Origin of the sequence: Pantoea sp. (assembly GCF_039594315.1) — a bacterium.
GTDB lineage: Bacteria > Pseudomonadota > Gammaproteobacteria > Enterobacterales > Enterobacteriaceae > Pantoea.
In genome coordinates, this window is sequence record NZ_JBCNNP010000025.1 from 1 (window position 1) to 55,625 (window position 55,625).

Annotated in this window: 56 protein-coding genes, 3 tRNA genes and 1 pseudogene; 21 read left to right on the plus strand and 39 right to left on the minus strand. The window is 53.6% G+C overall.

What is annotated here, in order from left to right; all coding sequences use genetic code 11:
* Positions 1–92, minus strand: a pseudogene (locus ABDW13_RS14745) (3-oxoacyl-ACP synthase); the annotation flags it as partial.
* Between the two features lie 153 nt (positions 93–245).
* On the opposite strand from ABDW13_RS14745, the gene mnmC reads away from it, so the two are divergent.
* Positions 246–2,258, plus strand: a complete 2,013-nt coding sequence (gene mnmC / locus ABDW13_RS14750) for a bifunctional tRNA (5-methylaminomethyl-2-thiouridine)(34)-methyltransferase MnmD/FAD-dependent 5-carboxymethylaminomethyl-2-thiouridine(34) oxidoreductase MnmC (protein WP_343553314.1) — start codon at positions 246–248, stop codon at positions 2,256–2,258.
* Between the two features lie 29 nt (positions 2,259–2,287).
* Here the strand turns inward: mnmC and ABDW13_RS14755 are convergent, their stop codons facing one another.
* From ABDW13_RS14755 to prmB, 6 genes are all read right to left on the minus strand, one after another.
* Entirely contained in the window at positions 2,288–2,572 is a 285-nt protein-coding gene (locus ABDW13_RS14755) for a YfcL family protein (RefSeq protein WP_343553315.1), read from the minus strand.
* Between the two features lie 30 nt (positions 2,573–2,602).
* Positions 2,603–3,148 (minus strand): elongation factor P hydroxylase, encoded by a 546-nt coding sequence (locus tag ABDW13_RS14760; RefSeq protein WP_343553316.1) that lies wholly within the window; start codon positions 3,146–3,148, stop codon positions 2,603–2,605.
* Positions 3,149–3,216: 68 nt separating this feature from the next.
* A complete protein-coding gene (locus ABDW13_RS14765) occupies positions 3,217–4,014 on the minus strand; it encodes a sulfite exporter TauE/SafE family protein (RefSeq protein ID WP_343553317.1) in 798 nt (265 codons plus the stop codon).
* Positions 4,015–4,022: 8 nt separating this feature from the next.
* Entirely contained in the window at positions 4,023–4,847 is an 825-nt protein-coding gene (gene mepA, locus ABDW13_RS14770; RefSeq protein ID WP_343553366.1) for a penicillin-insensitive murein endopeptidase, read from the minus strand.
* Positions 4,848–4,855: 8 nt separating this feature from the next.
* The gene (gene aroC / locus ABDW13_RS14775; protein WP_343553318.1) at positions 4,856–5,941 is read right to left on the minus strand and encodes a chorismate synthase; all 1,086 of its coding nucleotides are present in this window, start codon (positions 5,939–5,941) and stop codon (positions 4,856–4,858) included.
* Positions 5,942–5,987: 46 nt separating this feature from the next.
* Positions 5,988–6,920, minus strand: coding sequence for a 50S ribosomal protein L3 N(5)-glutamine methyltransferase (prmB, locus tag ABDW13_RS14780; protein ID WP_343553319.1), 933 nt, complete (start codon positions 6,918–6,920; stop codon positions 5,988–5,990).
* A gap of 159 nt (positions 6,921–7,079) precedes the next feature.
* Here prmB and smrB point away from each other — a divergent pair, with 159 nt between their 5' ends.
* On the plus strand, positions 7,080–7,628 hold the full coding sequence (gene smrB, locus ABDW13_RS14785; protein WP_101763622.1) for an endonuclease SmrB: 549 nt from the start codon (positions 7,080–7,082) through the stop codon (positions 7,626–7,628).
* A gap of 48 nt (positions 7,629–7,676) precedes the next feature.
* Here smrB and sixA read toward each other — a convergent pair whose 3' ends face one another.
* From sixA to ABDW13_RS14805, 4 genes are all read right to left on the minus strand, one after another.
* The gene (gene sixA, locus ABDW13_RS14790) at positions 7,677–8,159 is read right to left on the minus strand and encodes a phosphohistidine phosphatase SixA (protein ID WP_343553320.1); all 483 of its coding nucleotides are present in this window, start codon (positions 8,157–8,159) and stop codon (positions 7,677–7,679) included.
* A 183-nt stretch (positions 8,160–8,342) separates the two neighbouring features.
* Complete coding sequence (fadJ, locus tag ABDW13_RS14795) at positions 8,343–10,472, minus strand: fatty acid oxidation complex subunit alpha FadJ (RefSeq protein ID WP_343553367.1); 2,130 nt, start codon at positions 10,470–10,472, stop codon at positions 8,343–8,345.
* Positions 10,472–11,782 carry an acetyl-CoA C-acyltransferase FadI gene (fadI, locus tag ABDW13_RS14800; protein WP_343553321.1) on the minus strand — a complete coding sequence of 437 codons (1,311 nt, stop codon included), beginning with the start codon at positions 11,780–11,782 and terminating at the stop codon, positions 10,472–10,474. Before fadI ends, fadJ begins: the two co-directional genes overlap by 1 nt.
* 167 nt (positions 11,783–11,949) lie before the next feature.
* Entirely contained in the window at positions 11,950–12,246 is a 297-nt protein-coding gene (locus ABDW13_RS14805; RefSeq protein ID WP_343553322.1) for a YfcZ/YiiS family protein, read from the minus strand.
* A gap of 357 nt (positions 12,247–12,603) precedes the next feature.
* Here ABDW13_RS14805 and fadL point away from each other — a divergent pair, with 357 nt between their 5' ends.
* Complete coding sequence (fadL, locus tag ABDW13_RS14810) at positions 12,604–13,887, plus strand: long-chain fatty acid transporter FadL (RefSeq protein ID WP_343553323.1); 1,284 nt, start codon at positions 12,604–12,606, stop codon at positions 13,885–13,887.
* A 58-nt stretch (positions 13,888–13,945) separates the two neighbouring features.
* Here fadL and ABDW13_RS14815 read toward each other — a convergent pair whose 3' ends face one another.
* From ABDW13_RS14815 to ccmA, 12 genes are all read right to left on the minus strand, one after another.
* Positions 13,946–15,163 (minus strand): mandelate racemase/muconate lactonizing enzyme family protein, encoded by a 1,218-nt coding sequence (locus ABDW13_RS14815; protein ID WP_343553325.1) that lies wholly within the window; start codon positions 15,161–15,163, stop codon positions 13,946–13,948.
* A gap of 9 nt (positions 15,164–15,172) precedes the next feature.
* On the minus strand, positions 15,173–16,474 hold the full coding sequence (locus tag ABDW13_RS14820) for an MFS transporter (protein ID WP_343553326.1): 1,302 nt from the start codon (positions 16,472–16,474) through the stop codon (positions 15,173–15,175).
* Between the two features lie 375 nt (positions 16,475–16,849).
* Positions 16,850–17,617, minus strand: coding sequence for a phospholipid-binding lipoprotein MlaA (gene mlaA, locus ABDW13_RS14825; protein ID WP_343553327.1), 768 nt, complete (start codon positions 17,615–17,617; stop codon positions 16,850–16,852).
* A gap of 35 nt (positions 17,618–17,652) precedes the next feature.
* Positions 17,653–18,864 carry a c-type cytochrome biogenesis protein CcmI gene (gene ccmI / locus ABDW13_RS14830; RefSeq protein WP_343553328.1) on the minus strand — a complete coding sequence of 404 codons (1,212 nt, stop codon included), beginning with the start codon at positions 18,862–18,864 and terminating at the stop codon, positions 17,653–17,655.
* Positions 18,864–19,319 (minus strand): cytochrome c-type biogenesis protein, encoded by a 456-nt coding sequence (locus tag ABDW13_RS14835; RefSeq protein ID WP_343553329.1) that lies wholly within the window; start codon positions 19,317–19,319, stop codon positions 18,864–18,866. The genes ccmI and ABDW13_RS14835 overlap by 1 nt, the downstream gene beginning before the upstream one ends.
* Complete coding sequence (locus ABDW13_RS14840; RefSeq protein WP_343553330.1) at positions 19,316–19,873, minus strand: DsbE family thiol:disulfide interchange protein; 558 nt, start codon at positions 19,871–19,873, stop codon at positions 19,316–19,318. Before ABDW13_RS14840 ends, ABDW13_RS14835 begins: the two co-directional genes overlap by 4 nt.
* On the minus strand, positions 19,870–21,828 hold the full coding sequence (locus ABDW13_RS14845; protein WP_343553331.1) for a heme lyase CcmF/NrfE family subunit: 1,959 nt from the start codon (positions 21,826–21,828) through the stop codon (positions 19,870–19,872). Before ABDW13_RS14845 ends, ABDW13_RS14840 begins: the two co-directional genes overlap by 4 nt.
* On the minus strand, positions 21,825–22,310 hold the full coding sequence (ccmE, locus tag ABDW13_RS14850; RefSeq protein ID WP_343553332.1) for a cytochrome c maturation protein CcmE: 486 nt from the start codon (positions 22,308–22,310) through the stop codon (positions 21,825–21,827). The genes ABDW13_RS14845 and ccmE overlap by 4 nt, the downstream gene beginning before the upstream one ends.
* Positions 22,307–22,540, minus strand: a complete 234-nt coding sequence (ccmD, locus tag ABDW13_RS14855; protein WP_343553333.1) for a heme exporter protein CcmD — start codon at positions 22,538–22,540, stop codon at positions 22,307–22,309. Before ccmD ends, ccmE begins: the two co-directional genes overlap by 4 nt.
* On the minus strand, positions 22,537–23,277 hold the full coding sequence (locus ABDW13_RS14860; RefSeq protein ID WP_343553334.1) for a heme ABC transporter permease: 741 nt from the start codon (positions 23,275–23,277) through the stop codon (positions 22,537–22,539). The genes ccmD and ABDW13_RS14860 overlap by 4 nt, the downstream gene beginning before the upstream one ends.
* 57 nt (positions 23,278–23,334) lie before the next feature.
* Positions 23,335–23,994 carry a heme exporter protein CcmB gene (ccmB, locus tag ABDW13_RS14865; protein WP_343553335.1) on the minus strand — a complete coding sequence of 220 codons (660 nt, stop codon included), beginning with the start codon at positions 23,992–23,994 and terminating at the stop codon, positions 23,335–23,337.
* Positions 23,994–24,608, minus strand: coding sequence for a cytochrome c biogenesis heme-transporting ATPase CcmA (ccmA, locus tag ABDW13_RS14870; RefSeq protein ID WP_343553336.1), 615 nt, complete (start codon positions 24,606–24,608; stop codon positions 23,994–23,996). Before ccmA ends, ccmB begins: the two co-directional genes overlap by 1 nt.
* A gap of 243 nt (positions 24,609–24,851) precedes the next feature.
* Between ccmA and ABDW13_RS14875 the strand changes: the two genes are divergently transcribed.
* Positions 24,852–25,763, plus strand: a complete 912-nt coding sequence (locus ABDW13_RS14875; protein WP_343553337.1) for a formate/nitrite transporter family protein — start codon at positions 24,852–24,854, stop codon at positions 25,761–25,763.
* 84 nt (positions 25,764–25,847) lie between these two features.
* A tRNA-Arg gene (locus tag ABDW13_RS14880) sits at positions 25,848–25,922 on the plus strand.
* Positions 25,923–25,938: 16 nt separating this feature from the next.
* Here ABDW13_RS14880 and ABDW13_RS14885 read toward each other — a convergent pair.
* The 3 genes from ABDW13_RS14885 to ABDW13_RS14895 form a co-directional block, all read right to left on the minus strand.
* On the minus strand, positions 25,939–26,169 hold the full coding sequence (locus tag ABDW13_RS14885) for a hypothetical protein (protein ID WP_343553338.1): 231 nt from the start codon (positions 26,167–26,169) through the stop codon (positions 25,939–25,941).
* 25 nt (positions 26,170–26,194) lie between these two features.
* Positions 26,195–26,392 carry a hypothetical protein gene (locus tag ABDW13_RS14890; protein WP_343553339.1) on the minus strand — a complete coding sequence of 66 codons (198 nt, stop codon included), beginning with the start codon at positions 26,390–26,392 and terminating at the stop codon, positions 26,195–26,197.
* A 198-nt stretch (positions 26,393–26,590) separates the two neighbouring features.
* On the minus strand, positions 26,591–27,460 hold the full coding sequence (locus ABDW13_RS14895) for an AraC family transcriptional regulator (protein ID WP_343553340.1): 870 nt from the start codon (positions 27,458–27,460) through the stop codon (positions 26,591–26,593).
* Between the two features lie 181 nt (positions 27,461–27,641).
* Here ABDW13_RS14895 and ABDW13_RS14900 point away from each other — a divergent pair, with 181 nt between their 5' ends.
* Entirely contained in the window at positions 27,642–28,541 is a 900-nt protein-coding gene (locus tag ABDW13_RS14900) for an EamA family transporter (RefSeq protein WP_343553341.1), read from the plus strand.
* Between the two features lie 38 nt (positions 28,542–28,579).
* On the opposite strand, the gene ABDW13_RS14905 is transcribed toward ABDW13_RS14900, so the two are convergent.
* Positions 28,580–28,819, minus strand: a complete 240-nt coding sequence (locus ABDW13_RS14905; RefSeq protein WP_343553342.1) for a hypothetical protein — start codon at positions 28,817–28,819, stop codon at positions 28,580–28,582.
* A 268-nt stretch (positions 28,820–29,087) separates the two neighbouring features.
* Between ABDW13_RS14905 and ABDW13_RS14910 the strand changes: the two genes are divergently transcribed.
* Both ABDW13_RS14910 and ABDW13_RS14915 read left to right on the plus strand, forming a co-directional pair.
* A complete protein-coding gene (locus tag ABDW13_RS14910) occupies positions 29,088–30,305 on the plus strand; it encodes an MFS transporter (RefSeq protein ID WP_343553343.1) in 1,218 nt (405 codons plus the stop codon).
* 284 nt (positions 30,306–30,589) lie between these two features.
* The gene (locus tag ABDW13_RS14915; RefSeq protein WP_343553344.1) at positions 30,590–30,745 is read left to right on the plus strand and encodes a hypothetical protein; all 156 of its coding nucleotides are present in this window, start codon (positions 30,590–30,592) and stop codon (positions 30,743–30,745) included.
* 78 nt (positions 30,746–30,823) lie between these two features.
* Here the strand turns inward: ABDW13_RS14915 and ABDW13_RS14920 are convergent, their stop codons facing one another.
* The 4 genes from ABDW13_RS14920 to ABDW13_RS14935 form a co-directional block, all read right to left on the minus strand.
* Positions 30,824–31,102, minus strand: coding sequence for a lipoprotein (locus tag ABDW13_RS14920; protein ID WP_343553345.1), 279 nt, complete (start codon positions 31,100–31,102; stop codon positions 30,824–30,826).
* Positions 31,103–31,356: 254 nt separating this feature from the next.
* Positions 31,357–32,160 carry a hypothetical protein gene (locus ABDW13_RS14925; RefSeq protein WP_343553346.1) on the minus strand — a complete coding sequence of 268 codons (804 nt, stop codon included), beginning with the start codon at positions 32,158–32,160 and terminating at the stop codon, positions 31,357–31,359.
* 9 nt (positions 32,161–32,169) lie between these two features.
* Positions 32,170–32,622: a universal stress protein gene (locus ABDW13_RS14930; RefSeq protein WP_343553347.1), complete on the minus strand. Its 453-nt coding sequence runs from the start codon at positions 32,620–32,622 to the stop codon at positions 32,170–32,172.
* A gap of 7 nt (positions 32,623–32,629) precedes the next feature.
* On the minus strand, positions 32,630–33,415 hold the full coding sequence (locus ABDW13_RS14935; RefSeq protein ID WP_343553348.1) for an IclR family transcriptional regulator: 786 nt from the start codon (positions 33,413–33,415) through the stop codon (positions 32,630–32,632).
* Positions 33,416–33,565: 150 nt separating this feature from the next.
* Here ABDW13_RS14935 and ABDW13_RS14940 point away from each other — a divergent pair, with 150 nt between their 5' ends.
* From ABDW13_RS14940 to ypdK, 3 genes are all read left to right on the plus strand, one after another.
* On the plus strand, positions 33,566–35,167 hold the full coding sequence (locus ABDW13_RS14940) for an MFS transporter (RefSeq protein ID WP_343553349.1): 1,602 nt from the start codon (positions 33,566–33,568) through the stop codon (positions 35,165–35,167).
* Positions 35,168–35,172: 5 nt separating this feature from the next.
* On the plus strand, positions 35,173–36,201 hold the full coding sequence (locus tag ABDW13_RS14945; RefSeq protein WP_343553350.1) for an HlyD family secretion protein: 1,029 nt from the start codon (positions 35,173–35,175) through the stop codon (positions 36,199–36,201).
* A 203-nt stretch (positions 36,202–36,404) separates the two neighbouring features.
* Positions 36,405–36,476 carry a membrane protein YpdK gene (ypdK, locus tag ABDW13_RS14950; protein WP_099686956.1) on the plus strand — a complete coding sequence of 24 codons (72 nt, stop codon included), beginning with the start codon at positions 36,405–36,407 and terminating at the stop codon, positions 36,474–36,476.
* Between the two features lie 39 nt (positions 36,477–36,515).
* On the opposite strand, the gene alaC is transcribed toward ypdK, so the two are convergent.
* Together alaC and ABDW13_RS14960 are read right to left on the minus strand one after the other, a co-directional pair.
* Entirely contained in the window at positions 36,516–37,754 is a 1,239-nt protein-coding gene (gene alaC, locus ABDW13_RS14955; protein WP_343553351.1) for an alanine transaminase, read from the minus strand.
* A gap of 118 nt (positions 37,755–37,872) precedes the next feature.
* Positions 37,873–38,397 carry a GNAT family protein gene (locus ABDW13_RS14960; protein ID WP_343553352.1) on the minus strand — a complete coding sequence of 175 codons (525 nt, stop codon included), beginning with the start codon at positions 38,395–38,397 and terminating at the stop codon, positions 37,873–37,875.
* A gap of 273 nt (positions 38,398–38,670) precedes the next feature.
* Between ABDW13_RS14960 and ABDW13_RS14965 the strand changes: the two genes are divergently transcribed.
* Positions 38,671–40,362 (plus strand): sensor histidine kinase, encoded by a 1,692-nt coding sequence (locus ABDW13_RS14965; protein ID WP_343553368.1) that lies wholly within the window; start codon positions 38,671–38,673, stop codon positions 40,360–40,362.
* Complete coding sequence (locus ABDW13_RS14970) at positions 40,359–41,081, plus strand: LytTR family DNA-binding domain-containing protein (RefSeq protein WP_343553353.1); 723 nt, start codon at positions 40,359–40,361, stop codon at positions 41,079–41,081. Before ABDW13_RS14965 ends, ABDW13_RS14970 begins: the two co-directional genes overlap by 4 nt.
* A 32-nt stretch (positions 41,082–41,113) precedes the next feature.
* Here ABDW13_RS14970 and glk read toward each other — a convergent pair whose 3' ends face one another.
* Positions 41,114–42,079: a glucokinase gene (glk, locus tag ABDW13_RS14975; protein ID WP_343553354.1), complete on the minus strand. Its 966-nt coding sequence runs from the start codon at positions 42,077–42,079 to the stop codon at positions 41,114–41,116.
* A gap of 159 nt (positions 42,080–42,238) precedes the next feature.
* On the minus strand, positions 42,239–43,891 hold the full coding sequence (locus tag ABDW13_RS14980) for a thiamine pyrophosphate-binding protein (RefSeq protein WP_343553355.1): 1,653 nt from the start codon (positions 43,889–43,891) through the stop codon (positions 42,239–42,241).
* A 214-nt stretch (positions 43,892–44,105) separates the two neighbouring features.
* Here ABDW13_RS14980 and mgrA point away from each other — a divergent pair, with 214 nt between their 5' ends.
* Together mgrA and ABDW13_RS14990 are read left to right on the plus strand one after the other, a co-directional pair.
* Entirely contained in the window at positions 44,106–45,095 is a 990-nt protein-coding gene (gene mgrA / locus ABDW13_RS14985; protein WP_343553356.1) for an L-glyceraldehyde 3-phosphate reductase, read from the plus strand.
* Between the two features lie 159 nt (positions 45,096–45,254).
* Positions 45,255–45,602: a DUF2502 domain-containing protein gene (locus ABDW13_RS14990; RefSeq protein ID WP_343553357.1), complete on the plus strand. Its 348-nt coding sequence runs from the start codon at positions 45,255–45,257 to the stop codon at positions 45,600–45,602.
* A gap of 46 nt (positions 45,603–45,648) precedes the next feature.
* Here the strand turns inward: ABDW13_RS14990 and ABDW13_RS14995 are convergent, their stop codons facing one another.
* The gene (locus tag ABDW13_RS14995) at positions 45,649–46,890 is read right to left on the minus strand and encodes an Nramp family divalent metal transporter (protein ID WP_343553358.1); all 1,242 of its coding nucleotides are present in this window, start codon (positions 46,888–46,890) and stop codon (positions 45,649–45,651) included.
* A gap of 369 nt (positions 46,891–47,259) precedes the next feature.
* Here ABDW13_RS14995 and ABDW13_RS15000 point away from each other — a divergent pair, with 369 nt between their 5' ends.
* From ABDW13_RS15000 to ABDW13_RS15015, 4 genes are all read left to right on the plus strand, one after another.
* The gene (locus ABDW13_RS15000) at positions 47,260–48,450 is read left to right on the plus strand and encodes a NupC/NupG family nucleoside CNT transporter (RefSeq protein ID WP_343553359.1); all 1,191 of its coding nucleotides are present in this window, start codon (positions 47,260–47,262) and stop codon (positions 48,448–48,450) included.
* Positions 48,451–48,642: 192 nt separating this feature from the next.
* The gene (locus tag ABDW13_RS15005) at positions 48,643–49,731 is read left to right on the plus strand and encodes an LLM class flavin-dependent oxidoreductase (protein WP_343553360.1); all 1,089 of its coding nucleotides are present in this window, start codon (positions 48,643–48,645) and stop codon (positions 49,729–49,731) included.
* 4 nt (positions 49,732–49,735) lie between these two features.
* Positions 49,736–50,326 carry a cysteine dioxygenase gene (locus tag ABDW13_RS15010; protein ID WP_343553361.1) on the plus strand — a complete coding sequence of 197 codons (591 nt, stop codon included), beginning with the start codon at positions 49,736–49,738 and terminating at the stop codon, positions 50,324–50,326.
* Positions 50,319–51,929 carry a rhodanese homology domain-containing protein gene (locus ABDW13_RS15015; protein WP_343553362.1) on the plus strand — a complete coding sequence of 537 codons (1,611 nt, stop codon included), beginning with the start codon at positions 50,319–50,321 and terminating at the stop codon, positions 51,927–51,929. Before ABDW13_RS15010 ends, ABDW13_RS15015 begins: the two co-directional genes overlap by 8 nt.
* A gap of 113 nt (positions 51,930–52,042) precedes the next feature.
* On the opposite strand, the gene ABDW13_RS15020 is transcribed toward ABDW13_RS15015, so the two are convergent.
* Positions 52,043–52,118 (minus strand) — tRNA-Ala (locus ABDW13_RS15020).
* Positions 52,119–52,165: 47 nt separating this feature from the next.
* Positions 52,166–52,241, minus strand: a tRNA-Ala gene (locus ABDW13_RS15025).
* Positions 52,242–52,592: 351 nt separating this feature from the next.
* Here ABDW13_RS15025 and ABDW13_RS15030 point away from each other — a divergent pair.
* Positions 52,593–53,381, plus strand: a complete 789-nt coding sequence (locus tag ABDW13_RS15030; RefSeq protein ID WP_343553363.1) for a formate/nitrite transporter family protein — start codon at positions 52,593–52,595, stop codon at positions 53,379–53,381.
* Between the two features lie 111 nt (positions 53,382–53,492).
* Positions 53,493–53,846: a YfeC-like transcriptional regulator gene (locus ABDW13_RS15035; RefSeq protein WP_343553364.1), complete on the plus strand. Its 354-nt coding sequence runs from the start codon at positions 53,493–53,495 to the stop codon at positions 53,844–53,846.
* 53 nt (positions 53,847–53,899) lie between these two features.
* Here the strand turns inward: ABDW13_RS15035 and gltX are convergent, their stop codons facing one another.
* Positions 53,900–55,321: a glutamate--tRNA ligase gene (gene gltX, locus ABDW13_RS15040; RefSeq protein WP_343553365.1), complete on the minus strand. Its 1,422-nt coding sequence runs from the start codon at positions 55,319–55,321 to the stop codon at positions 53,900–53,902.
* Positions 55,322–55,625: the final 304 nt, after the last annotated feature.

Genomic DNA, 55,625 nt, shown 5'->3' on the forward strand with positions numbered 1-55,625 from the left:
GAACGGCCTTCACGCAGAGAAGCCAGCACTTCTTGCTGGTTATTACCAATGCTGGAAACAATACCCAGGCCAGTAATCACTGCACGTTTCATTCAATAATCCTCGTTCCACATATTTGGATGTGGTGCACTCTAGCGTACAGTTGTAAGCCGAACAAGTCCGATCAGCCATTTCCTTTTGTAAATTTGCGTCATGTGACGTCAGTCGTTAAACTCGCGCCACTGCCTGAAATATGAGCCTTTCCCGTGAAATTAACCCCGGTTGAACATGCCCAATTAAACTGGAATGAACAGGGTACACCTGTTTCCCGAGCGTTCGGTGACGTCTATTTCTCCAACGATAATGGACTGGAGGAAACGCGCTATGTCTTCCTCGATGGCAATCACATTCCGCAACGTTTCACCGATCACCCGCGCGATTTATTTATCGTCGCCGAGAGCGGTTTTGGGACTGGTCTGAACTTTCTCACCTTGTGGCAAGCGTTTGATCGCTTCCGCAGCGAACATCCCAGCGCCCCACTTCGTCGCCTGCACTTTATTAGCTGCGAAAAATTCCCGCTGACGCACGCCGATCTGGTGGCCGCCCATGCGCATTGGCCTGAACTACAACCGTGGGCAGAGCAGCTGCAACAGCAGTGGCCGCACGCGTTGCCGGGCTGCCAGCGCGTGATGTTTAACGGCGGCGAAGTCACGCTGGACCTCTGGCTTGGTGATATTAACGCGCTAATTCACACCTTTGATGACAGTCTGAATCGTCAGGTGGATGCCTGGTTCCTTGATGGCTTCGCACCGGCGAAAAATCCGGAGATGTGGACGCCAGAACTGTTTGCGGCCATGGCGCGCATGGCACGTCCCGGCGGCACCCTGGCGACGTTCACCGCCTCCGGCTTTGTGCGTCGTGGCCTGCAAGATGCCGGATTTACGATGCAGAAGCGCAAAGGATTTGGTCATAAGCGTGAAATGCTGATTGGTGTGCTGGAGCAAGTGCCTGAGTTGCCGCACAGCCAACCGTGGTATGCGCGTCCAAAGGCTGAAAGCAAAGAAGTGGCGTTGATTGGCGGCGGCGTGGCCAGTGCTGTATTGGCGATGGCGCTGCTACGGCGTGGCTGGCAGGTCAGCTTATATTGTGCGGATGAAGCGCCAGCGTTGGGTGCATCCGGCAATCGCCAGGGTGCGCTCTATCCGTTGCTTAATCAGCACGATCCGGCGCTGGCCACCTTCTTCCCAGCGGCGTTTGGTTTCGCGCGTCGCCTGTATGATCAATTGCCGGTCGAATTCGAACACGACTGGAGCGGCGTGCTGCAACTGGGTTGGGATAGTAAAAGTGCAGAGAAAATCGCGCAGATGCTCAGCATGCAACTGCCCGAAGCGATCGCTTACGGCGTCAATCAACAACAGGCAGAACAGTTAGCGGGCGTTGATCTCGGCTTTGGCGGTATTTTCTATCCGCAGGGTGGCTGGCTCTCACCATCACAGCTCACCAGCAACATACTGGAGTTGGCACAAACGCAAGGTTTACGCATTCATTGGCTGCATCGCGTTACGCAGCTGACACGTAACGAAGAAAACTGGACGCTGCACTTTAGCGAACAAGCCGCCGTGCAGCATCAAAACGTGGTGCTGGCGAATGGCCACGCGTTGTTAGATATCGAACAAAGCCAGGCGTTGCCGGTGTATGCCGTGGCGGGCCAGGTTAGCCATGCGCCAACCAATTCCGCGCTCGGCCAACTGCGCACCGTGCTGTGTTATGACGGTTATCTCACGCCGGTCAGCCCGAACTTTGCCACGCATTGCATCGGTGCCAGCTATCATCGCGGCGATACGGCGACCGTTTTCCGTGCCGACGATCAGCAAGAAAATCGCCAGCGGCTGATCAACTGTTTGCCCGACAGCGCGTGGCCGCTGCAAGTGGATATCAGTGATAACCAGGCGCGCAATGGCGTGCGCTGCGCCACCCGCGATCATCTGCCGATGAGCGGCAGCGCGCCGGATTACGACGCAACACTCTCGCAGTATGCAGACTTGCCGGAACAGCGCGCCGCCGCAGCCGAAGTAAAAGCAGCGCCAGTGCATAGCAATTTATTTGTGTTGGGTGCGTTAGGATCGCGCGGTTTGTGCAGCGCCCCGCTGGCGGCTGAAGTGTTGGCCGCACAGATGAGCGGTGAACCGCAGCCATTGGATGCCGCCACGTTGGCGGCGATGAATCCAAATCGTTACTGGGTGCGCAAATTGCTGAAGGGTAAAAAAGCCGGACGCTAATCTGCGGGGCGAGCGATCGCCCCGAGAGTTTACGCGGTTTGTTGGCGCGCTTGCAGGAACAGGTTATCCCACATGCTGGTGACCAACACCTGATCGCGCGGCGACAGTTCACCGGCTTCAATCGCTTTGTTCAGACTGTTGGTGACGTGAGTTTGCAGTGCTTCTGCGGTATGTTCGCCGCTGAGCTCAATTTCAGCTACCGCTAAGGTCAGATGACCACGCAGATAGCCGCCCGCAAACAACTCGTCATCGCTGGCGTGATCGACCATATCGTCAATCAGGGCCAGAATTCGGGTTTCAAATTCTACGATCATCTCTTCCTCTCTTCTTATAGCCTTCGCGGATTACAGGTCTTCCGGCCAAGGGAATTGCGCCGCCGTTAATGATGGCGTGCCGTAATAATTCGTCAGTGCATTAATGAAACGGGCCGGTCGCGCCGGAATACCCTGCTCCAGATAAGTCATCACTTGCGCATGCACTTTGCGCTGAAACGCGATGCGATCGGGCTCACAATCGCCTTCGAGATTGTCACAACTGACATTGAAGGGAAAGCCTGCCGCCACGCAGAACAGCCACTCCAGCGCCTGCGGTTTCACTTCAACTGCTTCGAACTGACTCTGCGTTTGCGCATCGCGTCCGTCCGGGCAATACCAATAACCGAAATCTACCAGCTTGCGGCGCGCTTCACCGGCAATACACCAGTGAGAAATTTCGTGCAGTCCGCTGGCGTAGTAGCCGTGGGCAAACACCACGCGATGCCACGGCGATGTCTCATCCGCTGGAAGATAGATAGGTTCGTCATCGCCTTTAATTAGACGGGTCTGAAAATCGTCAACAAAGCAGCCATCAAAGATGGCAATCAGCTGATCGTAATGGTGTGTCGTACTCATAATATTTTTAATCTTTAAAAAAACCGGCGTCATTGTCGCATTGGCAGCCGGTCTTGACGAGTATTGGATTACAACGTGGCGAGCCACGCCAGCAGCGCGCTGCCGTGACTATCCCACAATAATTTGGCGCTCATCACCGCAGAAACGATCACCACCATCGGGCGAATCAGTTTCTGACCACGGCTCAACACCAGTCTGGCGCCGAGTCGCGCGCCGATAAACGCGCCAAGCAGCATGATTGCGCCGGTGCCCCACACCACTTTTCCGCCGAACATAAAGAAAAGCAGACTGCCAAAATTCGAGGTGAAATTTAGGATTTTGGCGTGGGCGGTGGCTTTGGCCAAATTGAAGCCGCACAGCGTAACAAAGGCCAGCGCGTAGAAGGAACCGGCGCCTGGCCCAAAGAAGCCATCGTAAAAGCCAACGCAACCGCCGCCGACTAACGCATAGGCTAAACCGTGCAGACGTTGCTCGCGGTCGGATTCACCAAGGCGCGGCATCAGCAAGAACCACAGGCCGATGCAAATCAGCAACAGCGGCAAGATTTGGCGCAGCACATCAGCTTGCAGATGCTGAATCAGGATGGTACCGGCCACCGCGCCGAGGAAGGTCATGGCGATGTTCAGCCACTGCTCGTTGAGCTTGACGGCACCACGGCGGATAAAATAGAGGCTGGCTGAAAACGAACCGCCGACCGATTGCAATTTATTGGTGGCTAACGCCTGCGCTGGGGAGAGTCCGGCCGCCAGCAATGATGGCACGGTAAGCAATCCACCACCGCCAGCGATCGAATCGATAAACGCCGCCAGTACCGCCACGAAAAACAGCACGCCGAGCACTAGCGGGCTGACAACAAACCAATCCATTGAATTACCTACAGAAGATGTTTATCTAACAACGCCTGACATGACGGCGGAAGTGGCGGAGGCGTTTTCTTCACTGGCGGCGTGCTGCCTGGTTTTTTCGGCAGGAACCAGCTATCCAGCTCAGCGCCGCAGCCATCGCCCGGCGGTTGTGCCGCTTGATCCTGACACTCCAGGCTGCCAGCCGGACAACGCAAACGCACGTGCATGTGCGCGCGATGGGCAAACCACGGACGCACTTTATTCAACCAGGCACGATCGCTACCGGCATCAGCACAAAGCTGACGTTTTATCGCTGGATTAACGAAGATGCGCGTCACTTCGTCATCTTTAGCCGCCAGTTTAATCAGGCTATCAATTTGCGGTTGCCAGTGGCGGGCAATCACCTGCTTATCATCGGCGGAGACCAAATCCAGCGGCTGCGGCTTCAGCAGTTGCTGCGCCGTCCAGCGACTTTTAGGCAGTTGCAGCCAGATATCCACGTCTAAACCGGTTTGATGGCTGGCATGACCGCTGCTAAAACGACCGCCAGCCGCCATGCCCATATCGCCAATCAGCACTTGTCCCAGTTGCAGTTGATGCACCTGCGTACTGAGACGCTGAATAAAGGCAATCAGATCCGGATGACCGAAATAACGCCGTTGATCCTGACGCATCACCTGATAGTTAGGTGAATCCAGCGGCAATTGCTGGGCGCCGATAATGCAGCCGTTGGCGAAGCCGCCAATCGACTGCGGGCTGCCCGCAATCGGCTGATGGATTTGCTGCCACGGCGTGGCGGCAACCGCGGCGGCGCTGCATAACAGCGCGGCACAAGTGATAAGCAAGCGACGCATCATCGGGCTTACCAGCGCGGTACGCTGCTGTTGACGTCACCGTTTTGCGCGCGCTGGCGCAGCAGGTGATCCATCAACACGATCGCCATCATCGCTTCGGCAATCGGTACGGCACGAATGCCAACACAAGGATCGTGGCGACCTTTGGTGATCATCTCGACTTCTTCGCCGTCGCGGGTGATGGTGTTGCCTGGCACGGTGATGCTGGAAGTCGGTTTCATCGCCAGATTGGCGCTGATGGTTTGGCCGCTGCTGATGCCGCCCAAAATGCCACCGGCGTGATTGCTTTGGAAACCGTTGGCGCGAATTTCATCACGATGCTGGCTGCCGCGTTGGGTGATGACCGCGAAACCGTCGCCGATCTCCACGCCTTTCACCGCGTTGATGCTCATCAGCGCATGCGCTAAATCGGCATCCAGACGATCAAATACCGGCTCACCCAAGCCCGGCGGCACATTTTCCGCCAGCACGGTCACTTTCGCGCCAATCGAATCGCCCTCTTTTTTCAGGCCACGCATCAGTTCGTCCAGCGCTTCCAGCTTATCGGCATCCGGGCAGAAGAACGGGTTCTCTTCGACGATGCTCCAGTCTTTCAGCTCACACGCCACATCACCAATCTGCGCCAGATAACCGCGTACCACGATGCCGTGCTTCATCTGTAAATACTTCTTAGCAATCGCACCTGCCGCCACGCGCATGGCGGTTTCACGCGCCGACGAACGGCCGCCGCCACGGTAGTCGCGCATGCCGTATTTCTGTTCGTAGGTGTAATCCGCATGGCCGGGACGGAACAGATCTTTAATCGCGCCGTAATCCTGCGAACGCTGGTCGGTGTTTTCAATCAACAGACCAATTGAGGTGCCGGTGGTGACGCCTTCAAACACACCAGACAAAATTTTCACCTGATCTGGCTCGCGGCGCTGCGTGGTGTAGCGCGAAGTGCCGGGACGGCGGCGATCGAGATCGTGCTGAATATCGGCTTCCGTGAGCGGAATGCCAGGTGGCACGCCGTCAACAATGCAGCCCAGCGCGATGCCGTGTGACTCGCCAAAGGTGGTTACGCGAAAAACTTGTCCGATGCTGTTTCCGGCCATCATGGTTCCTTGTTGCGATGTTGCGGGCGAGCGCTCGCCCTCTTATTTAGTCTTTATAGAATGAGAAGTGATGCTGCGCCGCGACAATTTGCTCGCGCGTCAGCATAAACACGCCGTCACCGCCGTTATCAAACTCCAGCCAGGTAAACGGCACGTCCGGATATTGATCCATCATGTGCACCATGCTGTTGCCGACTTCGCAAATCAGCACGCCCTGCTCGGTGAGGTAATCTGGCGCGCAGGCCAAAATACGACGCACCAGCTTCAAGCCATCGCTGCCAGCCGCCAAACCGAGTTCCGGTTCGTGGCGATATTCGTTAGGCAGATCGTCCATGTCTTCCGCATCGACATACGGCGGATTGGTGACGATCAAATCGTATTTCACCGGCGGCAAATTGCGGAACAGGTCGGCACGAATCGGCGTGACGTGGTTCAACAAGCCATGTTCTTCGATGTTTTGTTCAGCCACCGCCAGCGCGTCGGTTGAGATATCTACCGCATCCACTTCGGCTTCCGGGAACGCGTAAGCGCAGGCAATGGCGATGCAGCCGCTGCCGGTACACATATCGAGAATGTGATTGGGTGAATCAGCGATCAAACCGGCAAAACGGTTTTCAATCAGTTCACCAATCGGCGAACGCGGCACTAGCACGCGTTCATCGACATAAAATTCGTGGCCGCAGAACCAGGCTTTATTGGTGAGATAAGCCACCGGAATGCGCTCGTTGACGCGGCGAATCACGCGCTCAACGATGCGATGACGTTCGCTGGCGGTGAGGCGCGCATTGCGCATATCTTCGGGAATATCCAGCGGTAACCACAATGTTGGCAGAACCAGTTGGACTGCTTCGTCCCAGGGATTATCCGTGCCGTGGCCGTACCAAATGCCTGCCGCCGAAAAACGGCTGACAGCCCAGCGCAGCATGTCCTGAATGGTGTGCAGTTCATTCACTGCCTCATCGACGAATATCTTGTCCACGTAGCCCTCCGCAGGCCATAAAATCAATCGGCCGATAGTGTGCCACGAAGCCGGGCAGAATTCAGCGCAGCAAGGTGAAAAAGCTGACATTTGTTAACAGTAACGGTTAAGGTATGCCACCGGCTGTTTACCAGCTTTTTCTGAATCCATTACCGAGCCATGAGTAAGAAAACCCCGCTAAGCCAGGACGATCAGGAGATGTTTCGCCAGTTAATGAGCGGAACCCGCAAACTGAAACAGGACACTATCGTGCACAAACCGGTAGTGAAAACGCGCGAAGTACCGTTGAAACGCCTGCTTTCTGAACAGGTTGATAACAGCCACTATTTCTCCGACGAGTTCCAGCCGTTGCTCTCCAGCGAAGGTCCGGTGCGCTATGTGCGGGCTGATGTTAGCCATTACGAGCAGAAAAAATTACGTCGCGGAGATTACACGCCGGAGATTTTTCTCGATCTGCACGGTTTGACCCAGATGCAGGCCAAGCAGGAACTTGGTGCGTTGATTGCCGCTTGTCGTCGTGAGCATCTGTTCTGCGCCAGCGTGATGACCGGCCACGGCAAACATATCCTCAAGCAGCAAACGCCGTTGTGGTTGGCACAACATCCGCATGTGATGGCATTTCACCAGGCCCCAAAAATGTTCGGCGGTGATGCGGCATTGTTAGTGTTGATCGAAGTGGAAGAGTGGCAACCGCCTGAATTGCCGTAAAGGCTGCGGCAGAAAAGGAAAGGGCCGCGTTTGCGGCCCATCGAAGATTTAAATCGCTTTGGCCAATTTTGACGGGCTGACCTGCCACTCCAGCTTGCCTTCACAGGCATCTGCATCAAAGGCAACACAGGCAATCGCCGAGGTCGCGAACATCGGCGGCGCTTCCTGCGGGCAGAGTTCAGAGACTAAATAACCCACCAGCGGCAAGTGCGAGATCACTAACGCCGACTTAACACCTTTTTGTGCCAACACCTGCAAATAGCTGGCAACCATCGCGGGATCACCGCCTGGCGTCAGTTCCGGCAATACATCCTGACCGTCCGGCAACTTCAGGTTTTCACGTACCGTCGCCAGCGTTTGCTCGGCGCGCAGATACGGACTCACTAATACCCGATCGATTTCTGGCGTTTTGCCGTTGAGCCAGCTCGCCATTGCTCTCGATTCGTCACAGCCACAGAGGGTGAGAGGTCGAACTGAATCACTCGCTGCTTCCAGAGCTGCGTCGCCATGACGCATGATAAAAACTTGCATAAAGCACCGCTGTTGTTTGTCGATATCGTTCGGTACCACAGCACCAAACGCTTCATTCTGCGAATGAACGGTGTGTTTTACCGCAATGGCTTCGGTATAGTCAACCGGTTGTTTATTAAATAAGCATATCTCAGAATGCGGCTGTGCGGGCCATTTACTAACCCGCTGAATCTGTGCGCCTATTCATGATTGTGCAGAAGTGTAAAAATTCGTTTGCGCTTCTGACATCGCCATCAACGCGTCACAAGGCGCAAATCGCTCGCCATGTTGCTGCATTAGTGACCTTAATGCTTTGACGATGTCGGCAATGCCGCGCTGATCCATATAGCGGAACGGGCCGCCGAGGAATGGCGGAAAGCCGATACCAAACACCGCAGCAATATCGCCATCACGCGCGTTACGAATCACCGATTCATCCAGACAACGCGCCGCTTCGTTCAACATCATCAGCACACAACGCTCGGCAATCTGTGCTTCGCTCTGCTTCGCCTGCGGTTTGACATGCAGCAGCGTATAAATCGAGGGATCGGTTTTGCGTTTACGCGACCAGCGTGATGGCTGATAAAGATAAAAGCCTTTGCGGTTTTTGCGCCCTTTTCTGTCATCGGCGAGAATCGCGCTGACCGCAGACGGCGCGCTAAAACGCGTACCATAAGCCTGCTCGAGAATCGGACTGATTTTGCTTCCCACATCAATGCCCACTTCATCCAGCAGTTGCAGCGGCCCGACCGGGAAACCGAACTTTACTAAGGCGCGATCGATGTGTTCAATCGGCTCACCTTCCAGCAAACAGTGCATCGCTTCATTTATATAGGGCGCGAGAATACGGTTAACGTAAAAACCGGGACGATCGGCCACCACCACCGCGGTTTTTCCCTGCTTGCGCGCTAAATCCACCGTAGTTGCTAACGTTTGTGCGGACGTATTGGCATGCGGAATCACCTCTACCAGCGGCATTTTGTCTACCGGGCTGAAAAAATGCAGACCAATAACGTTTTCTGGCCGCTGCGCTTGCGCCGCGATATCACCAATCGGCAATGACGAGGTATTCGAGGCGAAGATGGTGTGCGGTTGGCAATGACTTTCGATTTCGCTGACCATCTGCTGCTTCAGCGCCAGATCTTCAAACACCGCTTCAATCACCAGATCGCGCTGGCTAAAGCCCTGATAATCGATGCCGCCGCTGATGCGCGCCATTTGCTGCTGACGTTCTGCCGCCTTCAGCTGACGTCGCTTGACCTTATTACTCAGCAAATCCCAGCTGTACTGCAAGGCGTGATTCACACCAGCAAGGTTGATGTCTTTGATGCGCACCGGCAAACCGGCTTTCAGCGCCGTGACGCTGGCAATGCCGCCGCCCATCAAACCGCCGCCCAGCACGCCAATCTGTTGCAAGGCACGCGGTTCAGCATCGGCCATGGCTTCTTTTTTCAATGCGGTTGAGGCAAAGAACAAACTGCGTAGCGCGGCCGATTCCGGCGTCATCGCCAATTGACCAAAGGCGCGCGCTTCCGCCTCATGTCCAGCGCTACTGCCCTGCTCCAATCCAATACGCACCACCTCAATAATACGGTCGGCCGCAGGATAGTTTCCTTGGGTTTTGCTGTGAGTTTGACGTTGCGCCATGGAGAACAAAATCTGCCGCGCTATCGGTCCTTGCAGCAATCGGTCGCGACGAGATAACTCGCGATGCGGGCGCTTTCCTTTATGTACGCGCGCAATTGCCGTCTCCAGTAGGATTGATTGCGGCACCGCTTCGTCAACGATGCCGAGCTTGAGCGCCTGTTTAGCACGCAGTTGCTTACCAGTGAGGATCAACGGCAACGCCTGCTGTACGCCAATCAGACGTGGCAAACGCTGCGTGCCACCGGAACCTGGTAGCAAACCAAGCTGCACTTCCGGCAAGCCAAGGCGAGTTTTGTCATCCAGCGAGCAAATACGCGCATCACACGCCAGCGCCAGCTCAAGGCCGCCGCCGAGGCAAGCGCCATGAATCGCCGCCACCACCGGGAATGGCAGCGCGGCAATCATCGCCATGATCTCCTGACCTTGTTTTGCCAGCGCTTCGGCTTCGTCTGCCGATTTACAGTTGGCGATCATGCTGATATCGGCACCGGCGACAAAGTTGTCCGGTTTGCCAGAAATCAACACCAATCCCGCCAGCTGTGCATGACGGCGCGCTTCGTCCAGCACCGCTTTGATCTGCGGCACAAACTCTGCTTTCAAGGTGTTCATCTTCTCGCCTGGCACATCAATGGTAATCACACCGACATGATCAAGACGCATATGTAAATGAAAGGCGGATGCGTTCATCATTCGGCCTCCAAAACCATGGCTGTACCCAAACCACCCGCCGCACAAGCGGTGACCAATCCTAATCCGCCGCCGCGCCGCCGTAATTCCTGCAAGGTTTGGGTGATCATGCGCGCGCCTGTGGCCGCAAACGGATGGCCGTAAGCAATCGATCCGCCCAGCACGTTAAAGCGTTCTTCATTAACTTCGCCCAACGCATGCGGACGATTCAACACTTCGCGCGCAAAACGTTCGTCGCGGAACATCTTCAGATTCGCCAGCGTCTGCGCGGCAAAGGCTTCATGCATATCAATCAGCGTCAGTTCGTTGAGGGTGATACCGGCACGTTCCAGCGCCAGTGGCGACGCGTAAGCCGGACCCAGCAACATATCCTGCCAGACATCAATGGCGGTGAAGGCGTAGCTGCGCAGATAGCCCAGCGGTTGAATGCCCAATTCACGCGCGCGCCCTTCGCGCATCAGAATCACCGCCGCTGCGCCATCGGTGAGCGGCGTGCTGTTGGCGGCGGTCACCGAACCGTGGCGGCGATCAAATGCCGGGCGCAGTTTGGCGTAATCCGCCGCGCTGGCATTAAAACGAATATTGTTGTCCTGCTCGATGGGTGCTTTCCACGGTGGCACAAAGGCGGGCATCACTTCCTGCGCCAATACGCCAGATTGCCAGGCGCGCGCCGCATGTTGATGCGATCGCAGCGCTAACGCATCCTGCTGTTCACGGGTAATGCCATGACTTTTCGCCATTTGTTCGGCGGTATCGCCCATGCGCAATCCGGTGGAATACTCCGCGACTGCTGGCGGCACCGGCAATAGATCACGTGGACGTAAACGGCGCAAGATGCTGAGCTTTTGGCTAAAGCTGCGCGCTTTGTTGAGATCAACCAGCGCCCGCGCTAGCGTTTTGCTCACGCCGATCGGCAATACCGATGAAGAATCTGCGCCGCCAGCAATGCCCGCATTGATGGTGCCGGCCATCAGACTTTCTGCGACGTTAGCAACCGCCTGAAAACTGGTGGCGCAGGCGCGGCTAACGCTATACGCATCGGTGTGCACGCTTAATCCGCTGCTCAAGACAATTTCACGCGCGATGTTCGGCGCTTCTGGCATCTGCACTACTTGGCCAAACACCAGCTGATCGATCACTTCGACCGGCAACTCGCTGCGCGCCAGCAGTTCGCTGACCACCATGCGGCCTAATTCGAGTGCGGAGATGCCATGGAAATCTGTCGCCTGGCGAGCAAAAGGTGTGCGTAATCCATGAGTAATGGCGATACGTTCGCCTTGACGCGTCAGCAGCGGCTGCGCTTTGTTCATTGCAATCACCTGTAATTTTCGACCGCAGCATCATTGCCAACAGGTCTGACCTGATCATCAGTGTTAACTAAGTGTTGCTAAGTCGCCAATAACCAGAGGAAAAAATTGCGAGGGAATACACGAAAATAGCGAAAGGCTGCCGAAGGGGGATTTCGGCAGCGGAGAGATTAGCGTAAGCCGAGCTGGAAGATCATGGTTTCGGCCTGGCAGGCAAACGTGAAATCGATATTTAAACGCACCGCATCACCTTCTGGCGTGATTTCACTGCGAATGTCGCACGGCTCGGATTCAACCTGACGCGCTCTTTCTGTAAGGTGCGCCAGCATCGCATCAGCCGCGTGACGATCAACCAGCACGCCAGACCAATTTGCGGTGCAATCGCTGTTATCGATCACGCTACCTACATCGACACAGCAGCAAGCTGCCGTTTCGTTCGCACTACATTTATTAATGGCATCAGTCATGGTTTTCTCCTGACGATAATTAAACACATTCGGATCATTTTCTGCCGCAAAGTGTACGCGTGGCGCGATTTCACATCTATCTTCTTGCTGCTAAGTGACGAATATCACAATAAAAATTGATCCAGAACAAAATTGACCGCTATGCTGATGTCGAACCGTCTGGTTTTTGTTAAGCAGATCTGATTTTATCGATCAAATCAGAAATATTTAAAAAACAATATTGCAACAAATACACAGGTCGGACCTATACTCGTCGCACTGGTCTGATATGTGGTTTTGCCGTCAGTCCCTACAATTCGCCGCTCTTTGTTACGCGACGTAACAAGTTAAATAATAAATTTAGATGAGGTTGTGGTCATGAACCATAAAAACCTGTTTGCAAAGTCAGCTGTGGCAGCTGCAGTAACGCTCGTCTGTTCCCACGTTTACGCCGCTGGCTTTCAACTTAATGAATTCTCAGCAATTGGTTTAGGTCGTGCTTATTCCGGTGAAGGCGCAATGGGCGATACCGCCGCTTCCGCCAGCCGTAACCCTGCAACCATGGCGTTGATGGATCGTCCTTCCTTCTCCATCGGCGCGGTTTATATTGATCCCGACGTGAATATCAGTGGCCAAAGTCAGTCTGGCCGCAGCCTCGATGCAAAAAACATTGCGCCAAACCAATGGATTCCTAATATCCATTACGTGCAGCCGATTAATGATCAGTGGTGGATTGGCGCTTCTGTGACATCCAATTATGGCCTGGCGACCGAATTTAATGACGGCTACACCGCGGGCGGTTATGGCGGCAAAACCGACCTAATGACCGGTAATTTTAACATCAGCACTGCTTATCGACTGAACGAGAACTTCAGCTTCGGTATCGGTTTTGATGCGGTTTACGCGAAAGCAAAAATTGAGCGCTATGCCGGTGAATCTGGCGCAGCGCTGGGCATTCCAGCGGATACCCAAATCGCTCACCTTAAAGGTGATGAATGGGGCTACGGCTGGAACGCGGGCATCTTGTATGAAGTGGATAAAAATAACCGCTTCGGCTTCACCTATCGCTCTGAAGTGAAAGTCGACTTTGATGGCGATTACAAAAGCAATCTGCCTACTTACGTGAACTCGCTGCCGCAGGCGCAAATGATGGGCTTGCCTTACGGCACCAGCGGTTCGACCATTCCAGGCTCGTTGACGCTGAATCTGCCGGAGATGTGGGAACTGTCTGGTTACCACAAAGTTGCGCCTCAATGGGCGGTGCACTACAGCCTGGCGTACACCAGCTGGAGCCAATTCCAGGAGCTGAAAGCCACTGGCAGCAACGGTCAAACGCTGTTCTATAAAGACGAAGGCTATCACGACGCCTATCGTATCGCGTTGGGTACCTCTTACTTCTACGATGACAATTGGACCTTCCGTACCGGTATCGCCTTTGATGACAGCCCGGTTCCGGCCGACAAGCGTTCGATCTCCATCCCGGATCAGGATCGTCTGTGGCTGAGCGCCGGTGCTTCTTACGCCTTCAATGAAGATGCGTCGGTGGACTTAGGTGTTTCTTATATGCACGGCCAGAAAGTTACCGTGAAAGAAGGCCCGTATACCTTTAATTCTGAAGGTAAAGCCTGGCTGTACGGCGCGAACTTTAACTACAAGTTCTGATGGCTTGATAGCAATGAAAACGGCGACAGTGATGTCGCCGTTTTTTTATTGCCTGCGATTAACCGCGCGCGGGAGCGAGGTCTTTCACATCCGCGGGCTGTTCGCCCATCTGCAAATGCAGGCGCTTTCCTTTATAAGACGTATGACGTTCGACCACTTCCATATTCAATTCAACGCCCAATCCCGGCTCATTAGATGGAATGATATAGCCATCTTCCCATTGAATCGGACGCTTAAGAATTTCGGCGTGGAAACCATCCCAACAGCCAATGCTCTCCTGAATCAGGAAATTTGGCGTGCACGCCGCCAACTGAATGCTGGCCGCCGCGCCAATTGGCCCGTTATACAGATGCGGCGCGATTTGCGCGTAATGCACTTCCGCCAGCGCAGCGATTTTCTTGGCTTCCAGCAAACCACCGACCCGCGCCACATTCATTTGCAGAATGCTGGCGGCTCCGGCTTGCAGCAACTGGTGGAATTCGTATTTGGTGGTGAGACGTTCACCTGCTGCAATCGGAATCGAGGTGCTACGCGCCACCTGCCCCATCGCTTCCGGTTGGCCCGGCGGCACCGGCTCTTCGAACCAAAGCGGATCGTACTTCTCCAGCCGCTTCGCCAGACGAATAGCGGATGACGGCACCATTTGTCCGTGGGTGCCAAATAGCAGATCGGCTTTGCTGCCCACTGCTTCCCGGATGCGTTTGCAGAACAGCTCGCAGCGATCCAGCACTTCAACAGAGAGTTGATGCCCGGAGTACGCAGTGTAAGGACCCGCGGGATCAAATTTCACCGCCGTGAAGCCTTTGCGCACGTTTTCTGCCGCACATTCCGCCGCCAGATCCGCATCGTCATAATCGTATTCACCACGGCTATTAACCGGATAAAGATAGGTATAAGAGCGCAGACGCGGCTGCACTAAACCGCCCAACAATTGATAAACCGGCTGATTCGCCGCTTTACCGATAATATCCCAACAGGCCATTTCTAGCCCGCTCACCACGCCCATCATGGTGAGATCGGGCCGCTGAGTGAAGCCGCTGGAGTAGCACTGGCGGAACAGACGTTCGGTGTGATGCGGGTCCTGATTCAGTAAGTAGCGCTCAAACACATCGTTGATGATCGGCACCATCGCATCAGGATGAAAAGTGGCAGCATAAATTTCGCCCACGCCTTCAATACCCTCGTCGGTCTTCAATTTGACGAACAGCCAGTACATGCCACCCAGATGCGGAGGCGGGACAGCAACGACATGCGTTTCCAGTGAGATAACTTTCATTGGGCTTCCTTATTTACGATTAAAACGAACATGCAAACGCCAGGCACCAAAGGCACCGCACAAAGTAATCACTACGATGTAGCTGAAGAACAAACGATAGCCGGTGGCGCCAGGGAAATGTTGGGTGAGATAGCCGCTGAGCAATGGCAAATAGATATCCGGCGAATAACCAATGACCGAAACCAAGCCAATCGCTAAACCGGTGCAATGCGGCGGGATGTCGCAGCGATCAAGCAGCGCCCAGTACAGGCCGCGCACCGCATAGGCGAACATCCCCACTAAAAGCACAAACGCAATCAAGGCGATGTGCGGAATGCCGTTGGGCAGTAGGATCAAGCCGCTGACACCCAGCGCGCCGCATACCAATACGCCGCACAGCACGCCAGCACGGGAAAACTTATCCGCCAGCCAGCCGCCGCCGATGCCGCCAATCGGTCGCATCCACATTTTCCCGGCAGTAATAAACGCCGCCAGCGCTGCCGGTACACCGTATTCGGAGGTGCGTAAGTAAGCGGAGAAATTGTAGGTTGACCAGAAGAGTTGATAACCGCAAAACACCACGCTGGCCAATAGCCACAGGTTGGGCTTGCTGGCGAGAGTTTTCAAATCCAGCCATAAATTACTGTTACGTGCGGCCACACGATCCTGATTTTGTGCGCTGGCGGGATCGCGAATAAACGCCAGAATCACCGACAAGGTCACGCACAATGTGGCGTACATCAGAATGACGTGGCGGAAGCCTTTCAGTTCCAAATCCTGCGCGGCGTACCAGCCAAACAAAGCCACCGCCACCGTTGCCAGCGACGCTTCCACCATGCCGCGACCGCCATCCAGAATCCCGAAGAAGCGACCTCGTTCATTGGATTGCGCAATGCTGCCGACACGTTTGATCACTGCCGACCAGAAGGTTAATCCGGTGGATAATCCCCAACAGCCAAATATCACCAACAGCCAATGAAACGCTGGCTGACTGGCATAGAAGAAGCCCAACAAACCGGTGGTGAACAGCGAAAAACAGATCAGAATGCGCGGTGCCACGCGGTCGGCTAGCCAGCCGCTTGGCAGATAACACAGCACAAACACCGTGCCGAGCGTGGAGTAAAGTTGACCAAGTTGCAGATCGTTGATGCCGAAATACGCCACCATGGTCGGTTGGTAATACTGGCGTAAATAGAGCAGCGGATAGATGGTGCCTGCCGCTAAAACCACTAGCGCCAACTGGTACCAACGTTGACGCGTGCTGAGAGTGCTAACCGGTGTTTCAACTGCAGATATGGACTTATCGGGTGCTGATGAAGTGCTGTCTGTCATGGTTTTTCCTTGCTCACAGAAGAAGTAAACCGCTGTTTTATTTCTTCTAAACTTAACCAGATGACAAATGCGCAGCTAGCGGCAATGTTAATTTTGTTAAAGATTTGTGAGATTAAACAGTTCTAAACACGCCAATCAGATTAGGGCCAAAAATTACCGTGAAGTGGTTCTAAATCTCGGATTGGAAATTTAACTTAAGTGTTAAGGAAGGGAAAACGAGGAAATGTCTGACAGCGGTAGAAATTCGGTCAGCATAAATGGCGACCTTACATCGCACGGCGCGATTCTGTCGTAGGGTCGCCATTTATGGTGACCACGAATAATGGGCAAAAAAAATGGCGACCATTTGGCCGCCATCTTGCTGATTAATATCGTTTACTGTGAATCGATATCTTTAAGATCGTCCTGAATCGCGCTGGCGTTCGGGTTCTCTTCCGGCTTCAACTTACCGCCGCTAGCGATAAAGTCATGACGCTGGAAGTAGGCATTGCGAATGAATGCATAAGGATCTTGTTGCTGACGCAAAATGGCATCGGAATCCAGCAATTGCGCGCGGGTTTCCACACCTTCCAGCGTCCACTTGCCGATCGACATCGGCCAGGTCAGCCAGCTTAACACCGGATAAAGCGTATCGACGAAGTCACCGCCATCTTCACGAATGGTGAAGCTGCCATAACCCGGTAATTCCACATACGGGCCGTAACCCACACCATAACGTCCCAGCGTGCTACCAAAGTGGTGCGGCACTTCGCGCGCTAACTCTGGATTGGCTTTACCGGCCACATCAATAAATCCACCCAGCCCTAACACTGTGTTTAGGAAGAAGCGCGTAAAGTGGATACCAGCACGACGCGGTTCACCCACCAAAATGGCGTTGACCATGCTGGCCGGCTCATCAAGGTTACTGAGGAAATTACTGGTTCCGCTGCGCACCGGAACCGGCACGTAATCGCGCCAGGCCACCGCTACCGGACGAACCACATAAGGATCCAGCACGTTGTAGTTGAAGTTAAACATCGTGCGGTTAAAGCCTTCCAACGGATCGCTACGCGGAGCAGGTTCCGTGGTGTCAGCCGGTTTTGAGCTCGCGCAGCCCACCAGCAGTAAACTGGCTAAGGCTAAACCGGTTAGGCGGTTATTCATTATTCTCTCCCTGTGCGGATCAGTAATGTATCGCTTCAGGGCTGCTGTTGATTAATTTCCACAGCCAGTTGCGGATGACCATCCCAGGGAGTGATGGCGCTCAAACCAAACCAGTCGCCAGACTGGGGATTGGCACTGCCATCGCGCGAAATGCGCACCCTGACTTGCACCTGATGCTGCGCCGAAAGCAGGCGATCGGGCATCATGGCATTGCTGTCATCCAGCGTAAGCGATAACGGGAAGTGACTGAGCGGTAAACGCTTCACAGCCACAGGCACCGGTGAAACACCGTCAGACACAGAAATATACATGACTCCGCCTTGCGGTAACATTTTTTCTGCCTGCGGAGCCAGGCTCACTGTCAGTGCCAGATTGCTATTTTGCTGTCCCGCGTCGGTTTTCGCTTGTTCAATGCTGCGTTCGATCATGGTAATACGGCGATCGCCCGCCGGTAACAATTTTAACATCACCTGCCAGGCACCAATCGCTTCATTATATTGCTGCTGCTCGAAGGCATTAAACGCTAACAAACTCAACGTTCGCACATCGCTGTGATCGCGCTTCAACAACTCTTTCAACATCACATTGGCTTGGCGATTGTCTTGCGGATCGCTGGAGCGCGTCAGCACTTCGGCGTAATCCTGCTGCAATTCAAGGTTATCCGGTGCCAGTTGTAGCGCATGTTCAAACGCCTGGCTGGCATCGGTGGCGTTGTTCAGCACCATACCGAGACGCCCTAACATCGCCCAATCATTGAGATTGGTTGAGTCATGCTGCAACGAACTGCGCAGGCCCAACTGCAAACGCGCCAGTTCTTCCATGGTCAGCGGCTGGGCTTTAGGATCCATCACGCGCGCGCGCAAAATAGGATACTCCTGCTGCACGCTCATAAAGGCGGTTTGCTGCGCCAGACCACCGGTTTTCAGATACATGCCAAGCGAAACCACCAGCAGAATGATCACGCCCGGCAGCAACACCCAGCGGCTGCTGTGATGAATGCTGGCGGCATCCTGTTTGGGGACGTCAGTTAACAGCGTTTGTTGCAGTTCGCGCACCATTTCTGGTCGTTCAGCAACCACGCCTTCTTCTTCGTCACGCTCCAGTTCACGTAAACGCTGCTGGTAAAAATCCGTGTTGAGACGATCGCGATCGCCGGTTGTCGCTTCACGTTGACGCCAGCCAGCGCGCAGAAACAGCGCAATCGCCGCGAGCAATAAAACAATTAAGGTAATCCAGAATCCAGTCATTACGGCTTCCCGTCACGCTTGAGTAACGCCGCAAGGCGCTGTTGTTCATCGTCGTCCAATTCGCTGCGGGTTTTACCACGGCGATTACGCAGGATAATAATCAGCGCCCCCAGCACCACAAACAGCGCCGGACCAACCCACAAAATCAGCGTGGATGGCGTCACGGGCGGTTCATAAGTGACGAAGTTACCGTAACGCGCCACCATGTAGTCGATGATCTGCTGGCGATTTTCGCCCTGCTTCATCAGCTCATAGACTTTAAGGCGCATATCCGCGGCGATCATCGCGTTGGAATCCGCAATGCTGTTGTTTTGGCATTTCGGGCAGCGTAAGGAACCGGTGAGTTCGCGGTATTGTTCTTCCTGCTGCACCGAGTCGAACTGATAAGTATCGATCGCCGCCCACAGGCTGGTGCTGAGCAGAATGCCCGCTAAAAGCAGAAGCAATCGTTTCACGCGCCCGCCTCCTTGTTGTACTTATCCCACAGCGGTTTGACTTCTTCGAGCCAGACGCGGTCATTCATGTCGCCTGCGTGGCGATAGCGAATAATGCCTTTGCCATCGATCAGGAAGGTTTCTGGTGCGCCGTAAACGCCCAAATCCAAACCGAGCATGCCATCGCCATCATACAGACTCAGCGCGTAAGGATTGCCCAGCGTGTTCAGCCAGGTCACCGCTTTGGTACGATCGTCTTTGTAATTCAGCCCAACCATGCGAATGCCTTTTTCCGCCAGCGTGTTGAGATATTGATGCTCAGCGCGACAGGTCGGACACCAGGTAGCCCACACGTTCAGCAGGATCGGTTTGCCATCGGTCAAAACCTGCTGATCGTAGATTTTGCCCGGTTGATCCAGCGCTTCGAGTTTGAACACCGGCACTGGCTTGCCGATCAAGGCTGATTCAAGCCGCGTCGGATCATCACCGTTGGCGTTACGTGACAGCTGCCACAGCAGCGCCGCCGCCAGCAGCAGGAACAGCACTAACGGGATAAACAGGATTTTTTTGTTCATGCCAGCTCCTCGCGCTCAGCTTTTTTACGCGAGCGATAGCGCGGATCGAACAGGCAGAACAGACCGCCCACCGCCATAAACACGCCGCCGTACCAGATCCAACGTACAAACGGTTTGTAATAGATGCGCACAGCCCACGAACCGTCTTCCAACTCTTCGCCCAGCGCCGCATAGAGATCGCGCGTAAAGCCACCGCTGATCGCCGCTTCGGTCATCATGGTGCGCGCTGCAGAGTAGAAGCGTTTTTCCGCCTGCATCACCGCTTCCGGTTTGCCGTTGCGTGTTACTTCGATAATCGCTTCGCCACCGCTGTAGTTCGGGCCTTGCAGATTACGCACGCCGTGGAAAGTGAAGTGATAATTGTGGATATCAACGGTATCACCGGCTTTCATGCGCACATCGCGTTCAACGCTGTATTGGGTGCTAAACGCAATACCCACCACCGTAACCGCTACGCCAAGATGGCCTAAAACCATGCCCCAATGGCTACGCGACAAATGGCGCAAACCTTTCAAGAACGAGTGGCGATGGGTTGCGCGTTCATGCAGTTCCATCAGCGTCAACATGATCACCCAGATTGACATCAGCAGGCCGATCACCGTCATCGCTTCAATGCGATCCTGCAACAGCCACGGCAAGGCAATCGATAGAATCAGCGTCACCAATAGAGCCACACCCAAACGCTTCCAAAGTTTCTGCGGCTCATCACGACGCCAGCGTACCAGAGGACCAATGCCGAGCATCAGGGCAAACGGCGCCATCAACCAGGTGAACATGGTATTAAAGAACGGTTCGCCGACCGAGATACTGCCTAAGCCCAGCTGTTTGTGCACCAGCGGCAGCAAGGTACCGAGCAATACCACCAGCATCGCGGCAATCAGTAATACGTTGTTGCCGAGCAGGAATGATTCGCGTGACCAGGCTTCACTTTGCACGCGGCTGCACACCTGGCCGCCTTTTAACGCATACAGCAGCAACGAACTACCAATCACAATCACCAGGAAGGCAAGGATGAACATGCCGCGCGCCGGATCGGAAGCGAATGAGTGCACCGAAACCAGCACGCCGGAGCGCACCAAAAATGTGCCCAGCAAGCTGAGCGAGAACGCGGTAATCGCCAGCAACACGGTCCACGACTTGAAGCTGCCGCGTTTTTCAGTGACCGCCAGCGAGTGCATTAACGCGGTGCCCGCCAGCCACGGCATAAAGGAGGCGTTCTCAACCGGATCCCAGAACCACCAGCCGCCCCAGCCGAGTTCGTAATAAGCCCACGCTGAACCAAGCACGATGCCGATAGTCAGGAACACCCAGGCTGCGGTGGTCCACGGACGTGACCAGCGCGCCCATGCAGTATCGAGGCGACCCGCCATCAGCGAAGCAATCGCAAAGGCAAACGCCACCGAGAAACCCACATAGCCCATATACAATAATGGCGGATGGAAGATCAGCCCGATATCTTGCAGCATCGGATTGAGATCGCGACCATCAATCGGGAAGTTCGGCAAGGTGCGGGTAAACGGGTTCGAGGTGAGGATGATAAACAGCAGGAAGCCGAGGTTAATCATGCCCATCACCGCCAGCACGCGTGCTAACGCATCCTGCGGCATACCGCGACTGAAGATCGCTACCGCTAACGTCCAGGTGCTGAGCAACAACACCCATAACAGCAGTGAACCTTCGTGCGCGCCCCACGTAGCCGCAACGCGATAGTAAACTGGCAGCAGCGTATTGGAGTTGGTGGCGACGTAGCCGACGGTGAAATCGTTAACGACAAAGGCATACACTAAAATCAGGAAAGAGGCCGCGACGCAGAAGAACATGCCCCACGTCAACGGACGTGCCAGCGCCATCAAACGGGCATCCTGACGCGCCGCGCCCCACAACGGGTAAACGCTTAACAGCAGCGCCAGTGCCAGCGCCAGACAAAGTAAGAAACTGCCAATTTCCGGCATCATGATTGCGCACCTGCCTGCTGATAGGCCGCCGCAGGTCCGGTGTGATTCTTCTTCATGGCATCTTCGATTTCAGGCGGCGTATATTTCTCGTCATGCTTCGCCAGCACTTCTTTGGCATTCACCAGGTTGCCATGTTCCAGCACACCTTGTGCGACCACACCCTGCCCTTCACGGAACAGGTCCGGCAGAATGCCTTCATAGCTGACGCTGACCACGCCATTGGCGTCATACAGTTTGAAAGAAACGGCGAGGGTCTTAGGATCGCGTTTCACGCTGCCCGGCATCACCATGCCGCCAATACGCAAGCGTTGGCCCGGCTCTGGTTTCTGGTGATCTTCACCTTTGCCATACAGAATTTCACTTGGCGTATAAAACAGGTCGATGTTGGAACGCAGCGCGTACATCACCAGCGAGGTTGCCAGGCCAAGCCCAATCAACACCGCTACCGCGACATACAGGCGGTTACGACGACGGATATTCACACGGATTCTCCTGCTGCTTCATCGGCAGCTTTTTTCGATTTAGCCGCGCGAATGCGGCGCTCCCTGGATTGTCGCTGGCGAATCTCGGCCAGCAAACGGCGGCGGAACAGCACGGTGTGCAGCATCAGCCCGAATAACGGAATCATGGTGAGAATGACAGCCAGCCAAACGTAAAAGGCATAGCCGCCCATGGCGAAGAAGTCGCTCCACGAAGCAAAAGCGGGTGTCATGATTTGCGTCCTCCCTGCGCGACATCAATCGCCCACGGACGATGGCGCTCGGTAAACAGAATCAGGTTGCGCAGGCGCATTAAGGTCAATGCACCAAACACCAGCAAATAACCGAGAATCGACCAACGCAGCGGCGTGCGCATGCTCGGATCGATGGCCTGTTGCAGAATGCCCGACGATCCCTGATGCAGCGTGTTCCACCACTGTACCGAGAAGTGAATGATTGGCAGATTGACTACGCCCACCAGAATCAGAATCCCAGCGGCACGGCCAGCGGTGCGACGATCTTCAAACGAGTGATACAGCGCGATGACGCCCATATAGAGGAACAGCAGCACCAGTTCAGAGGTTAAGCGCGCATCCCAAATCCACCAGGTTCCCCACATCGGTTTACCCCAGGCGGAACCAGTAACCAGCGCGATAAAGGTGAACACCGCGCCAATCGGTGCCATCGCCGCTGAGACCAGGTCGGCCATTTTCATCTGCCACACCAGGCCGATAAATGCCGCGATCGCCATTGAGGCATAAACGCCCATTGACCACATCGCCGCTGGCACGTGAATGTACATGATTCGGAAGCTGTTGCCCTGTTGGTAATCTGCCGGTGCAAAGCCGAAGCCCCACACCCAACCGAGTAACAGCGTGCCAACACCTAACACCGCGAACCAGGGGATCAAGCGACCGCATAGCTGGTAAAGCCGCTCAGGCTTCGCCCACTGGTGTAACCATTTCCACATTTGCTTAGCTCACAATAAAAAAGAATTCAGGATTCGGTCGCTCTGAGGCGACACGAATTAATGCAGACTGATACGTAAAGCCGCTGCTGTGGCAAACGGCGACAGCGTGGCGCTGACAACTAACATCGCGCCGAGAATTGCCAGATAACCACCGATCGGCAATCCCATCCCCGCAGCATCAATCGCTGCGCTGGCAAAAATTAGCACCGGTATCGACAACGGCAATACCAGCAAACTTAACAACACGCCGCCGCGCCGCAACCCGACGGTTAAACCGGTGCCAATCGCGCCGAGAAAACTCAAGGTTGGCGTGCCGAGTAATAACGTTAGCGCCATGGCGCGCCAGCCGGCAAAATCCAGTGACAGCAATAACGCTGCCAGCGGTGAGAGCAAAATCAGCGGCAAACCGGTAATCAGCCAGTGAGCAATCACTTTGCCCAACACGGTGACAGGCAGCGGCGTTGGCAACAAAAGTAGTTGCTCAAGCGAACCATCCAGAAAATCGTCACGAAAAAGGCGTTCAAGCGCCAGCAATGAGGCCAACAACGCGGCAACCCACGCCACGCCCGGCGCAATGCGCGCCAACTGTTGTGGCTCTGGCCCGATACCTAATGGAAACAGCGTGATAACAATCAGGAAAAACCACAGCGGATTGATCACTTCCGCGCCACTGCGAAAGGCAATTTTCAATTCGCGCTGAATAACCCGGCCTAACATCAAGCCCACTCCGAAGTAAGACGAATTTTACGCACGCGCGCCGTGTTATCGGGCAGGTCCTGATGCGTGGTGAGAATCACTGATCCACCGTTATCGGCATGCGCAGCGAATCGCGCCATTAATTTTTCTACGCCACCTTTATCAATCGCGGTCAACGGCTCGTCGAGGATCCACACTGACGCCGGGCTGAGCCACAGTCGCGCCAGTGCAACACGTCGCTGTTGTCCTGCTGAGAGTTGCGCCACCGGCACCTCTTCGAATCCCAGCAGATCAACTTGCTCAAGTGCATCAAAAATGGCGTCTTCATTGCGGTCGCCATGCCAGAAATGCAAATTCTCTAACGGTGAGAGTACCGATTTCACACCCGGATGATGACCAAGATAAAGCAAGTTTTGTTGCCATATTTCGCGCTGCTGGCGAATCGGTTGCGTTTGCCACAGCACCTCGCCCTCTTCTGCGCGGCTTAAACCCGCCAGCAAGCGCAGTAGCGAGGTCTTTCCAGCACCGTTTGGCCCTTCAATTTGCACGATGTCACCCGGTTGCACCCGGAAGCTCAATCCATGAAACAGAATTCGCTCATCACGAACGCATGAGAGATTAATGACTTCGAGCATAGAAGGGAGAATCACCGCAATGAATGAGGCGGGGATAATACCACAATGAATCTATGGGCCGAAGTCTGTGAACTGGCTCCCACTTACCCCAAATGGGGTAATCGTGCGCATCAGATCAAAGAATTGCTCAAAAAAACACCTTGGTTAAAATTTCGTTACTCTTAATTTGAATCCTGGTAACAAATTGCCCTTGCTAAAACCAGCTACGCTTATTACGCATTGGCATTATCACCCGAGGAAAACATGAAACAATCACCATCAATTTCAAACAGTGACAAGGATGTAGAGAGTGATGAAAAGGATCAAGGCAAGGAGATCGAAGTAGATGAAGATGCCCTGCCCTCGCGCGCTGCCGCCATTCATGAAGAGATTCGCCAGGACGGTGAAAAAGAGTTAGAACGCGACGGCATGGCGCTGTTGTGGTCTGCGGTTGCCGCCGGATTATCGATGGGCGCATCGCTGATGGCGAAAGGCATTTTTCAGGTCCATTTGGAGGGTGTGCCCGGCGCGTTTTTACTTGAGAATCTCGGCTATACCTTTGGCTTTGTTATCGTGATTATGGCGCGCCAGCAGTTGTTTACCGAAAATACCGTCACGGCTGTATTACCGGTGATGCACAAACCGACTGGCAGCAATTTTATGCTGCTGCTGCGTTTATGGAGTGTGGTGCTTGCCGGTAACTTAATTGGTACTGCGCTTGGCGCGTTAGCCTTTAATTACATGCCGATTTTCGATGATGCAACACGACAGGCTTTTACCGCTATTAGCGAAAAAGTGATGGTGAACACACCGAGCGAAATGTTTGCTAATGCGGTGATATCTGGCTGGATTATCGCCACCATGGTGTGGATGTTTCCTTATGCTGGGGCCGCCAAAATCGTGGTGATTGTGATGATGACCTGGCTGGTGGCGCTGGGCGATCTGGCCCATATCGTGGTGGGTTCAGTGGAAGTGCTGTATCTGGTGTTTGCAGGTACCTTGCCGTGGTATGAATTTTTCTGGCCTTTCGCACTGCCAACGTTACTGGGCAATATCACCGGCGGAACGTTGATTTTCTCCCTGATTAGCCATGCACAGATTCGCAACGATATGAGCGAAGCGGCGAAAGCCAAAGCACGTGCGGAACAGAAACGTAAAGAGAAGCAGAAGAAATGATGGCGCTATATTGCTGATAGATTGAGCAAACAACCTGCGCATAGTTAAAATCAGCTTGGTGATGCGCTATACTGCGCGCCCGGCGTCTCCTTAGTTAAATGGATATAACGAGCCCCTCCTAAGGGCTAGTTGCAGGTTCGATTCCTGCAGGGGACACCATTCGTAGCGCCCTCCCTCAAAACAACCAGCGTGCCAAAGCCAGAGTTATCCCCGCAGTACTCATCATCCCGGCGACGATCCATTTGGTTTGCTTGCCCAACTCTTGATGAATTTTGCCAATCTCAAAGTGAAGATCGCTTTTGGTCACATAGTTAGACATGATGATCGCCACATCAATTTTCAACAACCCGATATCCGTCTTCATTTCATCAATGTCGGCTTCGATCTTCGACATATGTAATTCCATGTTTTATCTCCTCTTTAACGCGTCATCAAAACAGCCAACGCGCAAAAGCTAACGTCAAGCCAGCCGTGCTCATCAGGCCAGCAACAATCCATTTAGTTTGTTGGTGAATCGCCTTATGCAAGTCACCCTTAGTGACATAATTTGACTTAATGATTGCTACATCGGTTTTCAACAGCCCGATATCCGTCTTCATTTCATCAATGTCGGTTTCGACCTTTGACATACGTATTTCCATGTTACGCACTCCAGTAAGTTTTCATTGTAATCAATGTGATAGCTTTATTTTTCTTGCTGGCATCATACCGAACGCGGGATAAAAATCTCGCGATTTATCCATTGATGGAAGAGAAATGAGAAACGTATTCAGAAAAATATTGAGGGGTTTGCAGTCGATTACATGAATTTTGGTGGCAGCGTGCAATTAACCTTGTGCTTGTCGCCAGGACGATGGCGTGGCGCCATGCATTTGACGGAAGCGATTACTGAAATGGCTTGAAGAGTGGAAACCACAGCGCAGCGCGATTTCTGTCAGTGGTAATTGGCTAAATTTAAGCAGCTGCAATGCCGCATCCATACGACGACGCATGACGTATTGGTGCGGCGCCTCGCCCACGCTACTACGGAACATGCGCGCAAAGTGGTATTCACTTAACGCCGCTTCGGCGGCTAATTGCGCCAGCGTTAAAGGTTGATCTAATTGCGCATCGATAAAAGCCATCACTCGCCGCAAGACCACCGGCGCAAGACCACCGCGCACCTGTGGCGCTTGCCATTGCACCTCGCTGTAGCGCTGCAACAAATGGGTCATCAGTAGAGTGGAAGCACTGCTCAACATCAGCTGGTTGGCGGGTTGCTGCCAATCGGTACTTAACAGGAAATGACGGTAAAGCTGGGTGATGCGATCGTCTTCGGCAAAGATCTTTTCATGCAGATTGAGCTGCGCAGGACTGCGATCCCAGATTTGTTCGCCCAGATTACGCAGATGATCATCGGTGCAATACAGATGCACAAACGACAAGTCGGAACGGATATCCCACACCGATTCCACGCCGCCCGGCATCAAGCAGAAACGATCCGGCCCGCCGCCATTGCGCCAGCCGTGCTGGGTTTTATGCCAGGTTTCATAGCCGTCGGCGGTATACAAACTCAAGGTGTGGTGATTGCTGAGATTGGTAACGCGATCGCCACTGTTGAACCACGATGCCAGCTTAATGCCGCTCGACAGTTGTACACTGTCGCGCAATTGCGCTTTGTGGCGCTGAAGCATATTAAACGTCTGGTAATCGGTCATGGTTCGCTATCACTCACAGTTCATAAGCGCACAGTGTACGGTTCTCAGCGGACAGAAAACAGGCCATAAGCAGCCACAAGAATAAAAAGCGCAAGATTTTGCAATTGCCGCGCAAAAAGGTGCAAGCCGCTTCTCCTGTTTCACGCCACACTGCGAGCCAGTTATTGCCGGAGAGCGCGCTATGAATGTGATGTTGTACCTTGCCGTGGTTGTGATTTGGGGCACCACATGGATTGCTATCTTTTTACAACAGGAAGCGGCCGACACGCCGGTTTTGGTGGCGGTGTTTTGGCGCTTTTTACTGGCGTCGTTGGTAATGTTAGCGCTCCTGAAGGTGCTGCGCCGCCTGCGCACGCTGGATAAACGCGATCACCTTTTTTGCATGCTGCAAGGCTGTTGTGTATTCGGCTTCAACTTTGTTTGCTTCTATCATGCGGCGGCGTGGATCAGCAGCGGATTGGAGTCGGTGATCTTTTCGATGGCGGTATTGTATAACGCGCTGAATAGCTGGATTTTCTTCCGCCAACGTCCTTCTTTCCGCTTGCTGCCCGCTGCGGTGTTGGGCCTCGGAGGCATTGTCGCGCTGTTCTGGCATGACATTATGGCAGCCGATCCCGCGCCACAATTGCTGTGGGGCGTAGGTCTGAGCGCGCTTGGTACGCTGGGCTTCTCCTTCGGCAACATGATTTCCATGCGCCATCAACGTCGCCAACGCGATGTCTTGACCACCAACAGCTACGCCATGTTTTATGGCGCGATGGTGATGGCTGCATTAGCGCTGATCGATGGCGATTCGCTGGCACCCGCGCTGAATTTACAATGGATGGGCGCAATGAGCTATCTGGCGATTTTTGGTTCAGTGCTGGGATTTGGTGCCTATTTCACGCTGGTGGGTCGTATTGGTGCTAGTCAGGCGGCATACAGCACCTTGCTGTTCCCGTTGGTGGCGCTGACACTTTCCACCTTATACGAAGGCTATCATTGGCACAGCAATGCGATTGTCGGATTGGTGATGATTCTAGCAGGCAACATGGTGATGTTTGTACGCTGGCCAACCATGAGGCGTTTACGTACGGCTTAAATAACGAGAGCGGGCATTGCGCCCGCTCTTTTGTTCCTCTAGCGCCAGCCCTGAACGCCGATATTGAGCTGGTGAGGTTTAGTTATGGCTTTTCTGGCAATCCAGTAAAGCAGGACGCGTTCATCATCTTTGTCGCGGTCGGCCATTGCCAGTAATTTCAGCGACAACGTGGATTTGTTCACTGGTTGATGCTCATCGCTTAACTCGATCACCGCCTGACCGATAATGCAGCAAACCTCATCCTCGCTTGACGCGGATTCATATGCTCGGTCTATCATATTTCCTCCTCTTGAATGAACTCTAAGCCTGGCAAACTTCCCCAGTTTTGCAGGCGATATCCACCGTTCGATACAACTGGTTACACATGCTTACCCACTGCAACCGCTGCGGTTAAAATGACATTAGCCTTGTCATCGTTATGTCATTCATACCCGTTTCGCTGCATTTCATTCCCTCGCTCGGTCCATTCACGCCGCGGTTCAACCCGCACGCGCGATAGCCACTTATCATCAGCCCAGATTCCGCTTTCTCGAGTGAGAGATAAAAATGAAAACAGCAACCAATGCGAATATCCAACGTACCCGCATGCTTACCCTTATCGGCACCATCATAACCCAGTTCGCGCTGGGTTCCGTCTATACCTGGAGCCTGTTTAACGGCCCATTAGCCCACAAGCTGGATGCCCCCATCAGCGAAGTGGCCTTCTCATTTGGTTTACTCAGCCTCGGTTTAGCCATCGCTTCATCGCTGGCCGGAAAGTTGCAGGAACGCTTTGGCGTGCGCAATGTCACCATCGGCGCGGGTGTTTTGATGGCCGTGGGATTCTGGCTCACCGCGCATGCCGATAATTTGATGATGCTGTATCTCAGCGCCGGTATTTTGGTGGGGCTGGCGGATGGCGCGGGCTATCTGATGACGCTATCTAACTGCGTGAAATGGTTCCCGGAACGCAAAGGGTTGATTTCAGCCTGTTCGATTGGCGCCTACGGATTGGGTAGCCTGGGCTTTAAATTTATCTGCGGTGCGCTGCTGACGTCACAAGGTTTGGAAAGCACCTTCATGATTTGGGGCGTGATCGCGATGAGCATGATCATTGTCGGCGCGCTTTTAATGCGTGATGCGCCGCTGCAAAAAACCAGCGGCAATGCGCAGCGCGAAGCCAAAGATTACACGTTGGCGGAGTCAGTACGTTTGCCTCAGTACTGGATGCTTGCGTTGATGTTCCTGACTGCCTGCATGAGCGGTTTATACGTGATTGGTGTGGCGAAAGATATCGGGGAAGGTATGGTGCATCTCAGCGCACAAACCGCTGCCAACGCCGTAACCGTGATTGCGATTGCCAACCTCAGCGGGCGTCTGATCCTTGGCGTGCTGTCGGACAAAATGGCGCGCATACGTGTGATCACCGTGGCGCAAATTGTTTCGCTGATTGGTATGAGTATTTTGCTGTTCACACGCATGAATGAAACCAGCTTCTTCCTGTCATTGGCCTGCGTGGCATTCAGTTTTGGTGGCACCATCACCGTGTTCCCCTCCCTGGTCAGTGATTTCTTCGGCCTGAACAATTTGACCAAAAACTACGGTTTGATTTACCTCGGCTTTGGTATCGGCAGCGTGCTGGGTTCGTTAGTGGCATCGGCGTTTGGTGGCTTCACCGTTACCTTCAGCCTGATCATGACCTTGTTGGTAATCTCGCTGGTGCTGTCGCTGAGCATTCGTGTGCCAAATCGCCAAGCCGTATCAGAACCTTTGCTGCATAATTAATCTCGCTGGATGCCGCTTTCATTGGCGGCATCCGTTTTCTCCATAATTCATCCACAATAAGCTGACTATTGAGAACCACTATTATTAAGCCTTGCCTTTCGGAGTAATCGCGCTATTATTATCAGGCATTCAGCTTATTCCGATTGGATTATTTACCTCCTCGCCGTTTTTAGCATTTAATTGACACATTCCGAAATAGAACCAGAAATAACTCTACATTTCCTGCATCTTCACTCCACTTTTCCGCTGTAATCTGGCTCCATTGGAAAAGAGGAGGACTCTCCATGAAAAAGTTAATTAAGGTTGCATCGGTGGTTGCCATCATGACGATGTTGAGCGGCTGTATTATCGACCACGATCACGGTCGCGGCCCAGGTTGGGGACATCATGGCGGTGGCGGCTGGCATCACGGGTACGGCGGTTATGGTCGACACTGGTAATTGGGCAAAGAATATACACAGCATATAACAAGAAAATAATGAAAATAAAAAGGGCGGGAATTTATTCCGCCCTATTTTTTAACTTTTTACTGCGTAATTACATTGATACCAGGCTTTCTTTAAACCAGGCAAATGACTGTTTTGCGCTGGCAGTGATTCAACCTTATCAAATCCACGTTGACTGCAATAATTCGCCAGGTCGATTTCCAGCGCATCTTTATTCAAGGTGTGCGGATCATAACGATACTGCACGGTATTTGAGCTGGTATCTTCATCTATTCGTTCAAATCCTGGTTTGCTGACGCTACATCCCGCCAGCATAAATAGCGCTAGCGCGCTAATAAGCATTTTTTTCATTAGGGTGTCCTCTCAAGCGTCGCAGTCTAAAATGCAACGCCGCGCCTATCTATAGGAATAAAGCGCGAAATGTCTGCTTAAAGCAAAGTTTTTGCCAATCAAATCGATAAAACCAAACGGCTATACTTATCACTTGGGCAATGCGATTCTGTGTACAGACAAAACGAAGTCTGCACCACACCAGGTGATACTGATAATAAAGAGATACTGATAGTGACCTTCATGCCCGCGCTGAGCGGGCTTTTTTTTGCCCGCTAACCGGTAAGGCTGACCATCTTACGTAAAAGATTGGCCGCTTGTTTGGCAGGCAATGCGAGAATACCGCTGTAGAGATCGATCGACATCGCGCACATCGCGCCGCGATCAACCGCCGTGTCGGCGGGCATATTCAATTGCTGAAGCTTATCGCCCCACTTGCCATACAAGGTTTCCACCACATGTTGCAGATCGCGCTGTGCTGCGGCCTGATCTAGCGGTTGCTCATTACCGGTGCTCTGTTGCAGCAAGGTTTCCAGCGCTTGCGCATCGCGCTGATTCAATTCTGGTGACAGCACCTGTTGCAGATTGACGCCACCGTTGACCTGCGGATAAAGGAAACGAAAACAGCGCTGTGGTTCCTGCTGTTGCAGCGCCTGCATCTCTTCAACCGACACGCGAATGTAGTTGAGGATCGCCTCATCAGAGGCGCGCGCTAAGCGTTGATTAACCAAATCCATCAGCCAACCGCGCATATCACCCAGCGCCTGATCTGCCGGAACACCCGCAAGCCGCTTATGCAGCAGTTCACGATTGAGCAACTGCCACAGCGCGGGTTCCTGAATTTTCAATAAACGATAACCGGGCGCGAGGCTGAGCTGAGCTGAGACTTCACTCGCCAGCGCTTGGCGTTCCTGGCGCGGATGTAGCCAGTTGAACCACAACAGATTCGCCAGCAGCAGCGGTAACAGGAAGAGCAGCACACCTTGCCACACGCGCAGCGAGGTAGAACGCACCAGCAAAATAATGATGATCGCCAGCAGCGTAAACGCCGCTAGCGTAATAGGAAAAAGCGAGAGCATCGAACGAGGTTAATCCTTACGTACGTCAATCAAAACCGGGCAATTGGCGCGCTCAATCACTGCGGCGCTGACAGAACCTTTCAACAAGCGATTAAATGGCGACAAATGACGGCGTCCCATAATGATCATCGTGGCATGCAACAGGTTCGACTGCGCCACAATGGTTTCCGCCGCTTCGCCAGCCAGAATCAACCCTTTCGCCGCAATGCCTGCCCGCAGCAGCGGTGCCAGCGCATGTCGCACCACCATTTCGGCGGTGTTTTGCTCATCTTTGGCGGCAACAAAATCATCGGGATCTTCACCGGCATCAATCTCAATCGGTTGATTGCACGAGGAGTACGCCGGATCAACACAACATAGCACTGTCACTTGCGCCTGATGCGCTAGCGCTTGTTCAATGGTCAGCGCAATCACTTTTTCCGCCACCGGAGAGTTATCGATGGCCATCAGCAAGGTTTTCATCAATTGGTTATCCTTCCACAGCGGTCATTTTGCCAATTTCACCAATCAAGGCGTCTTTGCACTTCAAAATTTCGGTGCGATACAGCGCTTCCTGTTTATGAAAACGCGCTGTCGGCACCAATAAAGAGATAGAGAAACGACCAAACAACGTGTCGATGGCCACCGCCATGGTCGAGATCCCTTCCAGCGTTTCGCCACGATCAATCGCCAAACCGCTGACACGCACTTCGGCGATCAGTTGCAGCAGCTGCGGCAGCGTTTTCACCGTCATTTCGGTCAGCTCTTTATAGGCTTCGCCGACCATCACGCGTACATCTTCATCGCTTTCCAGCGCCAGTAACGCGCGACCGCCTGACGTGCTGTACAGCGGCAGATTCAGCCCGATACGCGGCACCACACGCAGTTCGCGTGACGCTACCACATAATGCACGATTGCCAACTGCGTGCCGTGCGCACGCGCCAGCGATACGGTTTCATTGATATCAGCGGAGAGTTGTTCGAGGAACGGTCGCACGATTTCCACCACATCGCTGTGCACGCTGGAAATCAGCTTGAGCAGCGCTGGACCGAGACGTAAACCGCCCGCACCGCTGCTGCGTACCAGTTGCGCACTATCCAACGCGGCGATGATGCGCTGCACCGTGGATCGCGGAAGATCAACCACTTGCGCAATTTCACCCAAACTCATGCCGCCGGGATGTTCACCCAGCGCATTTAGAATTTTTGCCGCACGCGCGATGACTTGAATGCCACCCGCTTTTTCATCCTCACGGCTTGAGGGGAGTTCAACCATGATGCGTTCCTTTTTGGCCTGCCCTACTTTAACGCGAATGATCGCACTTTTACACCCTGTATCACATTGCAATACATCATACCGATAGGTAAGATGCCACCTGTATCACATCGCAATACACTGCATCAACATAACAATGAGACACCTGCTATGAATGCCCAGCCGATTGCTGCTCCGGCGCCCCATCCTTTTACCCTGCGTCTGGCGTTGGGATTGGTGGGTGTGTTGATTGCCGCGCTCACTTCTGGATTAAACGATCGCGTTACCGATATCGCGCTGGCCGATATCCGTGCGGCGATCGGCATCAGTTACGATCAAGGCAGCTGGATCATTTCCGCTTATCAGGCCGCAGAAGTCGCGGCGATGATGATCGCGCCGTGGTTTGCAGTGACGTTTTCACTGCGCCGTTTTGCACTATTGGTTTCTGCTGGTTTTATGATTAGCGGCCTGCTGCTGCCCTTAATGCCTAACGCGCCGTTATTTATCGCTTTGCGCGTGGTGCAAGGTTTATTTGGTGGCGCATTACCGCCGCTGCTGATGACCGTTGCGCTGCGCTTCTTGCCGCCGCCAATCAAGTTGTACGGTTTGGCAGGCTATGCGCTGACCGCCACTTTCGGCCCCAACATGGCTGCCTCGCTGGCAGCATTCTGGACCGATGATGTCAGTTGGCTTTTCGTGTTCTGGCAAGTGGTTCCCGCCATGCTGATTGCCATGCTGCTGATTGGTTGGGGCTTGCCGCAAGATCCGCTGCGCCTTGAACGCTTTAAGCAAATGGACCTGTTCGGCATGCTCACCGGTTGCAGCGGCATGGCCTTGCTGATTCTGGCGCTAACTCAGGGCGAGCGGCTCGATTGGCTCGAATCATCATTATTCAGCGGCCTATTATTCAGCGCTCTGGCGTTGCTGACTGTGTTCTTTATTAATGAATGGTTTCATCCGCTGCCACTGTTTAAGTTGCAGATGTTGGCGCGACGCAATCTTTCGCATGGTTTGTTGGTGCTGGCGGGCGTGTTGATTCTGTCGCTGTCAAGTTCGGCGCTGCCTTCCGCCTATCTGGCGCAAGTACAAGGTTTCCGCACCTTACAATTCGCGCCGCTGGCGTTAACCATCGGTTTGCCGCAGTTGCTGATTGCGCCATTTATTGCCGCATTACTGAATATTCGCTGGGTCGATTGCCGCTGGATGTTGACGGCAGGCGTCGCGCTGTTGGTGACATCCTGCTTGATGGGCATGCACATCACCACCGATTGGGCGCGGCAGAATTTCTGGCTAATTCAGATCCTGCAAGCGTTTGGTCAGCCAATGGTGATTTTGCCGGTGTTGATGAGCGCCACCAGCGTGGTCGCGCCGCCAGAAGGCCCGTTTGCTTCGGCGATGTTCAACACCGTGCGCGGCTTCTCCAGCATCGCCGCCAGCACCTTAGTCGCCTGGTTTATCAGCCATCGTGAGCAGTTTCATTCCAACATATTGATTGATCATGCCGCCAACCGCGCATGGCTGATGACTGCGCCCAACAGCGCACAATCCAGCAGCAGCTTGCCTTTATTGCCCGATGGTAGCGCCAGCAGTGCGGAAAACCTCAGCGGCTTTGCCACTTTGCTGAAACATCAGGCGATGGTGCTGAGCCTGAGTGATTGTTATCAGATGCTGATTGCCTTTGCTGCCCTGCTTTTACTGTTAACCGCCTGGCTGCCGAAACGCGTGTGGCCGCCACAAACCCTGATTCAACCTGCAACGACGACGTCGAGATAATTGATATGCAAGCTTTTGCAATGAAAAGAACGGTGCTGTTAAGTGCCTTATTACTGGTGTTATTAGCGATGGCATTTTTTGTCTGGTCATCAATGACCGGCAACGATCACCGCACCACCGATGCGTACGTTAATGCCGATTACACGCTGGTGGCGCCGAAGGTCTCCGGCTATATCGCCAGTGTGAATGTGCAAGATAACCAGCGTGTTAAGGCCGGTGAACTGCTGGCGACGCTCGACGATCGCGATTATCGCGTGGCGCTGGAAACTGCTCAGGCTAATTTGCAGGTCAGTGAAGCCAAGCAATTGAGCAGCCAGGCGCAGTTGGAACAGCAGCAGTCCACCATCGATGAAGCGAAAGCCAGCCTAGCGGCAAGCCAGGCGTCGGCGCAATACGCTGGACAAAGTGCGGCACGTTACAACCAGTTGTATAAAAGCGGCACTATCGCCGCGGACGATCAGCAGAAAGCCAACTCGACCCAGCGTTCAGCCTCAGCGGCGGTACGGCAGAGCGAAGCAGCGCTGGCCGCCGCCGTGAAGCAGGTTGGCGTGTTACAAGCCGCGGTGCGTCAGGCCGCGGCCGATGTGACGGCGGCAAAAGCCAGCGTCGATCAGGCGCAGCTCAATCTTTCTTACACGCGCATCGTCGCGCCGGTGGATGGCATGGTTGGGCAGCGTGCTGTTCGCCTTGGCGCGTATGTCAGTGCCGGCACCCGTTTGCTGGCAGTGGTGCCCTTGCAGCAAACCTATATCACCGCCAACTATCTGGAAACGCAGTTGGCTGATGTGCAGCAAGGCCAAAAGGTGCTGGTGAAAGTGGATGCGTTACCCGGCAAGTCGTTTACCGGTCGCGTGGACAGTATCGCACCGGCAACCGGCGCGACCTTTTCCGCTATTTCACCGGATAATGCCACCGGCAATTACACCAAGGTGGTACAGCGTTTACCGGTGAAAATTGTGTTGGATATCAATCAACCGGATCTGGCAAAACTGCGGGTTGGCATGTCGGCAATTCCAGAGATTGATGTCCGCTGAAAATGTGAGCAATATCTCAGAAACGGCCTATTTATTTTTGGGACGAATCCGCGTAGATTATCGCTCGATCCTGTTCTGGGCTTGCCTGGAGCGACCTGAGAAGAAAGCGTGTAGCGCTGATGAACTCCACCTTTCTCTTATTCTGTTCGGGTTACGCGAGTTTGGGATCGCTCGCCGGGTAACCGCTCAGAGGAGTTGCTGTTGTGAGATACGCTTTGATGGGAATTTCTTTTTTCCTGTTACTTTGGGTCGGTACTTTTGTACTGATGCTGTAGAGCCGCCAGACGGGGCGACGCCAGTCGCCCCATTCAGTTTTACTCTTCCTCTTCTTCCAGCGCTTTCACCGTTCCCGGCAAAATGCCATCGGCACGGAACATGGCTTTAATCCCGCGTACCGCCTGACGAATACGATCGCTGTTCTCAATCAGCGCAAAACGCACGTGTGTATCACCGTAATCACCAAAACCGATGCCCGGCGACACACACACCTTCGCTTCCTGCAACAGCAATTTGGCGAATTCCAGCGAACCGAGATGCGCGTAGTGATCGGGAATTTTTGCCCACACGTACATTGATGCCTTCGGCAGATCAACCATCCAGCCCGCTTCGTGCAGGCCTTTCACCAGCACATCACGGCGACGTTTGTACTGCTCGGCGATATCGCGTACGCATTGCTGATCACCTTCCAGCGCAGCAATCGCAGCCACTTGCAACGGCGTGAAAGTACCGTAATCGTGATAGCTTTTGATGCGCGCCAGCGCCGCAACCAGCTCTTTGTTACCGACCATAAAGCCGATACGCCAGCCCGCCATGTTGTAGCTTTTCGACAGGGTAAAGAATTCAACCGCCACATCGCGCGCACCGGGCACCTGCATGATCGAAGGCGCTTTCCAGCCATCATAGGTGATATCGGCATACGCCAGATCGTGAATCACCAGCACGTTGTACTGCTTCGCCAGCGCAATCACGCGCTCGAAGAAATCCAGTTCAACGCATTGCGAAGTGGGGTTCGACGGGAAACCGAGAATCATCATTTTCGGCTTCGGATAACTTTCGCGAATCGCGCGTTCCAGCTCGTTGAAGAAATCAACGCCCGCCACCAGCGGCACGGAACGTACCTGCGCACCGGCAATCACCGCGCCATAAATGTGAATCGGATAGCTCGGATTGGGCACCAACACGGTGTCGCCGTGATCGAGCGTTGCCAGCATCAAATGCGCCAACCCCTCTTTGGAACCGATGGTGACAATCGCTTCTGATTCCGGATCGATTTCGACCTGATAACGGTCTGCGTACCAACGCGAAATCGCGCGACGTAAACGTGGAATACCTTTCGAGGTTGAGTAACCGTGCGTGTCTTCGCGCTGCGCCACCTGGCAGAGTTTTTCGACGATGTGCGGCGGCGTGGGGCCGTCTGGATTTCCCATCGAAAAATCGATGATGTCTTCGCCGCGCCGACGTGCAGCCATCTTCAATTCAGCGGTAATGTTAAATACATACGGGGGCAGGCGTTCAATACGCGAGAAACGACGGGGTGTGCTGTTATCAGCCATGAGATCCTCTGGATTACGTAAGCGCCCGGACCGTCCGAGCGACGTGGGTCACTGTGGTGACCGCCCCAAGAACATAACGTGCTGATAACAAGATTGTCGAGAGCAGAATAAAAAAATTCTAATTCTCAGGATTCAGGCGACCAAACACCCAATCGCTCACCCATTGGCCGTTTAACAGATAATTATCCCGCAGCGTACCCTCAAGCTCGAAACCATTCTTCTCCAAAATACGTCGTGACGGCCAATTCCCCTCAATCACCATCGCTTTCAGCTTATGAAATTCTGCTTGCAGCAAAAAAGTACAGAGCGCATCAAGCGCTTCACTGCCGTAACCTTGTGCGGTATACGCATGCAGCAGCATGTAGCCTACTTCCGCCTGACGATAAGGATGCCATTCCGCGCTACAGCCAAACAAACCAATTGGCTCGCCCGTTGCACGGATTCTGGCGACCAGGCAAAGCATGTGAAAACTGCTGGCTTGCCACGGCGCGAGCCGCTCGGTAAAGCGCTGGCGGATGTCATTTTCATCCGGGATTTCACTGACCCACGTCATGGTGGCAGTGTCTTGATGCACCGCTTTGAAAATCTGCCAATCTTCCGCCTGTAATCGGCTCAAGGACAAACGTGGGGTAAGTAATTGCATTGCCAGGCTCCGCGATTTTGTATACGGCAACATAGCAAACTGGATCTACCACAACCAGCGATCGGCGCACGGTTTGGCTAATCCTCTTTTTACTACTCAGGATTTCCTCTTTTTTTTTGATACGCTATTTATGGTGACCGAAAAGCCTAAAATTGATCCAAGCTATAAGAAGCGTCTGCAGCTTGCCGTGGTGCTGGCGGATCTCGATCACATTTTTTATCATAGCCGCATTCTTGCTTTGTCCGAGAGCTGCCTTTGCCTTCCCACTTCGACATGCTGCTGGCGGTATTTGACCGCGCAGCGCTGATGCTGATCTGCTTATTCTTCCTCACTCGCACGCGGGTGTTCCGTCAACTGCTGCAAAAAGACGAACATTCGGTGCGTGAAAAAGTGGTGGTGACGGCAATCTTCTCGCTATTCGCGCTGTTCAGCACCTGGTCTGGCATTAATGTCGACGGTTCGCTGCTGAATGTGCGCGTGATTGCGGTGATGTCCGGCGGCATATTGTTTGGCCCGTGGGTCGGGATTGCGACCGGCATCATCGCCGGTTTACATCGCTATCTGATTGATATGGATGGCGTTACAGCGGTGCCTTGTTTGATCACCAGCATTATTGCTGGCATTGCCTCTGGCGTGATTAATCGCCGCATTAGCAAAGAGCAGCGTTGGCGTGCCGGGATTCTCGGCGGCATGCTGTGCGAGAGCCTGACCATGCTGCTGATCGTGCTGTGGGCCAAGCCGATGGCGCTGGGATTAGCGATTGTTGCCGAGATTGCGCTGCCGATGATTCTTGGCGCATCCAGCATCGGTTTGATCGTGCTGCTGGTGCAGAGTGTGGAAGGGGAAAAAGAGGCGATTGCCGCACGTCAGGCCAAGTTGGCATTGGAAATCGCTAACAAAACGCTGCCGCTGTTTCGTCAGGTGGACAGCCAATCGTTGCATAAAGTGTGCGATATCATTCGCACCGACATTCATGCCGATGCGGTTGCCATCACCAATACCAAACAGATTCTGGCCTACGTCGGCTACGGCGAGCAGAACTATCACAACGGCGATGACGCCATTAGCCCAACTACCGCGCAATCGATCTCCAGCGGAAAAATCATCATCAAGAACAATGATGAAGCGCATCGCACCAAAGATATCCACTCAATGTTAGTTATTCCCCTTTGGGAAAAAGGGGAAGTCACCGGCACGCTGAAAATATATTATCGCCGCGCGCATCGCATCACCGGCTCGTTAAAAGAGATGGCGATTGGCCTGTCACAAATCATCTCAACCCAGTTGGAAGTGTCGCGTGCAGAGCAACTGCGAGAGATGGCGAATAAAGCGGAATTGCGCGCGCTGCAAAGCAAAATCAACCCGCATTTCCTGTTCAATGCGCTGAACGCGATCTCCTCTTCGATCCGGCTTAATCCAGATACCGCCCGCCAGTTGGTGATCAACCTTTCGCGCTATCTACGCTACAACCTCGAACTCAACGATGACGAACTTATCGATATCAAGAAAGAGCTGTGGCAGGTGAAAGATTACATTGCGATTGAGCAGGCGCGCTTTGGCGATAAGCTGTCGATGATTTATGACGTCGATGAGGACCTGCATTTCACCTTGCCCAGCTTGCTGATTCAGCCGCTGGTAGAAAACGCCATTGTGCACGGCATTCAGCCTTGTCGCGGCAAAGGCGTGGTGACTTTGAGTGTGAAAGATTTGGGCGATCGGGTGCGCGTAGCGGTGCGTGATACCGGCGACGGCATCAGCGACGATGTGATGAATCGCGTGGCACGCAATGAGATGCCCGGCAATAAGATTGGCCTGTTAAATGTGCATCATCGGGTGAAACTCCTCTCCGGCCACGGATTAACGATTACGCGTCATCATCCCGGTACTGAAATTGCCTTTACCCTGAGCAAGAATGGTCAGCCACTGCCCGCGCCGCTGCGCCCCACCACGGAAACCTCTGCGTGAAAGCCATCATCGTTGAAGACGAATTTCTTGCGCAGCAAGAGTTGAGCTGGATGATTCAGCAACACAGTAAAATCGAAGTAGAAGCCTGCTTTGATGACGGGCTGGAAGTGCTGAAATATCTGCAAACCCATCGCGTTGATGTGATATTCCTCGACATCAACATTCCCTCGCTGGATGGCATGCTGCTGGCGCAAAACATTAACCAATTTGCCCATAAGCCGTTGATTGTGTTTATCACCGCGTGGAAAGAGCATGCGGTAGACGCGTTTGAACTGGATGCATTTGACTACATTCTCAAGCCGTATCACGAATCACGCATTGTCACCATGCTGCGCAAACTGGAAGCCAGCGTGCAGCAACAGTCGCAGCCGCACGCGGCAATTAGCGCACCGCAAACCGTCAATCTGGTGAAAGACGAACGCATCATCGTTACCGATATCAACGAGATTTATTACGTGGAAGCGCATGAAAAGCTGACGTTTGTCTACACGCGGCGCGAAGCTTATGTGATGTCGATGGTGATCAGTGAGTTTTGTAGCCGTTTACCGGAACAACAGTTTTTCCGCTGTCACCGTTCATATTGCGTCAACTTAAGCAAGATCCGTGAAATCGAACCCTGGTTTAACAATACCTATTTATTGAAACTGCGTGATTTGGATGCGCAAGTGCCGGTGAGCCGTAGCAAGGTGAAAGCCTTTCGGCTATTGATGAGATTGTAAGGCGAACGGCGGGCGCCGCTCGCCAGAAAGTATTACAGTTCGCGGCCCAGCACCTGACGCAGATGGGCGCCCGCGCCGAGTAATCCCGGTTGATCGTGCGTGATCATATACACCGGAATATCCACCAGATAATCGCGGAAGCGGCCTTTGTCTTCAAACGCCGCGCGGAAGCCTGACGCTTTAAAGAAATCCAGGAAGCGCGGCACGATACCGCCGGCAATATACACGCCGCCAAAGGTGCCGAGATTCAACGCCAGGTTGCCGCCAAAACGGCCCATAATGACGCAGAACAGCGACAACGCGCGACGGCAATCGATGCAGCTGTCTTTCAGCGCGCGCTCGGTGACATCTTTCGGTTTGAGGTTTTCCGGCTCACGATCGTCGGATTTTACAATAGCGCGATACAAGTTTACTAAGCCCGAACCGGATAACACGCGCTCCGCCGAAACGTGGCCCAGCTCAGCACGCAGCACTTCCAGAATTTCGCCCTCTTCTTCACTGTTCGGTGCGAAATCCACGTGACCGCCTTCGCCCGGCAAGCTGATCCAACGTTTATCGACGTGCACCAAATGACTAACGCCCAAACCGGTGCCAGCGCCATAAATCGCAATCGGCTTGCCTTCAATCGGCGATTTGCCACCAAACTGAATCACTTCTTTTTCGCTCAGCATCGGAATCGCCATCGATACCGCAGTGAAATCGTTGATGATTTCCAGGCTTTCCAGCGCCAGATTTTCCTTCATCGCTTTGGTCGAAAACGCCCAATCATGATTGGTCATCTCCACCCAATCGCCGGTGATCGGACAAGCAATGGCGATGCAGCCATGTTTGATGTCCTGTTTTTGTTCGTCGAGATAATGACGAATCACCGCTTCGAGATTGTCGTAGTCTGATGTTGAGAATGTTTCGGCCTGAGAGATAGCGCCAGTTTCCACCTCACACAATGCGAGACGGGCATTGGTACCGCCCACATCGCCGACCAGGGCGTATGTTGTCATTCTTCTGCTGCTCCGCTTGGGTCATAAACAATTGCAGGACACTATAAAAGCCTGCCAATAAAACAACAACGCCCACCTGACATGATGGGCGCGTCCATTCAAAGATGCTGCACAGCCTACCGATCGCCCGGCGGGCTGCACAGCGGCAACTTTCCGAATTTAACCGCTGTTGCGCTGATGCAAAGCGGCGGTAACCTTACGTAGCAGCGGCGGCAAGTCCTGTTTGTCCATCACCACTTCCACCAGCGACAAACGACGATTACGCATTAATTGCGCCATCACCGCGTCAAGTTGCACCGTTTCACTCACGCGCCAGCTTTGTGCCGCGCAATCTACGCTCATCGCCTGCGGCAGCGCGGTCCAGTTCCACTGCGCGATGTCGTTATAACGCTGCTCTGCGCCGTGAATCGCCCGCTCAACCGTGTAGCCATCGTTATTCAGTAAGAAAATGATGGGCTGCTGACCATCGCGCTGCATCGAGCCCAACTCTTGAATGGTAAGCTGCGCTGAGCCATCGCCGATAATCAGGATCACGCGGCGATCTGGCTGTGCGGTTTGCGCCCCGAAGGTGGCGGGTAAAGTATAGCCAATCGATCCCCACAGCGGTTGCACCAATAATTGCGCATCCTGCGGCAAGCGCAGTGAGGCGGCACCAAATGCCGCGGTGCCTTGATCGGCAAGGATAATATCACCCGGCTGTAAGAAGCGCTGCATTGCTTGCCAGAATGCCTGTTGACTGATTACTGCCGCATCAATGTGCTTACTTTCTTCGCATTCTGGCACCTCAGCCAGTTGCCAGTGGGCGCTGTGACGCTGATAAATCGGCAGCAAAGCTTCCAATGCGTGCTGCATGCTGAGCGGCGCAAACACTTCGCCCGCAACCGTGGCCTGAAACGGTTGCAGATCGATCACGCGCGGTTCGGGCAAATGTTGGGTAAATCCGGCAGTTAGCGTATCGGTAAAGCGCACACCGACGCATAAAGTGACATCGGTATTTTCAATCGCCTGGCGCACCGCCTCGCTGCTGCCTTCTGCGGAGTATGTGCCGACAAAGCCAGGCTGCTGCTCATTCAGCACGCCTTTGCCCATTAATAAGGTGGCGGCAGGAATAGCGCGCCACTGGCGCAGTGCGGCAAGCTGGGATTGCAATTGCCAACGTGAGGCAAGAAAATCGGCCAGCAGCGATACGCGTTGTGCAGGTGCTAATAAACGCTCGGCGGCATCGGCAAAAGCGGCCGCCACTGAACGCTGATGTTCTGGCTGTTGCTCGGCATGATTTGGCATGGCCACCTCTGCCGCCGCCACGTCCACCGCCATCAATAAGTATCCGGGGCGATGTTGTTTAAGCGCTTCGGCAATTACCCGATCAATCTCGGCCACGGCATTTTCTGGCGTTAGCACCGCAGAAGCCACGCTGATTTCCTGCGCCATACGCAAAAAATGGCCGAAATCGCCATCGCCTAATGAATGATGTACGCAATCGCCATTCGCCTGCGCCTGGCTGGCGGGTGCGCCCACGATGTGAATCACCGGCACATATTCGGCGTAGCTACCGGCAATGCCGTTTATCGCGCTCAATTCGCCTACGCCGAAAGTGGTTAACAGCGCGGCGGCACCGTTGCAACGGCCGTAACCATCAGCGGCATAGGCGGCATTCAGTTCATTGGCGCAGCCAACCCAGGCGATATCAGGATGCGCAATCACACTGTCGAGAAATTGCAGGTTGTAGTCGCCTGGCACGCCGAACAAATGATGGATGCCTGCTTGTTGCAAACGGTGGAGTAAATAGTCGCCAACATTAAGGGTTTTCATCGACAGCTCCTTCTCAAGGGGATGTTGAGAAGTATCAGCGATGTGGCTGAATTGGCGAGATTTTCAGCATCGTGGCGCTGCGATTTGTGGCAAGCAATCGTTACGACGACAGATAATTCTGTAAGTTGCGATCTTCGGCCCATTTCACCTTAGTGTAAACGCATACACTGCTATGCTGATGTCACTTTCTCCCCTCTTGAGACAGGAACGCTGCATGACTGCTTTTCCCCATCCTGAACGTTATCAACAGATGCAATATCGTCGCAGTGGCCGAAGCGGCCTCAAATTACCGGCTATTTCGCTGGGTTTGTGGCACAACTTTGGCGACAGCACGCGCGTTGATAATAGCCGTGAATTGTTGCGCCACGCTTTTGATCGCGGCATCACGCATTTCGACCTGGCGAATAATTATGGTCCACCGCCGGGTTCAGCCGAATCCAACTTTGGCCGCATCTTGCGTGAGGATTTCCACGGTCTACGCGATGAACTGGTGATTTCCACTAAAGCCGGTTACACCATGTGGGACGGCCCTTACGGCGATTGGGGTTCGCGCAAGTATCTGATTTCCAGTCTTGATCAAAGTTTGAAGCGTATGGGATTGGAGTACGTGGATATTTTCTATCACCATCGTCCCGACCCCGAAACGCCGCTGGAAGAGACCATGCGCGCGCTCGATCAGGTGGTGCGTCAGGGCAAAGCGTTATACGCGGCGATCTCAAATTATCCGGCGGATAAAGCGGCTGAAGCGATTGCGATTCTGCGCGATCTCGGCACGCCGTGCCTGATTCATCAGCCGCGTTATTCGATGTTTGAGCGCACGCCAGAGCAAGGCTTGCTGGATGTGCTGGGCGATAACGGCGTGGGTTGTATCGCTTTCTCCCCATTGGCGGGCGGCGTGTTGACCGATCGCTATTTGCAGGGCATTCCCGAAGATTCTCGTATCGCCAGCGGCAGCAAGTTCCTCAATGAGAGCCAGCTGACGCAAGAGAAAATGGAAAAAGTGCGCCAGCTACAACAGATTGCGCAGCAGCGCGGCCAGAAACTGGCGCAGATGGCGTTGAGCTGGGTGCTGCGCGATACGCGTGTCACATCGGTGCTGATTGGCGCCAGTAAAACCGCGCAAATTGATGATGCGGTTGAGATGTTGAGCCAGCCAACGCTGAGTCAGGACGAGATTAACGCTATCCATAATATTTTAGTGTAAACGCTTACCCGCCCGGCCTTTGCCGGGCTTTATCTGCAGCAGATAATTCTCATTTCAGAATAACCTCAACGTTTTAGGAGTTTTTCTCAAGGCGCGCTTGGTTCAATATGGCACACTAGCGCAACGGTAGCAGGTATAAGCTACTGAAAAGGAGAAACTATGAAACGTGCCATTTTGTTTGCCGCCTTGCTGGCAACATTATCCCCGTTGGCTATCAGCACAGCACAAGCCGACAGCGCCACCATCAACTTAGGCCCAGGCGTTACGCTGCATCTCGGCGATCGCGATCGCCATGGTAATTACTGGGATGGCGGCCGCTGGCGTGAACCGCGTTGGTGGAACGATCGTTATCGCTACGATGATCATCGCTGGTGGCGTCACGAAGAGTGGAAACGTCATCGCGCCTATGAACGTGAGCGCGAACGCCGCTGGCATGAACGTGAACGACGCGACCATTGGCGTCACGATCATCGCCATGATGATCGCCACGATCACCATCATCATTAAACAAAAAATCCCGGTTAATACCGGGATTTTTCTTTCTGTCGCACCGTTACCAGCCGAGCGCTTCACCGACCAGTAAGTAAAGATTCAACGCAATCACCAACACCACAATCAATCGTCCGGCATTCTGCATCAGCCTCGAGTTGACCATCTCATCGCCCATCAATTCACGATTACCGGTAAACGACAGCAGCGGAATCAACGCCAGCGCGATACCAAAACTCAGCAGCACCTGGCTCATCACCAAAATGCGTGTCGGATCCCAGCCCGCCCAAATCACAATAAAGGAAGGCAACATAGTAATGGTGCGGCGGAACCACAAAGGAATGTGGAAGCGGATAAAGCCCTGCATCACCACCTGACCCGCCAACGTCCCGACCACCGTGGAAGAGAGACCGGCAGCCACCAAGCTCAGGCCGAAAACAATCGCGGCGGCGTGACCGAGCAGCGGTTGCAGCGTCAAATACGCTTGGTCGAGATCGACAATGCTGGAATGGCCGCTGAAATGAAATGCCGCGGCGGCGGTGGCCATCATCGCCAGATTAACAAAGCCGGCGATGGTCATGGCGATGGAAACATCCAGCTTGGTCGAGGAGTAACGCTCCGCTTTGCTGCCGACATTGCCATGCTGCGTCAGCGCTGAGTGCAGATAAATCACGTGCGGCATGATGGTTGCGCCTAGCACACCAGCGGCCAGAAATACCGCGTCAGAAGTGGGCAACGATGGCAACGCCATGCCGATCACCAATTCGCTTACTTTTGGCTGCGAGAAAAACAGCTCAACAATATAGGCTGCGGCAACAAACAGCAGCAGGCCGCCAATCACCAGTTCCAGCGGTTTTTGCCCACGACTTTGCAGCATCAAAATCAGATAAGTGGCGATGCCGGTTAACACCGCGCCTTGCAACAGTGAAATACCGAGCAGCAATTTAAATCCGAGCGCCGCGCCAATGAATTCGGCCAAATCGGTGGCCATGGCGATGATTTCCGCCTGCACCCAATAGAACCACACCGCCGGACGTGGGAAGCGATCGCGTATATGCTCAGCAAGATTTTTGCCGGTGGCAATGCCAAGCTTGGCCGACATTAACTGGATCAACATCGCCATGACGTTAGCCCACACCACCACCCATAGCAGCTTATAGCCGTAGGCAGCGCCGGCCTGAATGTTAGTCGCAAAGTTGCCGGGATCGATGTAGCCAATCGCCGCAATAAAAGCGGGACCCAGCAGCGCGAGTTTGATCTTTCTGGCTCCGCGAGCTGCGCGCTCAGCGGTGCGGCTTTCTAACATAGTTGTACCCTGTCTTAATGCTTGTTGACCCGAGCAGCTTAAGGGGTAAGCAAGGCAAGTGAAATGTGGTTATAGTTATTGTATTAATAGATGGTGCTATGAAGTATAGCCATTGCTATACATTTTGGTAAAGCTTGTTCTCACCAAACGTAGTGGCAATGGAATTGACTCTACTCTTGGCTCATTTTATAGACAATGTTTTTGTGGATACTTCTTGTGAAGAATTTGTAATCGGGTTGTGATGGGTGAGACTTATCTGAGAAATAAGGCGATATCGAATACTTATAATGTGGTTTTGATCTCGTTTTTAAGTAACGCGTTACATAGAATACGCAGCAAAATACAACCCTCCTCAAATTTGGAGCCGATATGTCCCATGTTTTGCAATTTATTTTAGCACTGGTGGTAGTTGCTGCACTGGCCTTACTGGTCAGCAACGATCGTAAAAGCATTCGCATTCGTTATATCGTTCAACTTCTGGTCATTGAGTTGCTGCTGGCATGGTTCTTCCTGAACTCATCCATCGGTCTCGGCTTTGTGCAGGGCTTTGCAGGTTTCTTCGATCATCTGCTCAAATATGCTGCTGAAGGTACCAACTTCGTGTTCGGCAATATGAGTGAAAAAGGCCTGGCGTTCTTCTTCCTCAACGTGCTTTGCCCAATCATCTTCATCTCTGCGTTGATCGGTATTTTGCAGCATTTCCGCATTCTGCCGTGGGTAATCCGCGGTATCGGTACGGTGCTGTCAAAAATCAACGGCATGGGCAAACTGGAATCCTTTAACGCGGTCAGCTCTCTGATTTTGGGACAGTCAGAAAACTTCATCGCCTATAAAGATATCCTTGGCAAAATGTCACAGCGCCGCATGTACACCATGGCAGCAACCGCAATGTCGACGGTTTCCATGTCGATTGTTGGTGCTTACATGACCATGTTGCAGCCAAAATATGTGGTAGCAGCGCTGGTACTGAACATGTTCAGCACCTTTATTGTACTGTCGCTGATTAACCCGTATCGCGTTGATAGCGAAGAAGATCTGCAATTGCAGGATTTGCATAAAGGTCAAAGCTTCTTTGAAATGCTGGGTGAATACATCCTTGCCGGTTTCAAAGTGGCGATGATTGTTGCCGCGATGCTGATTGGTTTTATCGCGTTGATTACCGGTCTGAACGCGCTGTTCGACATGATTTTCGGCATCAGCTTCCAGGGCGTGTTGGGTTACGTATTCTATCCATTCGCTTGGGTGATGGGCGTGCCGGCGCATGAAGCGCTGCAAGTGGGCAGCATCATGGCAACCAAACTGGTTTCTAACGAATTTGTCGCCATGATGGATTTGCAGAAAATCGCGGGTCAGTTGACGCCAACTTCGGAAGGCATTCTTTCGGTGTTCCTGGTCTCCTTTGCTAACTTCTCCTCTATCGGAATCGTGGCAGGTGCGATTAAAGGTCTGCACGAAGAACAAGGCAATGTGGTTTCACGCTTCGGCTTGAAACTGCTGTACGGCTCAACGTTGGTGAGCGTGCTTTCGGCCGCCATCGCCGGTCTGGTGTTGGCCTTCTGATCGACAGGGCGAGCTGCGGCTCGCCCTTCTCTTCTTAATTATTTCTATCCGTTCTATCCTGGTTTTATCCTCTCTTCTTCCCGCCAGTCGCTGCTTCACCGTTAATCGCAAAACCTTTGCACAATATTGAATTTCCGTTCATAGCGCCTACGCCCGTAGTTTTTCTCCAAGACATCACATCAGGAGAACCGCATGAGCATTCAATTCCTTGGCATGATTGGCCACCGCCTCGCCTCAGAAATCATCCCGGCCAGCGGCCCGCTGTTCGATAAAGATTACATCGCACGTTTTGCCCGCGCGCATGAAGCCGCCGGTTTTGATCGTATTTTGGTTGGCTATTGGTCGGATCAACCGGACGGATTTTTAGTCACCGCGCACGCCGCCGCGCAAACTTCGACGCTGAAGTTTTTGTTGGCGCATCGTCCGGGTTTTGTCTCGCCTACGCTGGCGGCACGCAAATTGGCCTCGCTGGATCACCTTACCGACGGGCGCTTAGCAGTGCACATCATCAGCGGCGGCAGCGATGCCGAGCAGCGTCGTGATGGCGATTTCCTCAATAAAGCCGAACGTTATGCGCGTAGCGATGAATTCCTGACGGTGTTAAAGCAGAGTCTGGAATCGTCGCAGCCATATGATCATCAAGGTCAGTTTTATCAAGCCGAGCAGGCGTTCTCGGCGATCAAACCGCTGCAGAAGAAATTGCCGGTCTACTTTGGCGGATCGTCACAGGAAGCGATTGATGTCGCCGCGCGCCATGCCGATGTGTTTGCGTTGTGGGGAGAACCGTTGAAAGGCGCAGCAGAGACGGTGCGCACCGTGCGCGCGGCCGCCGCGCAACAAGGTAGGGAGATCAACTTCAACATCTCATTCCGCCCGATTCTCGGCAAAACCGAAAAAGAAGCGTGGGAACGCGCCGAACATATTCGCGCTACCGCTGAGAAACAGCTTAACGAAAGCGGTTTTGCCTTTGGCAAAGCCAAGCCACAAAGCGTTGGCGCACAACGTTTGCTGGCCGCAGCCAATGAAGGCGATCGCCTCGACAAAGTTCTGTGGACCGGCGTCGCAAAACTGGTGCAAGGCGGCTACAACTCCACTGCGCTGGTTGGCACGCCTGAACAGGTTTCGGACGCGCTGCTGGAATATTATCGCCTCGGCATTCACAGCGTGCTGATTCGCGGCTTCGATCCGCTCAACGATGCGGTGGAATATGGTCGTGAATTGATTCCGCTGACGCGTGAGAAAGTGGCGGCGTTGTCCGATGCTGAAAAACGGAGCGCCTGAAATCATGAGCCAATATCAGCATCATCGCCTGCGTGATTTCGTCGCCAATTTAGCCGGTTTGCTTGATACCAAGCCGGACGAAGCCACGATTTTGCAACATGGCAGTGAATGGCTTGGCGAGTTGATCCGCCATGACGATTGGCTGGATGAAGCCTTTACTCAACCGCATGCCGAGCACTACCAACAATATCTGCTGCACGCCGATGCGCAACAGCGCTTTTCCGTGGTGAGTTTTGTTTGGGGGCCAGGCCAGCAAACGCCGATTCATGATCATCGCGTGTGGGGATTGATTGGCATGCTGCGCGGCGCCGAAATATCACAATCATGGCAGCTCGGCCCCAATGGCTTACAGCCGCAAGGCGCGCCGGTGCGACTCGATCCCGGCAGTGTAGAGGCGGTATCGCCCACGGTGGGCGATATTCATCGCGTCAGCAACGCATTCAACGATCGCGTCTCGATTAGCATCCACGTGTATGGCGCCAATATTGGCGCGGTCAAACGCGCGGTGTATCGCGAAGACGGCAGCGAAAAAGTTTTTATTTCCGGTTACAGCAACCGCTACTTACCGAATATTTGGGATCTTTCACATGACTAAACCGGTTTTCCCTTTGCGCCAGGCGGCGGACATCATTGCGGCTCTACGCCAGCAGCAGGAAGTGGCAATTGTCGATGTGCGCGATGAAGCGCTTTTTGCCACCGCGCATCCGCTGTTCGCGGTGAATATTCCGCTATCAAAACTAGAGCTTGAGTTGCTGGATCGCATTCCACAACGCGCGACTGCTATCACGTTGTACGACAACGGCGAAGGCCTGGCGCAAACGGCGGCCGAACGCATTGCCGCGCTGGGATACAGCAATGTCGCACTGTTGGCCGATGATCTGGCCGGATGGCAAGCGGCAAGCGGCGAGTTGTTTATTGACGTTAACTCACCGAGTAAAGCGTTCGGCGAACTGGTGGAGCACCACAATCGCACGCCATCGCTGTCCGCAGATGAAGTGCATCAGCTGATCAACAGCGATGCCAATGTCGTGGTGCTGGATGCGCGTCGCTTCGACGAGTATCAAACCATGAGCATTCCCGGAGCCACCAGCGTGCCCGGTGGCGAGTTGGTGCTGCGCGTGCGCGATCTCGCGCCTTCGCCCGAAACCACAGTGATTGTTAACTGCGCGGGTCGCACGCGCAGCATTATTGGCACGCAATCGCTGGTTAATGCCGGGATCCGCAATCCGGTATTCGCGCTGCGCAACGGCACCATTGGTTGGACGCTGGCGGGACATGCGCTGGATAAAGGCCAGCAACGCCGTTATGGCGCAAGCAGCGAAACCGCGCAGCGTCAGGCCGCCAACAATGCACGCAACATTGCCGATCGCGCAGGTGTGGAGCGCATCCCGCTGGCAACGTTAAAACGCTGGCAGCAAGAAAATCGCACCACCTATCTGTTTGATGTGCGCGATGTTGAAGAGTACGCGGCGGGACATCTGCCGGGAAGCCGCCATGTGCCCGGCGGTCAATTGGTGCAGGAAACCGATCATTACGCCAGCGTGCGCGGTGCGCGCATTGTGTTGATTGATAATGACGGCGTACGCGCCAATATGACCGCATCCTGGCTGGCGCAATTGGGTTGGCAGGTTGCGGTTTTAGATGAATTGCAGAGCAGTGATTTCAGCGCAACCGGCAACTGGAAAGCGCAGGTGCCAGCGGTAGCAGCTCCTGAATTGGTGTCACCACAGCAGTTGATAACATGGCTGGAAGAAGGCCAAACCCAGGTACTGGATTTCACCACACGCGCCAATCATCTTAACAGCCACATTCCCGGCGCGGCCTGGCTGCTGCGATCCACGCTGCAACAGCAAGGTAAAAAGCTGCTGCCAGAGGCACGTCGCTATGTTTTAACCTGCGGCAGCAGCTTGTTGGCCGGTTATGCAGTGGAGCAAGTCGCAGCGTTAACCGGCAAACCGGTATTTGTGCTGGAAGGCGGTAATGCCGCGTGGCGTGCAGCCGGATTGCCAACCGAACAAGGCGAGCAGCAGCTATTGTCACCGCCGATTGATCGCTATCGCCGTCCGTATGAAGGCACCGATATCGAACCTGGCGTGATGCAGGCTTATCTTGATTGGGAATACGGTTTGGTGGCACAGCTGGATCGCGATGGCACGCATGGTTTCCGCGTGTTGCAGTTGCAGGCGGTAAATGCCTGACCATAGAAAGGGGTCGTCAGCAATGGCGGCCATAGCAACGAAAAAGCGCTAAATGCACTGCATGAGTTTGTGGTGTTTTTATTGATTTTTGGTGTTCAGAACGAACAAAGATTTGGTGGAGATAAGCGGGATCGAACCGCTGACCTCTTGCATGCCATGCAAGCGCTCTCCCAGCTGAGCTATACCCCCACATCTGGAAATAATTTTTCGGTCAAACCCTTGGGAAGGGGTTTGTTTGGTGGAGATAAGCGGGATCGAACCGCTGACCTCTTGCATGCCATGCAAGCGCTCTCCCAGCTGAGCTATACCCCCGAACCGAAAAACTGCCGAGTAAACTCGACGGACGGCATAATATGAAACCGCCTCTTGAGTGTCAACGTCAAATTCTCGTTCTGTGTTCGATCGCTGAAAAAGGCGGCAACCCCGCGCCAGCATGGCTTTTTTTCAGCGTATCCCTTGCGGCTATCGCCATTTAACGGCGATTTGTTACTCGCTTACCACTAAACCAACGTTAACTACTGGTTAAAGATGTTAGGATTATTCTTGTTTTCGTTAATGGTGCGTGTAAAACTTAGCGCGCTAATTAACCGGTCCACCTTCCAGGGTTTTATCTCTTAGACCGGCCAGCAAATACCTCCTTGTTTAATAAAAGAAAAGTGAACTATGTCGCTGCATACACCTAAAGAGATCGCTCAACTGGCGATTCAAGCTGGCGTGGCTAAAAGCCGTCTGCCTGTTTCCACCTTATTAATTCTTGGCTTTATGGCGGGTGCATTTATTGCCACCGGCTTCCTGCTCGATCTGCATGTCATCAACCAATTGCCGCCAGAATGGGGTTCATTCGGCGTGCTGCTCGGCGCTGCGGTGTTCCCGGTCGGTTTGATCATGACGGTGCTGGCCGGCGGTGAGCTGCTGACCGGCAACATGATGACCATGCCAATTGCCTGGTTCGCGCGTCGTATTAGCGGCTTCAGCGTGCTGCGTAACTGGTTTTGGGTCACCATCGCCAACTTTATTGGTAGCGTGGCTGTTGCCTGGTTCTTTGGCCACATGCTGGGCATGACCGAAGGCGATTACTTAAAGAAAACCGTGGCGATTGCCCATGCCAAAGTGAATGCTGATTTCCTGCATGCCTTTATTTCTGGCATCGGTTGTAACTGGCTGGTGTGTTTAGCAGTGTGGCTGGCGTTTGCCAGTAAAGATGTGGTGGGCAAAATCTTTGGCATGTGGTTCCCAGTGATGGCGTTTGTCGCGATCGGTTTCCAGCACGTCATCGCTAACATGTTTATCGTTCCAGCCGCCATTTTTGCCGGACAGATGACCTGGGCTGATTTTGCGCCAAACGTCGTTGCCGTGTTCCTCGGCAACGGCGTGGGTGGAGCCATCTTTGTTGGTCTCACCTATTTCATCGCCTTCCGTCCAGAACAATCCGCAGTTAGCGAAGCGCAATAACGAAATTTTGCCTTTTGTTTCACAGCAAAAGGCATTTTCTGTTCAGGTTACTTCTCCCCGTTACGTTTTGTTGTAATATGTACAGCTAATGTATTTAACAGGGACAGCATCGTGAAAAAGGAATGGCTAACCCCCGAGGAGCTCGCGCTGGAAACGGGCTACAGTCGGCAAACGGTGAATAAGTGGATTAAGCGTGAAAACTGGACAACCACGCCAAAACCCGGTGTTCAGGGCGGTAAAGCGCGATTGATCCACATTGATGAACGCGTAAAAAGCTTTGTTCAATCCACCCGCCACGCGAACGAACCGGCGGCTAATTACGGTGCACAACAAAATACGTTACCTGCGTTATTAATAAATTCTGTCCAGCAAATGACAACGGCGGAGCAAGAGCAATTTGCCGCGTTGTTATTGCGTGAGGGAATTCGCGGCGTATTGGAACGTCTGGGGATTCAGGAAGAATAAAAAAAGCCGGAAGCATGTGCTTCCGGCTTTTTTATCGAACTTAGCCCATCACATTATGCGTTGGCTTCGCGCTCGGCAATAAAGGCCAACGCTTTCTCGATACGCGCCACGCTGCGACTGCGCCCAATCGCTTCAACCGTCACGTCCAAGGCTGGCGATTGACCCGCACCGGTTACCGCCACACGTAATGGCATACCGACTTTGCCCATGCCCAGTTCCAGCTCATCGGCTGCGGCCTGAATGGCGTTATGCACATTCTCCGCGTTCCAGTCGCTATCGCTGATTGCTGCCAGTTTATCGCGCACCACTTCCAGCGGCTGACGCGCAACAGGACGCAGATGCTTCTTGGCTGCATCGGCATCAAAGGCTTCAAACTCTTCATAAAAGTAACGGCAAGAAGCAGCGATTTCGACCAGCGTTTTGCAACGCTCGCCCAGCAGTGTCACCAACTTGGCCAGCTCTGGGCCAGTGCGGGTGTCGATCTTCTGTTGTTCAATGTGCCATTGCAGCTGCGTCGCCACATATTCCGGTGGCAGCGTATTAATGTAGTGATGGTTCAACCACTGCAACTTTTCAGTGTTGAATGCGCTGGCGGATTTGCTGACCGCATCCAGGGTAAACAGCTCAGCCATCTCTGGCACGCTGAAAATTTCCTGATCGCCGTGAGACCAACCCAGACGCACCAAATAGTTCAGCAATGCTTCCGGCAGATAACCGTCATCACGGTATTGCATCACGCCGACTGCACCATGACGTTTAGACAGTTTTTTGCTGTCATCGCCAAGGATCATAGAAACGTGCGCGTAAGTCGGCACTTCAGCACCGATGGCTTTCAGGATGTTGATCTGGCGCGGCGTGTTGTTGATATGGTCTTCGCCACGAATGACGTGAGTGATGCCCATATCCCAATCGTCGACCACTACACAGAAGTTGTAGGTTGGCGAACCGTCGGTACGGCGAATGATCAGGTCATCCAGTTCCAGGTTGCTGAATTCAATCGGACCACGAATCTGGTCGTCAAAAATCACCGAACCTTCTTGCGGGTTGCGGAAACGCACCACGCACGGCTCATCAGCCGCATGATGTTCATGGCTGTCGCGGCAACGTCCGTCGTAACGCGGCTTCTCGCCCTTCTCCATCTGCTCTTCACGCAGCGCATCTAAACGCTCTTTGCTGCAATAGCATTTATATGCTGTGCCCGCTTCCAGCATCTCGTCGATGACCGCGTTATAGCGATCAAAACGTTTAGTCTGGTAATACGGGCCTTCATCCCAGTTCAGGCTCAGCCAGTTCATGCCATCCATAATGGCTTCGATGGCTTCCGGGGTGGAACGCTCCAGATCGGTATCTTCAATGCGCAGTACAAATTCGCCCTTGTTGTGACGAGCATAAAGCCACGAGTAAAGAGCAGTACGAGCACCGCCCACGTGCAGGTAGCCCGTTGGGCTGGGTGCGAAGCGAGTTTTGATTTTCATTCAGCATTGCCTTAAATGCGCAGATTTCATTGTCTGGATGACAAAAAAATGGGTTAACGCGAAAAAACAGTGCGCATATTCTAGCAGGTGAGGATGATTCCTCAATGATTGTCGCGTCGGCTGTGCTGTTTGTAGTGTGCTTTTCTGCTAATAAAACCAGCACATTGGCTAAAACCGCCCCACGATGATTATTTTTAAAGCGAACGCACATTTAAGTTTTAAAAACCGTTGACTCACTTTGAAGGATCCCTATAATGCGACTCCACACAGCGGGGGTGATTAGCTCAGTTGGTAGAGCATCTCC

What these genes read in the sequence shown, in the direction of transcription:
- ABDW13_RS14755 (WP_343553315.1), bottom strand. Translation starts at nt 2,572, where the DNA reads ATGATCGTAGAATTTGAAACCCGAATTCTGGCCCTGATTGACGATATG.
- ABDW13_RS14760 (WP_343553316.1), bottom strand. Translation starts at nt 3,148, where the DNA reads ATGAGTACGACACACCATTACGATCAGCTGATTGCCATCTTTGATGGC.
- ABDW13_RS14765 (WP_343553317.1), bottom strand. Translation starts at nt 4,014, where the DNA reads ATGGATTGGTTTGTTGTCAGCCCGCTAGTGCTCGGCGTGCTGTTTTTC.
- mepA (WP_343553366.1), bottom strand. Translation starts at nt 4,847, where the DNA reads ATGCGTCGCTTGCTTATCACTTGTGCCGCGCTGTTATGCAGCGCCGCC.
- aroC (WP_343553318.1), bottom strand. Translation starts at nt 5,941, where the DNA reads ATGGCCGGAAACAGCATCGGACAAGTTTTTCGCGTAACCACCTTTGGC.
- smrB (WP_101763622.1), top strand. Translation starts at nt 7,080, where the DNA reads ATGAGTAAGAAAACCCCGCTAAGCCAGGACGATCAGGAGATGTTTCGC.
- sixA (WP_343553320.1), bottom strand. Translation starts at nt 8,159, where the DNA reads ATGCAAGTTTTTATCATGCGTCATGGCGACGCAGCTCTGGAAGCAGCG.
- fadJ (WP_343553367.1), bottom strand. Translation starts at nt 10,472, where the DNA reads ATGAACGCATCCGCCTTTCATTTACATATGCGTCTTGATCATGTCGGT.
- fadI (WP_343553321.1), bottom strand. Translation starts at nt 11,782, where the DNA reads ATGAACAAAGCGCAGCCGCTGCTGACGCGTCAAGGCGAACGTATCGCC.
- ABDW13_RS14805 (WP_343553322.1), bottom strand. Translation starts at nt 12,246, where the DNA reads ATGACTGATGCCATTAATAAATGTAGTGCGAACGAAACGGCAGCTTGC.
- fadL (WP_343553323.1), top strand. Translation starts at nt 12,604, where the DNA reads ATGAACCATAAAAACCTGTTTGCAAAGTCAGCTGTGGCAGCTGCAGTA.
- ABDW13_RS14815 (WP_343553325.1), bottom strand. Translation starts at nt 15,163, where the DNA reads ATGAAAGTTATCTCACTGGAAACGCATGTCGTTGCTGTCCCGCCTCCG.
- ABDW13_RS14820 (WP_343553326.1), bottom strand. Translation starts at nt 16,474, where the DNA reads ATGACAGACAGCACTTCATCAGCACCCGATAAGTCCATATCTGCAGTT.
- mlaA (WP_343553327.1), bottom strand. Translation starts at nt 17,617, where the DNA reads ATGAATAACCGCCTAACCGGTTTAGCCTTAGCCAGTTTACTGCTGGTG.
- ccmI (WP_343553328.1), bottom strand. Translation starts at nt 18,864, where the DNA reads ATGACTGGATTCTGGATTACCTTAATTGTTTTATTGCTCGCGGCGATT.
- ABDW13_RS14840 (WP_343553330.1), bottom strand. Translation starts at nt 19,873, where the DNA reads ATGAACAAAAAAATCCTGTTTATCCCGTTAGTGCTGTTCCTGCTGCTG.
- ABDW13_RS14845 (WP_343553331.1), bottom strand. Translation starts at nt 21,828, where the DNA reads ATGATGCCGGAAATTGGCAGTTTCTTACTTTGTCTGGCGCTGGCACTG.
- ccmD (WP_343553333.1), bottom strand. Translation starts at nt 22,540, where the DNA reads ATGACACCCGCTTTTGCTTCGTGGAGCGACTTCTTCGCCATGGGCGGC.
- ABDW13_RS14860 (WP_343553334.1), bottom strand. Translation starts at nt 23,277, where the DNA reads ATGTGGAAATGGTTACACCAGTGGGCGAAGCCTGAGCGGCTTTACCAG.
- ccmB (WP_343553335.1), bottom strand. Translation starts at nt 23,994, where the DNA reads ATGTTAGGCCGGGTTATTCAGCGCGAATTGAAAATTGCCTTTCGCAGT.
- ccmA (WP_343553336.1), bottom strand. Translation starts at nt 24,608, where the DNA reads ATGCTCGAAGTCATTAATCTCTCATGCGTTCGTGATGAGCGAATTCTG.
- ABDW13_RS14875 (WP_343553337.1), top strand. Translation starts at nt 24,852, where the DNA reads ATGAAACAATCACCATCAATTTCAAACAGTGACAAGGATGTAGAGAGT.
- ABDW13_RS14885 (WP_343553338.1), bottom strand. Translation starts at nt 26,169, where the DNA reads ATGGAATTACATATGTCGAAGATCGAAGCCGACATTGATGAAATGAAG.
- ABDW13_RS14890 (WP_343553339.1), bottom strand. Translation starts at nt 26,392, where the DNA reads ATGTCAAAGGTCGAAACCGACATTGATGAAATGAAGACGGATATCGGG.
- ABDW13_RS14895 (WP_343553340.1), bottom strand. Translation starts at nt 27,460, where the DNA reads ATGACCGATTACCAGACGTTTAATATGCTTCAGCGCCACAAAGCGCAA.
- ABDW13_RS14900 (WP_343553341.1), top strand. Translation starts at nt 27,642, where the DNA reads ATGAATGTGATGTTGTACCTTGCCGTGGTTGTGATTTGGGGCACCACA.
- ABDW13_RS14905 (WP_343553342.1), bottom strand. Translation starts at nt 28,819, where the DNA reads ATGATAGACCGAGCATATGAATCCGCGTCAAGCGAGGATGAGGTTTGC.
- ABDW13_RS14910 (WP_343553343.1), top strand. Translation starts at nt 29,088, where the DNA reads ATGAAAACAGCAACCAATGCGAATATCCAACGTACCCGCATGCTTACC.
- ABDW13_RS14915 (WP_343553344.1), top strand. Translation starts at nt 30,590, where the DNA reads ATGAAAAAGTTAATTAAGGTTGCATCGGTGGTTGCCATCATGACGATG.
- ABDW13_RS14920 (WP_343553345.1), bottom strand. Translation starts at nt 31,102, where the DNA reads ATGAAAAAAATGCTTATTAGCGCGCTAGCGCTATTTATGCTGGCGGGA.
- ABDW13_RS14925 (WP_343553346.1), bottom strand. Translation starts at nt 32,160, where the DNA reads ATGCTCTCGCTTTTTCCTATTACGCTAGCGGCGTTTACGCTGCTGGCG.
- ABDW13_RS14930 (WP_343553347.1), bottom strand. Translation starts at nt 32,622, where the DNA reads ATGAAAACCTTGCTGATGGCCATCGATAACTCTCCGGTGGCGGAAAAA.
- ABDW13_RS14935 (WP_343553348.1), bottom strand. Translation starts at nt 33,415, where the DNA reads ATGGTTGAACTCCCCTCAAGCCGTGAGGATGAAAAAGCGGGTGGCATT.
- ABDW13_RS14940 (WP_343553349.1), top strand. Translation starts at nt 33,566, where the DNA reads ATGAATGCCCAGCCGATTGCTGCTCCGGCGCCCCATCCTTTTACCCTG.
- ABDW13_RS14945 (WP_343553350.1), top strand. Translation starts at nt 35,173, where the DNA reads ATGCAAGCTTTTGCAATGAAAAGAACGGTGCTGTTAAGTGCCTTATTA.
- alaC (WP_343553351.1), bottom strand. Translation starts at nt 37,754, where the DNA reads ATGGCTGATAACAGCACACCCCGTCGTTTCTCGCGTATTGAACGCCTG.
- ABDW13_RS14960 (WP_343553352.1), bottom strand. Translation starts at nt 38,397, where the DNA reads ATGCAATTACTTACCCCACGTTTGTCCTTGAGCCGATTACAGGCGGAA.
- ABDW13_RS14965 (WP_343553368.1), top strand. Translation starts at nt 38,671, where the DNA reads ATGCTGCTGGCGGTATTTGACCGCGCAGCGCTGATGCTGATCTGCTTA.
- glk (WP_343553354.1), bottom strand. Translation starts at nt 42,079, where the DNA reads ATGACAACATACGCCCTGGTCGGCGATGTGGGCGGTACCAATGCCCGT.
- ABDW13_RS14980 (WP_343553355.1), bottom strand. Translation starts at nt 43,891, where the DNA reads ATGAAAACCCTTAATGTTGGCGACTATTTACTCCACCGTTTGCAACAA.
- mgrA (WP_343553356.1), top strand. Translation starts at nt 44,106, where the DNA reads ATGACTGCTTTTCCCCATCCTGAACGTTATCAACAGATGCAATATCGT.
- ABDW13_RS14990 (WP_343553357.1), top strand. Translation starts at nt 45,255, where the DNA reads ATGAAACGTGCCATTTTGTTTGCCGCCTTGCTGGCAACATTATCCCCG.
- ABDW13_RS14995 (WP_343553358.1), bottom strand. Translation starts at nt 46,890, where the DNA reads ATGTTAGAAAGCCGCACCGCTGAGCGCGCAGCTCGCGGAGCCAGAAAG.
- ABDW13_RS15000 (WP_343553359.1), top strand. Translation starts at nt 47,260, where the DNA reads ATGTCCCATGTTTTGCAATTTATTTTAGCACTGGTGGTAGTTGCTGCA.
- ABDW13_RS15005 (WP_343553360.1), top strand. Translation starts at nt 48,643, where the DNA reads ATGAGCATTCAATTCCTTGGCATGATTGGCCACCGCCTCGCCTCAGAA.
- ABDW13_RS15010 (WP_343553361.1), top strand. Translation starts at nt 49,736, where the DNA reads ATGAGCCAATATCAGCATCATCGCCTGCGTGATTTCGTCGCCAATTTA.
- ABDW13_RS15015 (WP_343553362.1), top strand. Translation starts at nt 50,319, where the DNA reads ATGACTAAACCGGTTTTCCCTTTGCGCCAGGCGGCGGACATCATTGCG.
- ABDW13_RS15030 (WP_343553363.1), top strand. Translation starts at nt 52,593, where the DNA reads ATGTCGCTGCATACACCTAAAGAGATCGCTCAACTGGCGATTCAAGCT.
- gltX (WP_343553365.1), bottom strand. Translation starts at nt 55,321, where the DNA reads ATGAAAATCAAAACTCGCTTCGCACCCAGCCCAACGGGCTACCTGCAC.